The organism is Saccharopolyspora sp. NPDC047091, assembly GCF_040643635.1.
In the GTDB taxonomy this organism is placed as follows: Bacteria; Actinomycetota; Actinomycetes; order Mycobacteriales; family Pseudonocardiaceae; genus Saccharopolyspora_C.
The window spans coordinates 1-57,671 of sequence record NZ_JBEYUS010000007.1 but is presented as its reverse complement, the minus strand read 5'-3'; the positions used below and the strand labels follow the sequence as shown (position 1 = coordinate 57,671).

The following is a 57,671-nucleotide window of genomic DNA, read 5'->3' as shown; positions in this document are numbered from 1 at the left end:
GGTTGATCGCGGTCAGCGCGCTCTCCCCCGCCTTGGCCTTCGTCAGGTACACGCCGATCACCGCGGTGACCACGCCGATCGCGGGCACGATCAGCGGGAACAGCAGCCCCTTCAGCCCGAACGCGGCGGTCCCGAGGATCAGCGACGCCACCAGCGTCACCGCGTAGGACTCGAACAGGTCCGCGGCCATGCCCGCGCAGTCGCCCACGTTGTCCCCGACGTTGTCGGCGATCGTCGCGGCGTTCCGCGGGTCGTCCTCCGGGATGTCCTGCTCGACCTTGCCGACCAGGTCCGCACCCACGTCGGCGGCCTTGGTGAAGATGCCGCCGCCGACCCGCATGAACATCGCCAGCAGCGCGGCACCGAAGCCGAAGCCCTCCAGCACCCGCGGCGCCTCGCCCGCGTAGACGAGCACGACCAGCGCCGCACCGAACAACCCGAGGCCGACGGTGGTCATACCGACCACGCCACCGGTGCGGAACGCGACCCGCATCGCCTTCTCCCGGCCTGCGCCGGGATCGTTCGACGCGGCCGCGACCCGCACGTTCGCGCGGGTGGACAGCCACATGCCGAGGTAGCCGATGGCAGCGGAGAACGCCGCGCCGAACAGGAAGAAGATCGACCGGCCGATGCGTTCGCCGGTGCTGTTCGCGGGGAGCACGAACAGCACGAGGAACACCACGACGGCGAATCCGGCCAGCGTCCGGAACTGCCGGTTGAGGTACGCGGAGGCGCCTTCCTGCACCGCCTGCGAGATCTGCTGCATCTTGGCCGAACCCTGGCCGGCCGCCAGCACCTCCTTGATCAGCACGTAGCCGAAGGCCAGCGCCGCCAAGGCGATGATCAGGACCACGCCGACGACGGCGTAGTCGGAGCCGCTGAGATCGAACGCACCGGGGGCGTTCTGCGCGAGGTCCATCCGGTGCGTCGGGCTCGGTGGTGCCGTGCCCTGGGCGACCCAGCCGGGCTGGACCGGGGACAGCAGGGACATCCGTCCTCCTCGGGTGTGGCTCGGTGGCACGCCGGAGAGGCGGTGGTGCGTCCACTCCGACGCTCGGTACGGCCTCGGCCGCGACCGGCCCGGTGGGGCCGTGCGCGATCGATGTCGTGGCCGCGAAGTCTATTCAGGCCTGACGTGTCTTACTTCACGGTGTGATGTGCGCCTCGCAACGACGTGCTGTTTCGTTATCGAGTGATCGATCCAGTTAGGACTTGATCACCCGATCGGACACACTTCTACGTGGACCGAACGGGTGACTTCGTGTATCGCGTGTCGCAGCAGAACCCGTCCGGCGTGTCGCGGCCCCGGATTCCCGCGCGGACGCCGCCGCGCGAGCGCCTCGGCCGCGCCCGGAGGTCACCTCACACCCGAACCGGCCGCGCACCGGGCCGCGACGGCGCGCTGGCCGGCGAGTCCACCCGAACGAGATCACCGGACCGCCGGACGGGCTCGACTCCGAGCGCGTGCGGTGCGGGAACAGCGCTGTGCGACGCTCGACCACGTGAACTCGGCACACCGGAAGGCGGGCAGGCCCGGCAGCGGCAAGCGGCTGCTGGACCGAGTGCTGGCAGGCACGTCCGCCGAGGAATCACCGCTGCGGCACGTCGAGCAGCTCGCCGACCGCCCCGCGGAGCACGCGGACTGGCCGAGCTGGGCGCCCGAACCGCTGATCGAGGCGCTGCGCGCTCGCGGCGCCGAACGCCCCTGGAGCCACCAGGCCGAAGGCGCCGAAGCCGCGCGGTCCGGCGAGCACCTCGTCGTGGCGACCGGCACCGCCTCCGGGAAGTCGATGGTCTACCAGCTGCCGGTGCTGACCCGGCTGCTCACCGACGCCCGGGCCACCGCGCTGTACCTGTCCCCGACCAAAGCGCTCGGCGCCGACCAGCTCCGGTCCACCGCCGAACTGGGCCTCGACGGGATCCGCGCCGCCGCCTACGACGGGGACACCCCGTTCGTCGAGCGGGACTGGGTGCGCGCGCACGGCCGGTGGGTGTTCACCAACCCGGACATGCTGCACCACGGCGTGCTCGCCCAGCACTCCCGCTGGGCGCGGTTCTTCCGGAACCTGTCCTACGTGGTCGTCGACGAATGCCACACCTACCGGGGCGTGTTCGGTTCGCACGTGGCGCTGCTGCTGCGGCGGCTGCGGCGGATCGCGCGGTACTACGGCGCGGAGCCGGTGTTCGTGCTCGCCTCGGCGACGGTGGCGGACCCGGCCTCGCTGGGCGAGCGGCTGATCGGCGCCGAGTGCCGGGCCGTCACCGCGGACGGTTCGCCCCGCGGCGCCCGCACCGTCGTGCTGTGGGAACCACCGCTGCTGGAGGACGTCTCCGGGGAGAACGACGCGCCGGTGCGCCGCTCCGCCGGGACGGAGGCCGCGCGCATCCTCACCGAACTCGTCGTCGAAGGCGCCCGCACGCTCGCGTTCATCCGGTCCCGGCGCGGCACCGAGCTCGCCGCGCTGAGCGCACGCCGCGCGCTGTCCGAAGTGGACGATTCGCTGGTGGACAAGGTCGCCGCCTACCGCGGTGGTTACCTGCCGGAGGACCGCCGGAAGCTGGAACGCGCGCTGCTGAGCGGGGAACTGCTCGCCGTCGCCGCCACCAACGCGCTGGAGCTCGGCGTGGACATCGCGGGCCTGGACGCGGTCGTCGTCGCCGGATTCCCCGGCACGCTCGCCTCGTTCTGGCAGCAGGCCGGGCGAGCCGGGCGCGACGGGGACGACGCGCTGGTCATCTTCGTCGCCCGGGACGACCCGCTGGACACCTACCTGGTGCACCACCCGCCCGCCGTGCTGGACCGGCCGGTGGAGTCGACGGTGCTGGACCCGGCGAACCCCTACGTGCTCGAACCGCACCTGGCCTGCGCGGCGGCCGAGTTACCGCTGGACGAAGCGGCGTTCGAGATCTTCGGCGGTGCCCCCGCACGTGTTGCGACCGAAGCGCTCACCGAGGCCGGGGTGCTGCGCAAGCGGCCGCGCGGCTGGTACTGGACCGAGCGCGAACGCCCGCACCGGGAGGTGGAGCTGCGCGGTTCCGGCGGGCAGCAGATCGCCGTCGTCGAAGGGGACTCCGGGCGGATGCTCGGCACCGTGGACCCGGATTCGGCCTGCGCCTCGGTGCACCCCGGCGCGGTCTACCTGCACCAGGGCCAGTCGTTCGTGGTGGACGAGCTGGACCTGGACGGCGGCATCGCGCTGGTGCACTCGGAGAACCCGGAGTGGAGCACCTCGCCGCGCGACGTCGTGGACATCTCGGTGCTCGCCACGGTGGAGGAACGGCACCCCGCACCGGGGATCACCGTGTGCCTCGGGGACGTGGAGGTCACCTCGCAGGTCGTCGGCTACCTGCGGACCCTGCCCTCCGGCGAGGTGCTCGACCAGGTGCCGCTGGACCTGCCCGCGCACAAGCTGGTCACCCGCGCCGTCTGGTACACGATCTCCGATGAGCTGCTGACCGACAGCGCGCCGGGGGGCGCCGGGCTGGACCCGGCGCGCATCCCCGGCGCGCTGCACGCCGCCGAGCACGCGGCGATCGGCTTGCTCCCGCTGTTCGCGACCTGCGACCGGTGGGACATCGGTGGTGTCTCCACTGCCCTGCACGAACACACTGGTCGGGCCACGGTGTTCGTGCACGACGGTCACCCCGGGGGAGCCGGCTTCGCCGACCGCGGCTTCGCCGCGTTGTTCCCCTGGTTGGCCGCGACGCGGGAGGCGATCGTCTCCTGCGACTGCCCGGCGGGTTGCCCGTCCTGCGTTCAATCGCCGAAGTGCGGGAACGGCAATGAACCACTGGACAAGGCGGGGGCGGTGGCTGTTCTCGACGTGCTCTCGACCGCGCACGGGGGAGGCGCCGGGCAGGGCTAGGGCCTACGGCGGATCGGGTGGGCGAGGGGGTTCGCCGGTCCCCCTCGTCCCCGCCGTCGGTCCCCATCGGGGGTGCCCTGCTGGACGGGTCGGGCGTCCAGTGCCCTGGCGACTCTGGTTCGCGGTCGAAGCGGGCTAGTTGCCCGCGACGACGAGTTCGGCCACGTCTTGGACGGCGTCGGCACCGATGCGCAGGGCGTCACCGATGATCTCGGGGGACGGCAACCGCCACCCGCAGACCTCCGGCTTGACCCGCCAGTGCACGACTCCGTGGTGGAAGGTGCTCGGGGGAACCGGCAGCCAGCTGCCGGTGCTGTGCCTGCGGACCGCTCCGGCCGCGACCAGCTCGGGGCACGCCGCGGTGGTCGAGCCGCCTGCGGCGAGGAAGTACCAGCGGGCGTCCGGGGTCGCCACGATCGGGACCGGGACGCCCAGCGAGCGCAGCGCCCGTGCGGTGCGCCTGCCCAGTTCGGCTCCGGTCTCCAACGCCTCGACCTGGTCACCGGTGGCGACGAGCAGGCTGTACGGCTGCTCGGACCACCACTGGGCGACCTGGGCGACGCCGGCACCGAGCCGGTCCTGCCAGTCCGCGTGCACGGGAACGGGGTGCGCGACACCCGCCGGGGGTGCGGCGTCGGAACCGGACCAGACGCGGGCGCCCGCCTCGGAACCGACCGGGAAGGTGCCGGGCAGCACCGACCAGCCGCGGGATGCCAGCTCGATGGCCTGCACCCGGAGCTCGATCCGGAAGGCACCTGCCCATCCGGTGACACTGGCCTCCACGGCGGCACCGGCTCCTCCGGGAGCGTTCGCTCCGGAAGCGCTGGGCCCCCTGTCCGCTGACCAGTCCATTACTTCTCCTCACTTGACCGTGGCGGATGCCTTCGCACCGGTGTGGTCGCTGCCCCGCGACCCGTCACCTGAGACCGACCACGATGTCGGGATCTCCTGCTCGCTTCCGCTCCATCAATCAACGTCATCCCACCCGGGCTCGTACACCCCCCATGTCGACGACCGGTCGCTCAGCGGCGACGAGCGTCGGGTCGCCGGGAGGGGCGCTGATATGCCGGAGTGTCGGTCCGCGGCCGCGTGATCGCGCTCACCGGTCGTTCAGCCGGGGCGCGGGACCGCTCAGCGCGGGCCGTCCTGCGGCGAACGGGTGACGGGGCCGGCCCTCGCACGCCCCGTGACCTGCGGTGGCAGCGCGCCGAGGGCGATCGGGACGCGGACTTCGACCACGACCCGCGCGTCGGGTCCCACCAGTTCGCAGTCGAGGAGCCGCGTCCGGGCCTCCGCCGCGACCTCGCGCGCCGCGGTGCAGGCGGGTGCACCGCCCTGCTGCGCCCGGGACGCGGCTGCGAGCGCCGCCAGGTCCGCGGCGCCGTCCGCGCGGTGCCGGGCCAGCATGACCGATCCGAGCACCATGCCGAAACCCACGATCGTGATCGTGCTGAGGATCAGGGCCGCGGCGAGCACGGTGGCGACGCCGCGGTCGGGGGGATCCGCTCGTGCGTCGGGCCTGTTGTTCGCTTCGGGTCCGTCTCCGTTCTGCTCGTCGCCGTTCTGCCGGTCGTCGGTGCGGGGGTTGTCGGTGCGGGGGTCGCGGTGGGCGGGCGCGCTCGGCGGCGCGCCCGCCCGGTGCGCGCTCATGCGGCCGGTACCGGGGTGGGCACCGTCCGGTCTGGGCCGGCGGCGTGGTCCGATGCGCCCGCGGTGGTGCCCACGCCGGGTGGCGCCGAATTCGGTGGTGGTGGCTCCAGTGGCCGGTCCGGTGGCAGCACGCCCGTCGAGTCCTGCTGCCGCCCCGGTCCCGCGACCTCCGGTGCTCCCGCCTCGGGTTCGAGCGCGGCGACGGCCCGGCTGCTGCGCCAGCGCTGCGGCAGCAGACCTGCTCCGGACGGGGCGGTGACCTCCGCGGCGACGAAGCCGGGTTCCGTGGTGAGCACCAGTTCGGCCCCCGGCGGAGCCGACCGGGCCACCGCGGCGCGGGCGCCGTCGTGATCGCCGCGCGCTGCGAGCCGGGCCGCGTCGACCGCGGCCGCGGTGCAGCGGAGCTGACCGAGCAGCACGCCGATCGCGGCCAGCACCAGCAGGAACACCGCCAGCACCGAACCGATGCCGATGGCCGCTTCGACGGTCACCGCACCGCGGTCCCCCTGGGCCGGTGGGACCTGGGCCGGTGGGACCTGGGTCGCTGAGTCCTGGGCCGCTGAGTCCTGGCCCGGGCGCATCCGGCTCCGCCCGGTGGAGCGCCGGACGCGCAGCACCCGCACCCCGCTCCTGCGGCGCGCGGCGGCCGGGGCGGTCACCCGACACCGTCCTGCAAGGCGCGCTCGATCAGCGAGGTCAGCCCGTCGACCACCGATCCACCGGTCACCACCGTGTAGAGCACCCCGGCCAACGCCGCGGCGGCGATCGTGCCGATGGCGTACTCGGCGGTGCTCATCCCGCCGTCGCCGCGGAACAGGGCGCGACATCGCCGCCGGATTCGCCGCCGGGCGGTCGGCACCCGGTGCGGTCCGCCGTCGATCGCCCGCACCGCGCAGTCGGATCGAATCGTCATCGCCTTCTCCTCCCAGTCGCCGGTCGTTCGACCGGTCCGCGTCATCGACTTCCGTTCGCCGGGCGCGCGCCGCCCGAATTTCAATTCCACTGTGGACAATCGGCGGGTTCCGGACTCCGCCGTCAGGGCAGCGGCAGGCGCTGCGCCATGCCCACCACCACCGGGAGCACACCCAGGCACAGGAACGCGGGCAGGAAGCACAGCCCGAGCGGAGCGGCCACCCACACCGCCGCTCGCTGCGCCCGCGCCTGCGCACGGTCTGCCAGCGCCGCGCGGGATTCGGCCGCCAGCTCTGCTGCGACCTCGGCCAGCGCGCTCCCGGTGCGGGCCGTGCGCCGGGCCGCCCGCGCCAGCTCGGCGGTGCCCGGATCGCGCAGCGCGGGTTCCCAGGCGGCGACCGGATCGGCGCCGAGCTCGAGCAGTCCCGCCACCTCGCGCAACGTGTCCCCGGCCGTGCCGGTGAGCTCGGCGGCAATCGCGCGCACCAGGACCACCGGCGGCAGTCCCGCCCGCATTCCGGCCGCGAACAGGTCCCAGCCCGCGGCCAGCGCCAGCGGATCCACCGGCCGCACCCGAGCCCGCCCCTCCCGGCGCCGGAACCACCAGCAGCCCACCGCAGCGAGCAGCAGCGCCGCCACGGGGCCGGCGAGCAGCGCACCGAGCACGCCGCCCGCCGCGATCGCGAGCACCGGCCGCTTGGCGCGGCACCACTCGGCCACGACGGCGGACCGCCCCGGGCCAGTGGTCGCGGGTAGCAGCCGGGCCGGGCCGGGCCGGACGGCACCACCAGCAGTCCCAGCCCGGCGAGCGCGGCTGCCCACGCGGCACCGAGCCCGGCGGCACCCGCCAGCGGCCAGGTGAGCCCCGCGGCGCTGCTGAGATAGGCGGCGCTGGTGAGAATCATGTCCGCACCACCGATTCGGTCAGCCGCACGGTCCACACCACGCCCGCGCACAGCAGCGCCACTCCCCCGACCAGCAATGACTGACCGAGGAACCCGTGCGCCAGCACGGCGAGCGGCGCCGCGCCGGACACCTGGCCCAGCACCAGGCCGAGCACCGGCAAGGCGGCGAGCACCGCCGCCGTCGACCGCGGACCGGCGAGCTTCGCGTCCACGTCTCTGGCGAACGCCACCCGGTGCTCCAGATCGCGACGCACCGCGTCCAACGGCTCCGCGAGCGCGACCCCGTGCCGGTCGGCCAACGCCCAGGCCCGGCCGGCGCGCGCCAACGGGTCCTCCCGCGCTGGAACGGCGCCGGCTTCGGAAGGCTCGGCGGCGGCCAGCAGCACCGCGGCCGGATCTCCACCGAGCCGCGCGGTCGCGGCGAGATCGCGGAAGATCCGCGCCACCACCGGGTCCGACTCCGCGGCGGCGCCCTCGGCGGCCGCGGCCGGGTGGGCTCCGGCGCGCAGCTCGGCGACGAGCAGCCGGAGCGCGGAGACGAGCGCGGCCGACCGGGCGGTGCGCCGCCGGTCCGCACCGCGTCCTCGCCACCACCAGAGCCCCAGCGCGGCGAGCGCTCCGGAGGCGAGCAGACCGCCGATCCCGGCGACCGCCGTGCCGAACAGGACCCCGCCCAGCACCAGCGCCGGGATCACGCCGACCGACCGGGTGCCGCGGCGCACCGGCACCGGCCGCACCGCGGCGATCCGGCCCCGAGCGCGAACGTTCGGCCAGGTGAGCAAGGCCGTCGCGGCCAGCAACGAGCTCAGCACGGCAGCTCACCTCCGCGCGCCCGCAGCAGCGCGAGCAGGTCCGCCCTGCCCTCGCCCCAGCCGGTGTCGCGGTCCCAGGCGGGCACGACCCGCACCAGGTCGTGCCCGCGGCGCAGCACTCCGATCGCGGCCAGGTACCTGCCGCCGCCGGTGGCGCGCCGGACGTGCAGGACGACCTGGACGGCCGCCGCGAGCTGGCTGTGCAGCGCCTGCCGGGACAACCCGCCGAGCGCGGCGAGCGCCTCCAGCCGGGCGGGCACCTCGGCGGGCGAGTTCGCGTGCACCGTTCCGCCGCCCCCGTCGTGACCGGTGTTCAACGCGGCCAGCAGCCCGCAGACCTCCGCGCCGCGCACTTCGCCGACGATCAACCGGTCCGGCCGCATCCGCAGCGCCTGGCGCACCAGGTCGCGGACCCGGATCTCCCCCGCGCCCTCCACGTTCGCCGGCCGGGTCAGCAGCCGGACGACGTGCGGGTGCTCGGGGCGCAGCTCGCCCGCCTCCTCCACGCAGACGATCCGCTCGGTCGGGTGCACCTCGCCGAGCAGCGCGGCCAGCAGGGTCGTCTTGCCCGCGCCGGTGCCGCCGGTGACCAGGAACGCCAGCCGGTGCCGGACGATCTCCCGGAGCACCGCTGCGCACTCCTCGTCGAAGGTGCCGAGGCGCCGCAGCGCACCCACGTCGTGCGAGGCGGGTCGCAGCACCCGCAGGGACAGGCAGGTGCCGTCCGCGGCGATCGGCGGCAGCACCGCGTGCAGCCGCACCGCCTCTCCCGCTTCCGCACCGGGCAACCACGCGTCGACCCACGGCTGGGCCTCGTCGAGCCGTCGGCCGGTCGCGACCGCGAGCCGCTGGGCGAGCCGCCGCACCCCGTCGTCGTCGGGGAAGGTGACCGAGCAGCGGTGCAGGCCGTCGCCCCGGTCCACCCACACCTGGTCGGGAGCGGTGACCAGCACATCGGTGACCCGCGGGTCGCGCAGCAGCGGTTCGAGCACTCCGGCGCCGAGGAACTCCTGCTGCAGCGCGCGCAGCGCGGCGAGCAGGTCGGCGTCGGCGACCAGTCCGCCGGACTCCTCGCGGACGGCCGCGGCCACCGCGGACGGGTTCAGCGGCGCGCCGCTGCCCGCGAGCCTGCGGCGCACCCGGTCGATCAGCTCGGCGTGCACGACGTCACCACCCGTCCGGCCGCGAGTTCGTCCAGGACGCGGAGGACTTCGCCGGTGGTCCGGGCGATCGGTCCGCGGCTGCCCGCCCGGGTGGCGCACAGGCCGCCGCGGTCCACGGCGGCGGCGAGCGCCGGCTGGGTCCGCAGCACCGCGAGCACGTCGACGCCCACCGCTCGTTCGACGTCCTCGACGCGCAGCCCGCCGGGCGCGGGGCCGCGCACGACCGCCAGCACCGGTCCGGCGGCGTGCTCGCGCGCCTGCTCGGCGGTGCTCGCCGCGGAGGCGCAGCCGCGCACTTCGGCCGGGACCACCAACACCACCAGGTCGGCGCGCCGCAACACTGCCGCGGCGGGTTCGGTGGGCGTCCGCGGCAGGTCGCAGACCACCGTCTCCCCCGCGCGTCGTCCGGCGTCGAGCACCGCGCGCACCGAGGGCGCGGTGGGCCCGTTCGCCGGGCCGCCGCGATCGCAGGACAGCACGGTGAGCCTGCCCCGGCCGAGGCGGCGACCGGGCAGGGCCGCGCGCAGCGCACCGGCGGGGATCCGGCCGTCGCCGACCGACAGCCCGGACCAGCGCAGTCCGGAGCTGGCTTCCACCCCCGCGGTCAGGTCCAGCCCGCCGCCGGACGGGTCGCAGTCCAGCAGCAGCGCTCCGGCTCCGCGCCGGGCGGCGGTCACCGCGGTGGCGGCGGCCAGGGTGGACGCCCCGGCACCGCCCGCGCCGCCGAGCACGGCGAGCACCTGCCCCCGGCCCGGGGACGCGCGGGCGCCGTCGGCGGCGTCGGTGAGCAGTTCGACGAGCCGGAACTCCTCGGCGGGCAGCCCGAGCAGCGCCTCCGCGCCGACCTCGAACGCCGGTCGCCAGAGCGGCTCCACGCCGCCCCTCGTCAGCACCACCACTCCTGGTCGGCGCGGGAGCTCCGCGAGCAGGGCCTCGGCGGCGGCCGGGCCGTCCAACAGGACGAGCGCCGCGTCCCGCCAGCGGTCGCCGGGGGCGGTCCCGCGCTCGTGCCGCCGCAGTTCGCAACCCGCGACGGCGGCGAGGCGGGCGACGTCCTCGGCGAGCGCTTCGTCGGCGGTGATGAGCAGCGGCGTGGTGGTCGTGGACATGCGCGGTCCCCGTTCGATTCCGGATGGTCGCGGGTGTCCGAGGTGGTTCCGGCCGTTTTCCCGCTCGTCATCAACGGTGACCGAGCGGGCACCCTGCGTCGATCCCCAATTCGCAAATCTGTGGATGAATCGAAGGCCTGTGGATAACCCGCCACCCGGTTCAGCGCACCCGGAGGTCAGAAGTTGCCGAAACCGAACCCGTGGTCAGCGAAAACCGAACATCCGCACCACCCGGACAATGCCCCGCGGAACCGGTGGAGAACTCGGCGGACCCCATCAGAGATCATCTCGGCGGCGCGGGGAAAGACGCGCGGACCCGACCGCGGGAACAATGGAAAGAGCGACCCGGTGGCACCGCTGCGAGGAAAGCCGTCGGCGGGCGAACCGCCCGGCGGAAATGGGACGACCCCCGTCAGGGGGGAGGGACGGGGGTCGTCGAGAGTTCAGCTCCGGGGGGTCGAGCTGAACCCGTCCGGGGCTCCCGGACCCCCCAACTGTAGCGCCCCGCGCCCCTCACACGCGCCCCGTCCATTAGGAGGAACGTCGGCCGCCGCACGCACCCCCGAAAACTCAGCGTGCAGTGCATCCCGGGCGCGCGCACGCCTGGCGCCACCCGTCCGCGAGCCCCTTCGACACCGTCGGTGACTGGTGCGATCGGCGGAACGCGCGGCCGTCCGGACATCCCCGATGTTTCGTATGCTGTGCGTCGTGACAGCGCCCGCGAACCCACCGGCCGCCACCGAGCCTCGGGCGGCCGCATTCTTCGACCTGGACAAAACGGTCATCGCCAAATCGAGCACGCTCGCATTCAGCAGACCGTTCTTCCAAGAAGGTCTGATCAACCGCAGGGCGGTCCTCAAAAGCGCCTACGCGCAATTCGTGTTCATGCTGGCCGGCGCCGACGCCGATCAGATGGACCGGATGCGCGCGCACATCACCTCGCTGTGCGCCGGGTGGGATGTCGAGCAGGTCAACGCGATCGTCGAGGAAACCCTGCACGACATCGTGGACCCGCTGGTCTACAAGGAGGCCACCCAGCTGATCGCGGAGCACAAAGAGCAGGGCCACGACATCGTGGTGCTCTCCGCTTCCGGGCAAGAAGTCGTGGCTCCGATCGCCGCGCTGCTCGGGGCGACGCATTCCGCGGGCACCCGGATGGTGGTCTCCGAAGGCAGGTACACGGGTGATGTCGAGTTCTACTGCTCGGCGGAGAACAAGGCCGCCGCGGCCCGCGAGCTCGCCGAGTTGCACGGCTACGACCTGGCCGCCAGCCACGCCTACTCGGACTCGGTGACCGACCTGCCGCTGCTGGAGGTCGTCGGCCACCCGACCGCCGTCAACCCGGACCGCGGGCTGCGCAAGCACGCCGCGCAGCGCGGCTGGCCCTCGCTGGCGTTCGAGCAGCCGGTCTCGTTGCGCGCCCGGTTCCCCACCCCGTCCCGGGCCGCGGTGACCGCCGCCGGCGTGGGCGTGGGAGCGGTGGCCGCCGCCGGTGCCGCCTGGTGGGGGTTGCGCCGCCTGCGCCGGGGCCGCTGATCCACCGGCGCGGAACGACCACGTGCGAGGGATTGCCGCGAGCCGGGCGCGGGGCTACAAAGGAGGTGCGGACTCCGGTTCGGCCAGGGACGGCGCGGAGGAGAAGCACCGTCCACCCCGCCCGGGCTCCGTGCGTGAGGACGGAGCACCCACGCGCTGCCGCCACGTGAGGCCGGTCGTCAAACGGGGTTGCGTACCGGGACGCCGGACGCCTAGCCCGGAAGTTACGACATTCGTGCACGCTTGGTAACCCGTCCGCACACGCGAAAGGCGGCGCTCGTCCAGGCGGGCGCCGCCGTTTCACGTGCTGAGGCCGCGTCGCCTCGCCCGCCCGGCGCCCGGGCCTCGATCCGGACCGTCCCCGACGGATCTCGCCCGCCGGACCGCCGCCCCGAACCGCACCCGCCACCTCCGCTCCGGACCGCATCCGCCGGTCCGCGAGCTCCGGGCCACGCCCGGCGGGCCGACCGCGCGCGGCCTCCGGCCACCGCAGCGCACCGCACCCGGCGTGTCGGCCGCACCCGGATGCGCTGATCAGGGCGTTTCCCGCTGATCAGCACCGGATGACGTTGACCGGACACGGGCACGTGGGTAGCTTCCGAATTCCACCCGCGCGGTGGTGAACGACTTTCCGCCCCGCCCGCCGACCCCGACCCGGCGCCCCGCCGCGGGACCGTGGGCACAGCCCCAGGAGGTCCTCGTGGGCTCGACACGCTCCCACCGGCTCACCGCGGCCATCGCAGGCGCCGTGGCGGTGCTCGCCGTGGGCGGTGGCCTGTCCGCCGCGGGCGCGCAGGAACCCCCGCCACCACCGGTGCACAGCCCCGTCGACCCGTCCGTCCAGGCGAAGGTGCGCAGCATGACGCTGGAGGAGAAGGTCGGCCAGCTCTTCGTGACCTACGCCTACGGGCGCACCGCCGACACCCCGAACCCGAAGAACCGGGCGGAGTTCGGCGTGGACACCCCGGCGCAGGTCGTGCAGCGCTACCACCTGGGCGGACTGATCCACTTCACCTGGACCGACAGCCTCTACGACCCGCACCAGATCGCGGAGCTGTCCAACGGGGTTCAGCAGGCCGCGGTGTCCTCCGGAGCCGGGGTGCCGCTGCTGATCTCCACCGACCAGGAGCAGGGGCAGATCACCCGGATCGGCGAGCCGGTGACGCAGCTGCCCGGCAACATGGCGCTCGGCGCGGGCCGCAGCCCGGAGGGCGCCGAGACCTCCGCCCGGATCACCGGCGAAGAGCTGCGCGCGATGGGCCTGAACCAGAACTTCGCGCCCAGCGGGGACGTCAACGTGAACCCGGCGAACCCGGTGATCGGGGTCCGCTCGTTCTCCTCCGACCCGGCGCTGGCCGCGCAGCTGTCCGCCGCGGCGGTGCACGGCTATCAGGACGACGCGAACGTGGCCGCGGCGACCAAGCACTTCCCCGGGCACGGCGACACCAACCAGGACAGCCACACCGACCTGCCGGTCATCGAGCACACCCGCGAGCAGTGGGAGCAGCTGGACGCGCCCCCGTTCCGGGAGGCGATCGCGGCGGGCACCGACGCGGTGATGAGCGCGCACATCGTGGTCCCGAAGCTGGACGACTCGGGCGAGCCGTCGACGTTGTCGCCGACGGTGCTCACCGGGATGCTGCGCGACGAGCTCGGCTACCGCGGCGTGATCGTCACCGACTCGCTGCAGATGGAGGGGGTGCGGGCGAAGCACTCGGACGCGGAGATCCCGGTGCTCGCGCTGCAGGCGGGCGCCGATCAGCTGCTGATGCCGCAGAACCTGCAGGTCGCGATCGACGGCGTGCTGGGCGCGGTCCGCTCCGGAACGCTCACCGAGGAGCGCATCGACGCCAGCGTCGAGCGGATCCTGGAGATGAAGCGCAAGCGCGGAGTGCTCGACTCGCCGTTCGTCGACCCGGCGAAGGTGGACCAGGTCGTCGGCAGCGCCGAGCACCGCGAGCAGGCGCAGCGGCTCACCGACCGCACCACGACGGTGCTGCGCGACGACGCGCGCGAGCTGCCGCTGCGCGACCCCGGCCGGGTGCTGGTCACCGGCGCCGGGGACGAGGCGACGGCCGCGCTGGCGGAGCGGTTCCGCGCCCGCGGCCGGGAAGCCGACTCGCTGCCGACCGGCCTGACGCCGAACGGCGGGCAGGTCCAGCAGGCGGTGGCCGCGGCACGCGCGCACGACACGGTGGTGGTGCTGACCAACGCGGCTTGGAGCGAGACGAACGCGGCGCAGCGCGACCTGGTGCGGGCGTTGCAGGACTCCGGCGTGCGGGTGGTCGCGGCGGCGGTGCGGGACCCGTACGACGCGGCGCACGTCGAGGAGGTGCCGACCTGGTTGGCGACGTACTCGGACAAGCCGGTGGCGATGGAGTCGCTGGCGCGGGTGCTGCTCGGGGAGAACTCCCCCACCGGGAAGCTGCCGGTGCCGGTGCCCACCGCGGACGGCGCGGGCGAGCGGTTCCCGTTCGGCCACGGATTGAGCTGGTGACGCGATGCCGTTGAGCAGACGGGGATTCCTGGTCTCGACCGCGGTCTCCGCACCGCTGCTGGGGGCGAGCGCCGCCTGCGCCGCGGGCCAGGACGGGCCGGTGTCCGGGCCGCTGCGCACCGGCGCGGACGTGCTCGCCGCCGAGGGCTGGCAGCGGCTCGCGGACGGCCGGATCGGCGTGATCACCAACCCGACCGGGGTGCTCGCATCGCTGGAGCACGTGGTGGACGCGATGCACGCGAGCGGCGCGGTGGACATCGCCGCGGTGTTCGGCCCGGAGCACGGCTTCCGCGGCACCTCGCAGGCCGGTGGTTCGGAAGGCGACGTCCGCGATCCGCGCACCGGACTGCCGGTGTACGACGCCTACGGCGCCGACGTGGCGAAGCTGGCCGCCATGTTCCGCGAGGCCCGGGTGGAGCGGGTGGTGTTCGACATCGCGGACGTGGGCGCCCGCTTCTACACCTACATCTGGACGATGTACCAGGCGATGCAGGCGGCCGCGCAGGTCGACGCGGAGTTCGTGGTGCTGGACCAGCCGAACCCGATCGGGGGCCGCCGGGTCGAGGGACCGGTGCTGGACCAGCGGTTCAGCTCCGGGGTCGGGTTGCTGCCGATCGCCCTGCAGCACGGCATGACGATCGGCGAGCTGGCGCGGCTGTTCGACGCCGAGCACTCGAACCCCCAGCTGGGCGACCGGCTGTCGGTGGTGCGGGTGGAGGGTTGGCAGGGCCGCGGCGCGGAGTCAGCGGTGCCGTGGGTGCCGCCGAGCCCGAACATGCCGACGCCGGACACCGCGATGGTCTACCCGGGGACCGGCCTGTTCGAGGGCACGGTGCTGTCCGAAGGCCGCGGCACCACCCGCCCGTTCGAGATCATCGGCGCGCCCGGCGTGGACTGGCGGTGGGCGGAGGAGCTGAACGCGGCCGGGCTCGGCGGCGTGCGCTTCCGGGAGACCTACTTCGTGCCCACGTTCTCCAAGCACGCCGAGCAGACCTGCGGCGGCGTGCAGCTGCACCGGGACGGCGATGTGGACCCGGTGCGGGTGGCGATCGCGATGCTCGTCTCGGCGAAGCGGCTGTACCCGCAGGTGTTCGGCTGGCGGCCGGACGGCATGTTCGACAAGTTGGCCGGTACGGACCGGGTCCGCGGCATGATCGACGCGGGTGCCGGGGTGGACGAGATCACCGGTTCGTGGCGCGCGGAGCTCACCGGGTTTCGGCGCTCGCGGGAGCGGTTCCTGCTGTACCGGTGAGGCCCGGGTCGTTCGAGCGAGGGTGAGGTCGTGATGCGCAGAGCGCTGGTGGCGCTGGTCCTGACGTCGATCACCGTGGCCACCGCGGGTCCCGCGTGCGCCTCGCCGGACGCGGCGGGCGGCCGCTTCGACCGGCCGCAGCAGGGCTTCGCGCCCGCGGACACGGTGCTGCGGCCGGGCACCCCGCAGGAGGCGGGCCTGGACCCGGCGCCGATCGACGCGGCGCTGCAGCGGATCGCGGCCTGGACCGAGGTGGTGCCGGGCAGGCAGCACCCGATGTACGCGGGGGCGGTGGCGCTGCTCGCGCACGACGGCGTGGTGGTCCGGCAGGACGCGTTCGGCCACGAGGTGCGCTACGCGGACGGGAAGGGCACCGAGCTGCCGCCGCGGGAGCAGGACCCGATGCGGCCGGACACGATCTTCGACGTCGCGTCGATCACGAAGCTGTTCACCTCGATCGCCGCGCTGCAGCAGGTCGAGGACGGCTCGGTGGAGCTGGACGCGCCGGTCGCCCGGTACCTGCCGGAGTTCGGCGTGCACGGCAAGGAGTCGATCACCGTGCGCCAGCTGCTCACGCACACCTCGGGGCTGCAGGCCGAGGTGAAGCTGTGGAAGCTGCCGCCGCAGGAGCGGATTCCGCACGTCATGGGCCTGACGCCGGAACACCCGCCGGGGTCCGGCTACGAGTACTCCGACCCGAACATGATCACGCTGGGCGTGCTGGTGTCCCGCGTCGCGGACGAGCCGCTGGACCAGGTGGTGCGGCAGCGGATCACCGAGCCGCTGGGCATGACCGACACCGGCTACAACCCGCCGCCGCAGGAGCTGCACCGCATCGCGGCCACCGAGTTCCAGGCCGATCCGCCGCGCGGCATGGTGCGCGGCCAGGTGCACGACGAGAACGCCTGGTCGCTGGGCGGGGTCGCCGGGGAGGCCGGGATCTTCTCCACCGCGCACGACCTGGCGGTGCTGGGGCAGGCGCTGCTCAACGGCGGCAGCTACCGCGGGGCCGAGGTGCTGGACGAGGACTCGGTGGAGCAGATGCTCACCGACTTCAACGGCGGCTTCCCGGGGAACTCGCACGGGCTCGGCTTCGAGCTGGACCAGCGCTGGTACATGGCCGGGCTGAGCGGGCCGGGGTCGGCGGGGCACACCGGCTACACGGGCACCTCGCTCGTGCTGGACCCGGTGTCGCGGTCGGTGGTGGTGCTGCTGACGAACCGGGTGCACCCGTCCCGCGACTGGGGGTCCAACAACGAGGCGAGGCAGGTGCTCGCGCAGGGCATGGCGGAATCGCTGGCGGTGCGCCCGGAGCACGGTTCGCGGGAGTGGTCGGCGCCCGCCGCGCGGCCCGCGACGCTGACCACCCGGGAGCTCGGGCCGGTGGCCGGTCCCGTGCAGGTGTCGTTCGACGCGTTCGTGGACACCCAGCGGGACGCCGACGGGAGTGACCCGCTCGTGGTGGAGTCCAGTTCGGACGGCGGTGCTTCGTGGCGTCCGGTCCAGGTCTCGGCGACCGGGGAGGGTGCGCCGGACGGGCCGCAGCGGGCGCTGGCCGGCTACGGGCACCGCGCCTGGTGGCAGGTGCGGGGCGAGGTCGGCGCGGCGCCGGGGCAGCGGGTGCTGGTGCGCTGGCGCTACGCGCCGGACGAGCAGTACACCGGGCGCGGGGTGCAGCTGGACGGCATCTCCGTCGCGGACCGGGACCGGACCTTGCTGGACGGGGAGCTGGAACCGCAGGGGCTGCACCCGGAGGGCTGGCGGCAGGTGGAGCGCTGAGGGCGGCTGCGCGCCCGGAAGCCGGGCGGCCTCCCGATGGCGGTCTGATCCCGGGAAGCCGGGCGTCCTCCCCGGATCCGGGTGGCGCCGAAGCCCGGTCCGCGCCGGTTCTGCGCGGCACCGGTTCTGCGCGGCGCCGAACCCGACCCGGGCCCGCACCGGACCCGGCCGAAACCTCGATCCCGAAGCCCGCACTGCTCCCGAACGGGTGTACTGCGCCGAGAACCGGAATAGCGCCGGTCCCGGCCGCGTCGTGCCTGATGCCCATCGTCGAGCACCTGGAGGCAGCGCTCATGGCCGCGATCCCGCAGGAACTGGCAGAGATCCTCAGCAAGCGCGCGTTCGCGCACATCGCGACCCTCGGCCCGCGGGGCGAGCCGCAGTCCAGCCCGGTGTGGATCGACTGGGACGGCACGCACCTCAAGTTCAGCCAGACCACCGGCAGGCAGAAGTACCGGAACCTGCAACGGGACCCGCGCATCGCGCTGTCCGCGCACGACCCGGACAACCCGTACCGCTACGTCGAGATTCGCGGCCGCGTCGCCGGGATCGAGCCGGACCCGGACAACGCGTTCATCAACAAGATGGCGAAGAAGTACACCGGTGAGGACGAGTACCAGTGGGGGCAGCCGGGCGACGAGCGGGTGGTGGTGCTCGTCGAACCGGAGCACGTACCGGGGACGTGACCGGTCGGACCCGGAGGCCGGGCCGGCGGGTCAGTTCGATTCCGGGCTGGGCAGGTGCGGGCCGAGGTGTCCGATGTGGATGGAGGCGGTCCGGCCGCGGGTGTCGTCGTAGTAGTGCAGGCGGGGCGCGACCCCGCCACCGCGGTCGATCTTGACGTGGGCGGCGAAGAAGGCGTGGCCGGACGCGTCGACCTCCACCGGCACCGGGAAGGTGCGGGCGTTGCGGTAGCGCGGGGTGTTGACCACCAGCTCGGTCTCCCCGGAGGCGACCAGCGCCGGGGAGATCCCGCGTTCGCCGCCGTGCGCGCGGACGAAGTGCGCGAAGCCGCGCAGGTCCGGGCGGGCGCGGTCGGTGGCGGTGGCGCGGGCGCGCGCGTAGGAGTCCAGCAGCACCAGCACGTTCCAGGTGCGCCGCAGCCAGTGCGCGCTGCGGTGGTGACCGTCCAGTTCGGACGGATCGACCTGCGGGCCGAAGCGCAGCGCGGGGAGCGCGCGGTGGGCCTCGGCGAGCAGGTCGGCGAAGCGGTTCGCGGCGGGTTCGGGGGGCACCGGTCCAGCACGGCCGGTCGTCCCGAGCTCACCGGCTGCCCCGCGTTCGCCGACTGCCCCACGTTCACCGGCCGCCCCACGTTCACCGGCCGCCCCGAGCTCGCCGATCGCCCGGAGTTCACCGATCGCCCCGAGTTCGCCGACTGCCCCGGATCCGCCGTCAGCAGAGTGGTCTCCGCCGACCTCCCCGGCACCGGACCGCCCGGCGCATTCCGCCTGCGCGGCCCTTCGCAGCGCCGCCACCCGGCGCCGCGCCAGCAGCACCCGGTCCTCGGCCGCGTCGAGTTCTTCCGCGTACAGCGCGGATTCCAGCTCCGCGTCGTGCGCCGCGCGCCACGCGTCCGGGACGGATCCGCCGCGGAGCACCGCTTCCGCGTCGTCCCGTTCGCGCCGCAACTTCCCGGTCAGTAGGGCGAGCCGTCGCCGGGAATCGGCGGCGGACCGTTCGCGCCGCCGCACGCGTTCGGCGGTGGCGTGCTGCTCGTCGAGCTCCCGGGCCGCCGATTCCGCCTGGTCGCGGGCGGTGTCCTCCTGCCCGGCGGCGGCGCTGAGCCGGTCCCGCAGCACGCGGGCACCGCCGTCGTCGGCGGCGGGCAGCCAGCGCAGCGCGCCGCCGCGGGTGCCGGGGACGACGCGGCGGTCGTGCATCGGGTCGAACAGCAGCGCCTGCCACGCGTCGCCGGTCATCCGGATGGCACCACCGGCGCGCCAGCTGCTCGCGCGCAGCACCGCGTCGACCAGCTTCCGCCAGTCCCCGGCGCGGTGGAACCGGTCCCGCGGCAGCACCGGGTCCGGTTCGTGCTCGACCCACCACGGCGGCAGGTACAGCCGCGCACCGCGGGCGGGTATCCGGCGCGCCGCCGGGAGCAGCGCGTTCACCCGGTCCCGCACCGAGTCGTCGGCGGGCAGCAGCCCGCACAGGCCGCGGGTGGCGTTGCGGAAGCGCAGCAGTTCCGGCGGCAGCGGACGGGCGAAGTCGTCGTTGTAGACGAGGACCGGCGAGTCCCGCACGCCTTCGGCGAAGGTGTGCACCAGGAAGTCGACGTCGTCCAGCCCCACCAGCGGGTTCTGCTCGGTCAGCGAGTACGCCCCGCGCGGGTCCCTGAGCTGCGCGGCGAGCAGTCCCAGCTTCTGCACCGGGGTCGCCTGGTCGCGGAGCGACCAGGGCCGGGCGGCTTCGGCGTAGACCCAGAAGGTGTGCGCGCCGTCGGCGCCGGGTGCGGCCACGAGGGCGGCGCGCACTTCGCCGGTGCCGCGCCCCCAGCTGACCCGCCAGCGCCGCGGCAGGTCGGCGCCGGGTTCGCGGCCTTCGTCGATGAGCCGCAGCTCGCCCGCGTCGTGCAGCCGCACCAGCGAGTTCCCGGCGTCGAGCAGCGCGGTCCCGGCGTGGCCCGCGGCGCAGAACGCGGTGCGGCGCAGCGGTTCCGGGGCGGTGCCGCTCATCGGGTGCCCGCCCCGGGCTCCGGTCCGACGTAGCCGATGTGCACCGCGCCGGTGGTTCCGGCGGTGTCGTCCAGGTAGTGCAGCGCGGTCGGAGGCTCACCGGCGTGGTCGAGCAGCACGTGGTCGCGGAACGCGGCCCAGCCACTGGGGTGCACTTCGGCCGGGACGCGGAAGGTGACGGCGGTGTCCGCGTCGGCGCGGCGCAGCGCCGGTGCGGCGATCCCGCCGTCGCGCAGCAGTGCGGCGGGCGGGCCGTCGGGCGCGGTGGCGTGCCGGGCGAGCAGGTCGAGCACCTGCGCGCAGCGCCGCGCCCGCGGGCCGTCGAGGCGGTCGATCTCGGCGCGCACCTCGGGTCCGAACCGGATGCCGGGCCGGTCGGGCGATCCGAGCGGTTCGGGGTCGACCGGTGCGCCGCCGCGGAGCCGGTCCTCTTCGGCGCGGAGCAGTTCGAGTTCCCGCTCGCACTCGGCGAGCCGTGCGGAGCGGGCAGCGCCGAGCCGCCGCGCCGCCTCGGCGCGGCGCCGGGCGACGCCGAGCGAGGTCCGGTCGAGCCGCTCCCGGGCCGCGTCGCGTTCGGCGCGCAGCCGCAGCGCGCCGCGCGCCAGCACGCGGCGGGACCGGTGCAGTTCCGCGGTGCGGGCGGTGCGCTCGTCGATCTCGGCGGTCAGCTCGGTCGTGGCGGCGGCGCGGCGAGCCGCGGTCCGGCGGGATTCGGCCTGCCGCTCCCCGGCGCCCTGGATGCGGTGGCGCAGGTCGGACTTGTCGACGCCGCCCGCGGTGGCGAACCACCGCTCCCCCGGCCCGACGGGCGAGTCGGCGACGCGCTGGTCCTGCCAGCCGGTGGCGAACAGCAGCGCCCACGGTTCGTCCGCGGCGTCGGGAGCGGAGGCGGCGTCGGGAGCGGCGGCGTCGTCGGGCGAGCGCTGCCGGGACACCTGCAGCGCGAGCGCCGCGGCTGCGGCCCACGCACCGGGATCATCGGAGTCCACTTCGGACAGACAGAGGTCCGCGCGCTCCGCCGCCCACGGCTCGGGCAGGAACAGCCGGGCACCGCGCCGCGGAATGCGCTGCGGCGCGGGCAGTTCCGCATCGAGGCGCCGCGCCACCGCATCACCGATGAACACGACGGTGGCGGCCCCGGCGGTGGACCGCCGGAATTCCGCCGTGGCCCGCGGCACTTCCAGCGGACGGCCGGGTTCCCGGTCGACGTGCCGCACCAGCACGGGGACGCCGCTGCGCCGGTGCCGGAGGACCGCGAGCAGCCCGGCGAGGTCGTCCGGGTCGTCGCGCAGCGCGGAGCCGGTGACGGCGAGCCCGCTGCGCGGATCGGCCAGCGGGAACCGGGCCAGCCCGGCGCGGGGCAGCGGCGACGGGACGCCGAGCCCCCAGCCGCCGGGGCTGCGCGCGGCGAACCAGCACCGCACCAGGTCGTTCCCGGCCAGCAGCACCAGCACCGCGGAGATCGGGCCGTCGGCGCGCTGCCACGTCATCCGCCAGCGCTGCGGCGCGGTCGGGTCCGCGCGGTCCAGCGCGCCGCGGTCGTAGAGCCGCAGGGCACCGGCCTCGTGCTGCTGGAGCAGGAATTCGGCGTGCTCGTCGAGCGGCGCGGGGACCGTTCCGGTCGCGCAGAACAACTCGGAACCGAGGTCCGCTGGCCCGCCCATGTCACCCCGCTCCGCGCCGTGGCATCCGTGCGAAGCCTAGCGAACGGGCGGTGCAACCCGGCGGCCGCCGAACACCGTCATCCGGTCGGCAGACTCCCACACCACCACCCCGACCAGCTCGGGAAGATCCCGGAGATACCCGCATTGACCTGCACAGATCCGCGTTAGTAAGTTTCCCACATGGCTCTTGACGATGCGGCGGCCGAAGTCGGCACGACCAGCCCGCTGGTCCGGATCCGATCCTTGCTGCCCGGGCTGGCGAAGGCCGAGCAGCGGGTCGCGAACATCGTGCTGTCCGCGCCGGCGTCCATCGCGCGGCGCAGCATCACCGACGTGGCCGAGGCCGCGGGCACCAGCGAGACCACGGTGACCCGGTTCTGCAAGGCGATCGGCGTCGGCGGCTACCCCGACCTGCGGATCGCGCTGGCCGCGGACACCGCCCGCACCTCCAGCCGGGATCGCGACCTGGGCGGGGACATCGAGCCGGACGATCCGCTGGAGCAGATCATCGACAAGGTCGCCTACGCCGACGCGAAGGCGGTGGAGGAGACCGCGGGGCAGCTGGACGCGAACGCGCTGGCCGCCGTGGTGGACGCCGTCGCGGGCGCCCGCCGGATCGACGTGTACGGGGTCGGGGCGAGCGCGTTCGTCGCGCTGGACCTGCAGCAGAAGCTGCACCGCATCGGGTTGACCTGCTTCGCCTGGTCGGACACGCACGCGGCGCTGACCTCGGCGGCGCTGCTGCGGGAGGGCGACGTGGCGCTGGGCATCTCGCACACCGGCGCCACCACCGAGACCATCGAGGCGCTGCGTGAGGCGGGGCACCGCGGGGCGGTCACCGCCGCGCTCACCAACTTCAGCCGCTCCCCGATCACCGAGGTCGCCGACCAGGTGCTCACCACGGCGGTGCGGGAGACGACGTACCGCTCCGGGGCGATGGCGAGTCGCATCGGCCAGCTCACCGTGATCGACTGCCTGTTCATCGGCGTGGCGCAACGCCACATCGACGAGGCGAAGGCGGCGCTGGACGCCACCTACGAGGCGGTCGGCGCGCACCGGCTCGGTGCCCGCCCGGACCGCCGACGGCACAAGGAGGACGGCCGATGAACCGCGACCCCGAGGGACCCGCCGTGCGGGTGAACGCCCCCACGGAGCGCACCAACGAGCGCACCAGGGACATCGACCTGCTGCCGACGCTGGACGTGCTGCAGGTGCTCAACGCCGAGGACCGCACGGTGCCGGAAGCGGTGGGACGGGCGCTGCCGGACCTGGCGCGCGCCGTCGACCTCGCGGTGGCCGCGCTGCGCGGTGGCGGGCGGGTGCACTACGTGGGAGCGGGCACGTCGGGCCGGTTGGCGGTGCTGGACGCGGCCGAGCTGATCCCCACCTACAACGTGCCCGCGGACTGGGTGGTGGCGCACCAGGCCGGTGGTACCGGCGCGTTCCAGAAACCGGTGGAGAACGCGGAGGACGACGCCGAGGCTGGGGCCGCGGTGATCCGCGCCGAGGTGACCGCGGCCGATTTCGTGCTCGGGCTGACCGCGTCCGGCCGCACCCCGTACGTGCTGGGCGCGCTGCGCGCGGCGGGCGAGATCGGGGCGGGCACGGCGCTGATGTCGGCGAACCCCGAGTCGGCGGGCGAGGCTCCGGCGGACCTGACGATCGCGGTGGACACCGGGCCGGAGCCGATCGCGGGTTCCACCCGGATGAAGGCGGGCACGGCGCAGAAGCTGGTGCTGACCTCGTTCTCCACCGCGGTGATGATCCGGATGGGCCGTACCTACTCGAACCTGATGGTGAGCCTGCTGGCGACGAACGCGAAGTTGCGCGGCCGCACCGTGGAGATCCTGCGGGAGGCGACGGCCGCGTCCGAGGACGAGTGCGCGCAGGCGCTGCAGGCGGCGGACGGCGACCTCAAGACCGCCTTGGTGCACCTGCTGACCGGCGCCGAAGTCCCCAGCGCCGCAGCCGCGCTGACCGCCGCCGACGGCCGAGTCCGCGAAGCCCTCCGCGCCCTCGGCACCTGAGCGGCGGCGCGCTCCCCCCGCCGCCGACCGCCCGTCCTCCCACTCCTGCCGCACGGCACCCGGGTGGCGGAACCGCAGCGGTTCCTCCGCTGCGTCCTCTCCCGCGTCGACCTGCCCGAGACGGGCCGTCGAACGGTCACACCATGCCGGTGGCGACGCGGTCGAGGGCGGCGAGGAAGCCGTCCCAGAACCGTTCGGTGTCGAGGACGGTCGCGATCTCGGCGTTCTGCCGTTCCGCGGGGGCGGCGAAGTCGGTGACGGTCATGCCCGAGGTGAACCGCCCGTGGACCTCCACGTCGACCCGCGCGGGCACGGTGGTGAACATGCCGGGGTCGAGCGCGTAGGCGACGGCGCACGGGTCGTGCACGGCGGGGCCTTCCGCGCGGTACTGCGGGTGCTGCCCGTAGAAGTCGAGGATCGGCGAGATCAGCTCGGCTTCCAGCCTGCCGAGCCCGGTGAACCGCTCCCGGACGGCGGCGGTGGCGCGGGCCTGGGCGGTGAGGTCCAGGCCGATCATCGTGGTGCGCCAGCCCGCGCCGAACGCGACGGCGGCGGCCTCCGGGTCGGCGAGCACGTTGAACTCGGCGGCGGGCGTGCGGTTGCCCCTGGTGTACGAGCCGCCCATGATCACGAATTCGCGGACCTGCTCGACGAGCCGGGGTTCCTTGCGCACCGCGAGCGCGATGTTCGTCAGCGGGCCCACCGCGACCAGGCTGATCTCGCCGGGGGCGGCCGCGACGGTGTCGATGATGAAGTCGACGGCGTGCCCGTCGCGGACTCCGCTGGTGGCGGCGGGCAGCCGGACACCGCCGAGGCCGTTGCCGCCGTGCACCTCGTCGGCCAGCACGACGTCCCGCACCAGCGGCCGGTCGGCGCCCGCGACGACCGGCACGTCCATGCCGTAGAAGCCGGTGAGGCACAACGCGTTGTTCGTGGTGTGGTCGAGCCCGACGTTGCCCGCGACGGTGGTGATCCCGACCAGCTCCAGCTCGGGGCTGCCGTGGGCGTAGGCGATGGCCAGCGCGTCGTCGATGCCCGGGTCGCAGTCGAGCAGGACCTTCTTCGGCACGTCCGTGCCCCCTCCTGGTGCGGTGCTCACGATTGGACGGCGTCGGCGATGGACTTCGCTTCCCGCGCGCCGGTCTCCAGGGCCGTGCAGCAGTGCACGATCCACTGCGCGACGCCGTCGGGTTCACCGGTGGCGAACGCGGCGGCGGCGTCCTGGTAGTCGGCCTGGCGGCGGAAGTAGGCGACCTCCGGCACGACGAGGCCCTTCGGGTCGAGGCCGCTGCCGATCACGCTGAGCCGGGCGGCGGCGCGCGCCACGATGCCGTCGATCTCGCCGAACGGGGCGAGCGCGAGCAGTTCGCCGTGCACCACGGCGGCCTGCACCGGCCCGGGCACCAGGTTCTGCGAGCGGCCGCCCGCGTCGGCGACGACCTGGGCGAGCAGGTCGAGCCGCCCGGAGACGGCGGGGTCTTCGCGCGGCCTGCCGAGCCGGTCCTGGTCGCCGGGCAGGTCGGCCGCGGCGAGCACGTGCAGCCGGGCGAGGGCCTGCAGCGGGGCGCGCTGCCAGGTCGGCAGCAGCGGCCCCAGCGCTTCGGCGACGCGCAGCGCGCCCGCCAGCAGCGGGTCGCTCACCTCGCCGCTGTCCGGGATCTCGGTGGCCCCGCCCGCGACGGCGGCCGAGGCGCGGGCGGCGCGCACCGAGGCTTCGGCGCTGGTCGCCGGCCAGCCGCGGCGGTTCGCCGGGTGCCGGTGGATCTCGTCGATCGCGGTCCGCGCGGCGGCGACCGCGTCGGTGACACCGGGCAGTTCCAGCAGCGGGAGCAACGACTCTTGGGCACTCACGCCGCTGGACGCTACCCGGCGGTCGCGGCGGCCCGGCCTGGACCCGTTCCCACCTGCGCAGGTCCCGGCACCGGCGGCGGCCGCGCGGCTCCCGCCCCTGGTCACTCGACCGTGTGTGGGCAACTCGATTGCAACGTTCGGGGCACCAGCCTGCTGCGCAGGTGCTGAGCCCGGATCACGGACTCCACCGGCGGAATTGGTCGCACCATTGCGAGAACCTCTGTCGGAGTGAGCCGCGTCGCACTACGGTCTAGATGACATCGAAGGTCACCCGCAGCGCAGGGAGGTTCCCCGCAATGAGCCAGCCCGACGGGCCGAGCAACACCTTGGACAACCTGCTCACGGAAAGCAGGACCTTCCCGCCGACGGCCGAGTTCGCGGCCGCGGCCAACGCCACGTCGGACTCGTACGACAGGGCCGCCGAGGACCGGGAAGCCTTCTGGGCGGAGCAGGCCGACCAGCTGGACTGGGCGAGCAAGTGGGACCAGGTCCTCGACTGGTCCGGTGCCCCGTTCGCGAAGTGGTTCGTCGGCGGCGAACTGAACGTGGCGCACAACTGCGTGGACCGGCACGTCGAAGCGGGCAACGGCGACCGGGTCGCGATCCACTGGGAGGGCGAGCCCGGCGACAGCCGCACCATCACCTACGCGGAGCTGCAGCGCGAGGTCAGCCGCACCGCGAACGCGCTCGCCGCGCTGGGCGTCGGCGCGGGCGACCGGGTCGCGATCTACCTGCCGATGCTGCCCGAGGCCGTCTTCTCGATGCTCGCCTGCGCACGCCTCGGCGCGCTGCACAGCGTCGTGTTCGGCGGCTTCTCCGCGGAGGCGCTGCGCGCCCGGATCAACGACGCCGCGGCGAAGGTCGTCATCACCTGCGACGGCCAGTACCGGCGCGGCAAGGCCGCCCCGCTCAAGGCCAACGTGGACGAAGCGGTGCAGCACACGCCCAGCGTCGAGCACGTCCTCGTCGTCAAGCGCACCGCCACCGAGGTCGCGTGGAACGAGCGGGACAAGTGGTGGCACGACGTGGTCGAGCCGCAGTCCGACCAGCACACCCCGGAGGCGTTCGACTCCGAGCACCCGCTGTTCATCCTCTACACCTCCGGCACCACCGGGAGCCCGAAGGGCATCCTGCACACCTCCGGCGGCTACCTCACCCAGGCCGCCTACACGCACCGCACCGTCTTCGACCTGAAGCCCGAGTCGGACGTGTACTGGTGCACCGCCGACATCGGCTGGGTCACCGGGCACACCTACATCGTGTACGGCCCGCTGGCCAACGGCGCCACGCAGGTGATCTACGAGGGGACGCCGAACAGCCCGCACGAGGGCAGGCACTGGGAGATCGTGCAGAAGTACGGCGTGACGCTGTACTACACGGCGCCCACCACGATCCGCACCTTCATGAAGTGGGGCGCGGAGATCCCCGCCCGGTACGACCTGTCCACGCTGCGGGTGCTCGGCTCGGTCGGCGAACCGATCAACCCCGAGGCCTGGATGTGGTACCGGGAGAACATCGGCGGCGGCACGACCCCGATCGTCGACACCTGGTGGCAGACCGAGACCGGCGCGATCATGATCTCGCCGCTGCCCGGGGTGACCGCCACCAAGCCCGGCTCCGCGCAGGTCCCGCTGCCCGGCATCTCCGCGAAGGTCGTCGACGAGACCGGCGAGGACGTCGGCCCCGGTGGCGGCGGACTGCTGGTGCTGGACCAGCCGTGGCCGTCGATGCTGCGCGGCATCTGGGGCGACGACCAGCGGTTCAAGGACACCTACTGGTCGAAGTTCGCCGACCTCGGCTACTACTTCGCGGGCGACGGCGCCAAGTACGACGACGACGGCGACATCTGGCTGCTCGGCCGGGTGGACGACGTCATGAACGTCTCGGGCCACCGGATCTCCACCACCGAGGTCGAATCGGCGCTGGTCTCGCACCCGACCGTCGCGGAGGCCGCGGTCGTCGGCGCCAGCGACCCGACCACCGGGCAGGGCATCGTCGCGTTCGTCATCCTGCGCGGCAACGCCGCCGACGAGGCGGGTGGCGAGGCGGCGCTGAAGGCGCTGCGCGACCACGTCTCGCACGAGATCGGGCCGATCGCGAAGCCGCGGCAGATCATGGTCGTGCAGGAGCTGCCGAAGACCCGCTCCGGCAAGATCATGCGGCGGCTGCTGCGGGACGTGGCGGAGAACCGCGAGGTCGGCGACGTGTCGACGCTGGCGGATTCCTCGGTCATGGACCTCATCTCGAAGGGCATCCGCAAGTCCTCCGACGAGTGATCGACGTTCCGGCGCGGGCCCGGTCCTCCAGGTGGGGGCCGGGCCCGCCCGCGTCCGGAGGCGTTCGACACACCGGAGCACCCGGCGACGGCTGTTAGGGTCGCCGCTGGTGTGCCGGGAAGTCTGGTCGGCGACGCGTCAGCACGTCCGCCGACAGGAGGCTCCCGATGACCGAACCCGCCCCGACCCGCGGCACCGCCCTCGCCCGCTACCTGCGGACCGAGACCGTCGGCGGCGTGGTGCTGCTGGTCGCCACCGCGCTCGCGCTGGTCGCGGCGAACTCACCGATCGGCGGGCTGTACGCGGCCGTGCGGGACTTCGCGATCGGACCGGCCGCGCTGCACCTGGACCTCACCGTCGGCGAGTGGGTGAAGGACGGGCTGCTCGCGGTGTTCTTCTTCGTCGCCGGGCTGGAGCTCAAGCGGGAGCTCGTCGTCGGCGAGCTCGCCGACCGCCGGGCGGCGGCGCTGCCGGTGCTGGCGGCGTTCGGCGGCATGCTGGTGCCCGCGATCATCGCGTTCGCCGTCGGCCACGGCGCGCCCGGCGCGGGCCAGGCCTGGGCGATCCCGGTGGCCACCGACATCGCGTTCGCGCTCGGGGTGCTGTCGCTGGCCGGTTCCGGGATCCCGGCCGCCGCCAGGGTGTTCCTGCTCAGCCTGGCCGTCGTCGACGACCTGGGTGCCATCCTCGTGATCGCCGTGCTGTTCACCGCCGGGGTGAGCCCGCTGCCGCTGCTCGCGGCCGTCGCGCTCTGCGCCGCCTACTGGTTCGCGCAGCGGAAGCGGATCACCACGCCGTGGCTGTACGTGCCGCTGGCGGTCGCCACCTGGATCGCGGTGCACGGCAGCGGCATCCACGCCACCATCGCGGGCGTCGCGCTCGGGCTGCTCACCCGGGTGCGGGCCGACCCCGGGGAGAGCGCCGCGCCGTCGATGCGGCTGGAGCACCGGTTGCAGCCCTGGTCGGCGGGGCTGGTGGTGCCGGTGTTCGCGTTCTTCGCCGCTGGGGTGCCGGTGAACGGCGCTGCGCTCGGCGCGGTGTTCCAGGACCGGATCTCGATCGCCGTGATGGCCGGGTTGTTCTTCGGCAAGTTCATCGGGATCTTCGGGACGTCCTACTTGGCGGTGCGGCTCGGGATCGGTTCGCGGCCGAGCGGGGTGACCTGGCGGGACATCTCGGCGCTCGCCGTGCTCGGCGGGGTCGGGTTCACCGTCAGCCTGCTCATCGCCGAGCTGTCGCTGTCCGGGGACGCGGCGGAGCGGGCGAAGACGGCGGTGCTGATCGCGTCCGCGCTCGCCGCCCTGGTCGCCTCCGCGCTGCTGCTGCGTCGCGGGCGGCGCACCGCCCGTGAGCAGAACTGATCGGTCTCGTCAGATCACCCGCGGGTAACACCACGGGAGTCTCACTCGGTCGGGCACCAGGCGGCGTGGCACGATGGCGGGCGTGAACAGCGCCCAGAAGAACCAGCAAGGCAGCAGCGACGGAGCATGGTCGGCCGTCACATCCCTACCGCTGTCCGAAGAGGGCACTGGCGCGGGCGGCGAGCAGTCCATCGGTTCCCTCGTGCGCGACGCGACCACGCACCTGTCGACGCTGGTCCGCTCCGAGATCGAACTCGCCAAGGCCGAAGTCACCGGTGAGGTGAAGAAGGGCGTCAAGGGCAGCGTCTACTTCGTCCTCGCGCTGGCCGTGCTCGGCTTCAGCATGTTCTTCCTCTTCTTCACCCTCGCCGAAGGGTTGCACGCGCTCGGCATCTGGCGCTGGGCGTCCTTCGGCATCGTGTTCCTGCTGATGCTGATCGTCGCCGGGCTGTTCGGGCTGCTCGGCTACCTGCGGGTGCGCAAGATCCGAGCGCCGAAGCGCACCATCGCGACGCTCAAGGACACCAAGCAGCTCGCCCGCCGCCGCGGCCAGGACGAGGCGACGGCCATCGAGAGCTAGCAGCGGACCGGCCCCGAAGGCCAGGCGCCCGAACCCGGGCACCTGGCCTTCGCGCGTTCCGGGGTCCGGCGTCCGGCCCGGTCAGCCGCCGGTGCACTCCCCCGTCGACACCGGGGCGGTCAGGCCGGAGGACTCCGCGACCTCGTCGGCCACCTCGTCGGCGGTGAGCGCGAAACCCGTCTCCGGATCGTCGACGGCGGCGCCGAACACCACGCCCACCACGTCGCCGTCCGGGGCGACCAGCGGGCCGCCGGAGTTCCCGCTCTGCACCTTGCCGCGCACCGTGTACACGTCCCGCACCACGGTGTTCGCGTCGTAGATGTCCGGGCCGCGCAGGTTGATCCGCTGCCGCAGCCTGCCCGCCGACGCCGTGTACGGGCCGTCCAGCGGGTAGCCGAGCGCGACGACGCTGCCGCCGGGCGGCACCTCGGAGCGGTCCAGCGGCATCGCGTCCGCGTCCAGGTCCGGCACCGCCAGCACCGCCAGGTCCGTCGACGGGTCGAACATCACCACGTCCGCGGCGAACTCACCGCGGCCCACTTCGATCGCCACCCGGTCGGTGCCGGCCACCACGTGCGCGTTCGTCATCACCCGGTGCGGGGCCACCACGAAACCGGAGCCCTCCAGCGCCCGCGCGCAGGACGAGGCCCGGCCGCGCACCTTCACCACGCTGGTCTGCGCGTTGCGCACCACGTCGCTGGTGATCAACCCCTGGTCCGGCGGGTCGATCGCGGCCACCGGGGTCTTCGAGAACGGTTCCAGCGCGTCCGGGAACCCGCTCACCCCGAGCATCCGGCGCAGGTCGTCCGGCAACGTCTTCACCGCGGCGGGCATCATCGAATCCACCTGGCTCAGCACCTGCGAGCGGGTGATCGCGGACGCCAGCCCGGGCATCGCGGAGGCCGAGGTGAACGGCAGTGCGACCAGCCAGGCCACCACGAACACCGCCACGCACTGCAGCACCGCGCCCAGCACGTTGTCCACGCCGGTCAGCTTCGGCGAGGTGATCCGGTCCCGCAGCTCCCGGCCCGCCCACATGCCGAACGTCTCGCCGAACGCGACCAGCAGCACCACGATGCCCACGCCGAACCCGATCCGGGCCGGCTGGCTGTCCAACCGCTCCAGCAGCAGCGGCGCCACCCGCACGCCCACGACGGCGCCGACGAACACGCCGAGGAACGAGAACAGCGCGGTGACCAGGCCGTTGCGCGCACCGGACACGGCAGCCAGCAGCGCCAGCGCCACCACCAGCAGATCGACCCAGTTCACCGCACACCCTTCCGCCGCGTCACGTCCCCTACCGGTTCGCAGCCCACGGTCAGCCGCCGAAACCGACGTCCGCGGCGGACTCCGCGGCTCGCCACGCCTCGTCCAAGTCCAGTTCGGGGGCATCGTCCCAGCCGGACGACCAGCCGCCGAGCTCCAGCACCCCGGCCAGCAGCACCCCCGTGAACCCCCACACCAGCATCCCCGGCACCACGAAGGCCGGTCCTGCCCGACCGTCGCGCAGCCGCACCCGGAGCCGGTTCGCCGGGTCCACCAGCCAGGACAGCGGGACCCTGGCCACCGCACGAGTCTCCCCGAGGTCGACCGGCGCCACCGGCGACGGGTCCCGCCAATGCGCCACCACCGGCGTCACCCGGAAGCCGCTGTGCGGCACGTGCAGCTCCGGCAGCAGCGCCAGCGGCCGGACGCCCGCGGGCGGCGCGCCCACCTCTTCCTGCGCTTCGCGCAGCGCGGCGGCCACCGGACCGGCGTCGGACGGGTCGATCGAGCCGCCGGGGAACGCGACCTGGCCGGGGTGCGAGCTGAGCCCGTCCGCGCGGCGCAGCAGCAGCACGTCCGGCCCGTCGGCGTCCTCGCCGAACAGGATCAGCACCGCCGCCGGGCGGGCGCTGCGCGGCGGGCGCAGCCGGGGCCACCCGAAGTGGCCCTGGTCCACGTCCGCGCTGCGGCGGACCAGCGGGGCGAGCCATTCCGGCGCCGCCGAGCCGTCGACCACCGGGTCCGTCACGACCGACCTCCCAAGGTGCGGCGGACCGCGGCGTCCACCGCGTCCGCGGACCGGAACACCTCCGGCGGATCGATGCGCCGGACCTCTCCCGATTCGGTGATCACGAAGCTGGCGGGCAGCACGTTCGGCACCCGCAGCGCACCGCGCAGCGCGCCGTCCGGGTCGTGCACCGCGGGGAACCGCACCCCGAGCGAGCGCAGCAGCTCCAAGCCGCCCGCCTCGTCGCTCTGCACCTGCACGCCCAGCACCGGGATCGAGCCGGGGCGGTCGGCGTACCGCTGCAGCGCGGGCAGCTCGGTGCGGCACGGGGCGCACCAGGTCGCCCACACGTTGACCAGCGCCGGGCGCCCGGCCAGCGCGGCACCGACGTCGATGGGCCGACCGTCGGCGAGGCAGGTCCCGGTCACCCCGGCCAGCTCGGCCGGGCCACCGGGCCGCGGTGCCGGGCAGGGTTCGAGGCCAGTGCGCAGCGCCGGATCGACCGGGGCCGCCTGCGGCCGCTGCTGCGGCGGGTCCACGGCCCGGGTGCCGCCGCCGGAACCGCCCGGCCACAGCGCGACCACGGCGAGACCGGCGAGCACCAGCACCACGACCGTCCACCGGATCTCGTTGCGGAACTCGCGAACGTGCCGCCAGCGGCTCACGCGTCCGGCTCCTTCGCCGCCGCCCGCTCGATGGTCGTCTCGTCCAGCTCTCCGGCGATCCCGGCCAGCTCCAGCAGCCGCGGGGCCTCCGGGCCGCGCACCAGCTTCGCCGCCGCGGCCGGGTCCTCCGGGCCCGCGCCGAACGAGGGGCAGTCCTTCGCCAGCAGGCACGCGCCGCACGCGGGCTTGCGCGCGTGGCACACGCGGCGCCCGTGGAAGATCACGTAGTGCGAGAGCATCGTCCACTCCTTGCGGGGGATCAGCTCGCCGATCACGTGCTCCACCTTGACCGGGTCCTCCTCGGCCGTCCAGCCCCAGCGGCGCACCAGCCTGCCGAAATGGGTGTCGACGGTGATGCCCGGGACGTCGAAGGCGTTGCCGAGGATGACGTTCGCGGTCTTGCGGCCGATCCCGGGCAGCTTCACCAGGTCCTCCAGCCGCGCGGGCACCTCGCCGCCGTGCCGCTCCACCAGCGCCGCGCCCAGCCCCAGCAGCGAGGTCGCCTTGTTCCGGTAGAAGCCGGTGGAGCGGATCAGCTCCTCCAGCTCGGTCCGGTCGGCGCCCGCGTAGTCCGCGGCCGTCGGGTAGCGGGCGAACAGGGCGGGCGTCACCTGGTTGACCCGCTTGTCGGTGCACTGCGCGGACAGGATGGTCGCCACCGCGAGCTGCAGCGGGTCGGCGAAGTCGAGTTCGCAGTGCGCCTCCGGATAGCCCTCGGCGAGCGCCCGGACCATCCGCCGGGCCCGCCGGACGAGCCCGGTGCGGGTCTCCGTCCCGGCGCGGGCCGCGCTGCGGCGAGGTCGGCGCGCCGGGGCTTCCGCGGCCCGGGAACGACCGGAACCGGAGGTCACGGCACCGGCGGTCGTCGACCGGGTGGGCGCTGATCGGGCAGCGGCGGGCCGATGGGAGGATGATCGACCAGGCTGTGACCTGTCGTGGGCTGACTCCGGCACCCCACCAGACTACGGACCACGACGACACCGGAACCCGACCCCGTCGACGGGCAACCGACCCCCGGTTGCGTCCGTCTCGAAGGCATGAGCGAGGATTCAAGCATCATGACTGCCTGGTTCGTTATCGTCGTTCCGCTAGTGATCATGTTCTTCACGCTGTTCATGGAGCGCGTGGAGGCACGACTGCGGCACGTCGCGGTGCAGGAGAACGAGGTCGAAGAGCTGCTGGAGAACGCTCGGCCGGACGAGGTCCGGGCGCTGTTCCGGCAGGGAATTGGACGTGCGCTGGAGCTGTTCCAGCTACGCAGGGTGGGACGCGCCGGCAAGCTGCGAACTCGCCGTTCCCGCGACCAGTCTTAAACTCAACTGGTAGTGATCGGCGGCACAGTCCGGCGACCGCGGAACGCGGGAGCCGCATCGAACGAGCCGCCGCGTCTCAACATGGAGGGACGAGGTGGACGAGACCCTTTCCCGCGCCGGAATCTTCCAGGGCGTGGAACCGGCCGCGGCGGAGGCGCTGACCCAGTCGCTGGAACCGTCTGAGTTCCCGCGCGGACACGTGATCTTCGCCGAGGGCGAGCCGGGCGACCGGCTCTACATCATCCAATCCGGCAAGGTCAAGCTCGGGCGCAAGTCGCCCGACGGCCGCGAGAACCTGCTGGCGATCATGGGGCCGTCGGACATGTTCGGCGAGCTGTCCATCTTCGACCCGGGCCCGCGCACCTCGACGGCCACCACGGTGACCGAGGTCCGCGCGCTGACCATGGACCGCGGTGCGCTGCGGCAGTGGATCGGCACCCGCCCGGAGATCGCCGAGCAGCTGCTGCGGGTCGTCGCGCGCAGGCTGCGCCGGACCAACGGCATGCTCGCCGACCTGATCTTCACCGACGTGCCCGGCCGCGTCGCCAAGGCGCTGCTGCAGCTCGCGCAGCGCTTCGGCAGCCAGGAAGCCGGTCTGCTGCGGGTCACCCACGACCTCACGCAGGAGGAGATCGCGCAGTACGTCGGCGCCTCGCGGGAGACCGTGAACAAGGCGCTCGCCGACTTCGCCCACCGCGGCTGGCTGCGGCTGGAGGGCAAGAGCGTGCTGATCCTCGATCCGGAACGTCTGGCGCGCCGCGCGCGCTGAGCCACCACCGGCACTGACCGGTCCGCACGACCGAGTCGCCCAACGCGCGCCGGCTGACGGGTCCGCCTTCGATCGGACCGCTCAGCCGGCGCGCGTTCGCGCGTGTCCGGCCCCCGCGCCGAGCACGCCGACGGCCGCGCGGTCCAGCTCCCGGGCGCGGACACGCCGAGTCACCAGCCATGTAGGGGACGTTGTACCCGGTTTCCGCCCCGGAACCGGAGGGCACACTGGTGGCAGGGCCGGGACATCTGCTGGGAAAGAATTCGCCGAGCCGTGCAACCCGGACCGAACGCACAACGTCTTACCTAGTGGAGGCCCTTCACGACGCGCGGTGCGCGGGTGCGGGGCAGCCGAACGGGAACTCCTCCGGTGCCGGATTCGGGGCCGACCATCGGGGGTTGCAGAGCGTGGTTGGTCGGGGGACGGGCCGCGCGAACGAAAGGGCTGGAGCGTCGCGTCGGGGGCGACGCCCCAGCCCTTTCGCACGTCCGGGGGACGTTCGCGGCCGGTCTCTTCGCCTTCGGCGCTCCCGGCTCTCTCCTCCCGGCGTCCTCGCGGGTGGCGCGCGCCGCCGGGAACCTCCGGGCGCCCCCGCACCTGGTCAGGGCCTCGGCGCACGGGCCGCACCGAGACCGCTCCCGGCGACGTAGAACACCGCGAAAATGACTGGTACCCGCGTACCAGGACGCGGATACTGGTACGCGTGTCCCATTCGATCACCCTGGCCGACTACCGCGCCGCGCTGCGCACGCCCGGAGCCACCGCCCCCGTCCTGACCTCCCTGCTGGGCCGCCTGCCGATCGCGATGATCGGGCTGGCGCTGCTGCTGTACGTGCAGAAGGTGACCGGCAGCTTCGCCACCGCCGGGCTCGTCTCGGCCGCCGAACTCGTGGGCGTCGCGTGCGGCTCGGTCGTGCAGAGCCGGGTGATCGACCGGATCGGACCCACCCGCCCGATGGTCGTGATGTCCGCGGCGCTCGCCGTGTTCGTGGCCGCCGAGATCACCGCCATCGAATCCGGGGCACCGGTCGTGGTGCTCACCGCGCTCGGCTTCCTGCTGGGCGCGAGCCAGCCGACCGTGGCCCCCGCGTCCCGGGCGCTGTGGGCGCAGCTGCTGCCCGCCGGACCGCCGCGGGACGCCGCCTACTCGTACGAGGCGATCAGCATGGAGGTCTTCTTCATCCTCGGGCCCGGCCTGGCCGGGCTGCTGGTCGCGCTGCCGTGGGCGGGCGCCGGAGTCGTCGCGGGCAGCGCCTGCATGATCGTCGGCAGCATCGGCTTCGCCTCGACGAGCGCCGCCCGCCGGTTGCGGCCCGCGGAGGACGCCCGGCCCGCGGGCGGGATGCTCGGGGCGCTGCGCGCGCCCGGGATGCGCACGGTGGCGCTGGCCGCGTTCGGCTTCGGCTGCCTCATCGGGTTCGTGGAGGTCGGCGTGCCCGCCTCCGCCGTCGCGGCCGGGGCGCCGAACGCGGGCGGGATGCTGCTGAGCGCGCTGTCGGTGACCTCCGTGGTGTTCGGCGTGCTGTACGGGATGCGGCCGTGGCCGCGGTCGATGCACCTGCGGCTGCCCGCCCTGCTGCTCGGCTTCGCCGGTCTCGTCGCGCTGCTGGCGCTGCCCGGGACGCTGTGGGGGCTGTGCCTGGCGCTGCTGCTCGCCGGCTGCCTGATCACCCCGCAGTCCACGGCGCACTCGGTGGCGCTGGACGTGGCCGCGCCCGCCGGGACCGAGACGGAGGCGTTCGGCTGGGTCGTCACGGCGGTGACGCTCGGCGCCGCGGCCGGCCAGTCGCTCAGCGGCCGGATCGTGGAGAGCGCCGGGCCGCCCACCGCCTTCCTGCTCGCCGGGACCGTCGGCGTCGTGCTCGCCGCAGGCCTGTGGCTGCGGCGCGGCACGCTGCTCCCCACCCCCGAGCCCGCGCTGACCCGGGCCTGAACGGCCGAGGTCAGCGCTCGCCCTGCTCCTCCAGGTAGGCGAGCTGGGCGGCGACGCTCCACGCGGCGGCCTCCCGCACCTCCGGCGGGACGTCGGCGTAGACGACCGCCACCACCTCGGCGGCGGTGACCTGCGGGCCGCGGGCGCGCACCACCTCGCGGATCTGGTCGAGCCGCTGCTCGCGGTGCGCCAGGTAGCCGGTCGCCGCCGCCACCACGTCCGGCAGGTCCGGACCGTGGCCCGGCAGCGCAGGCAGGCCTGCGGGCAGCGCCGCCAACGCCCGCAGCGAAGCCAGGTAGGAGCCCAGGTGCCCGTCCGGATGCGCGACGACCGTGGTGCCGCGCCCCAGGATCGTGTCCCCGGTCAGCACCGCCTCCCGCCCGTCGCCCTCGACGCGGAAGCACACCGAGTCGCGGGTGTGGCCGGGCGTGGCGAGCACGGTCAGCCGGATCCCGGAGGCCTCGACGACCTCGCCGTCCGCGAGCGGCCCGGCGCCCGCGCACAGCTGCGGGTCCAGCGCCCGCACCGGCGCCCCGGCCCGCTCCGCGAGCTCCGCCGCCGCCTCGGTGTGGTCGAAGTGGTGGTGCGTGAGCAGGACCAGCGACACCGGCCCCTGCGCGAGGATCCGCTCCAGGTGCTCGCCACCGGGACCGGGATCGACCACCACCCGGGCCGGGCCGGAACCGAGCAGCCAGGTGTTGGTCCCGTCCAAGGTCATCGGTCCCGGGTTCGCGGCCAGCAGCACCGACGCGAACGGCGTCACCTGCCGCGGCAGGCCGTAGGAGGGATGGGTCACCGGTCCTCCCCCTCCGCACCGCGGTAGCCGGGATCGCCGGGCAGCACCACGCGCCACGCCCCGTCCCGGTGCTCCAGCTGCGGCAGCACCTTGCCGAGCGGGCGGTGCACGTCCAGCGCGGCGGCGACGCTGCGGCACGCGCCGATCTCGGAGAGCGTCACCCAGGTCGGCGGGAGCAGGCCGCAGCGCTGCTGCCGCCAGTCCTCCAAGGCGTCCTCGGGCGTGCTCCAGTACGCGCGGGAGGCCTCCGAGGTGACGCCGTCGGCGCGCTGCCCGACCGGCATCGCGGCCAGGAAGAACCGGGTGTCGTACCGCCGCGACTCCTGCTCCGGGGTCACCCAGTTCGCCCACGGCCGCAGCAGGTCGGCCCGCAGCACCAGGCCCGCGTCGGCAAGGAACCCGGCCAGCGACAGCTCCCGCGACTCCAGCTTCGGGCGCGCCGCCGCGTACGGGCGGGTGTCGTCGACGACCGAGTCCGCGTCGGGACCGGCCAGCAGCACGCCGGATTCCTCGAAGGTCTCGCGGACCGCGGCGCACACCAGCGCCCGCGCGATCTCCTCGGAGCACTCGAAGCGCTCGGCCCACCACTGCGGCGACGGCCCGCTCCAGGCCACCGAGGCGTCGGCGTCCCTGCGGTCCACGCCGCCACCGGGGAACACGGTCATGCCGCCCGCGAACGGCATCCCCTCGACGCGGCGCTGCAGGAACACCTCGGGTCCCCGATCGCCGTCGCGCAGCAGCACGACCGTGGCCGCGTCCTTCGGGGTCGCGGGCGGATCGGGCCGTGCGGGCGGAACGAATCCGTCGGGCAGCGTCAGGTCCTCCGGCAATCGCACCATGCCGGTCACCTTAAGCGGAGATGCTCGTCCGATCACCCCTGTGATCAAGATCAACAAGTTCCGTTTCCCCTGCAACCGGGCCACTTCCCGGGCCCCGAGGTCTGCGCGATGATCCGGACACGGGGACGATGACCGCATGAGCGGAGCACTTCGGGTCGGCATCGTCGGAGCGGGACCGTGGGCGCAGCGCGTGCACGCCCCCGGTGTGCACGCGCATCCCGGGATGCGGCTGGCCGCGGTGTGGTCCCGGCGCCCGGACGCCGCGAAAGCGCTCGCCTACCACTACGACGCCGACGTCGCCGACGACTACGAGGCGCTGCTGGACGCGGTGGACGCCGTCGCGTTCGCCGTCCCGCCCGCGGTGCAGGGGGAACTGGCCGTGCAGGCCGCCCGCGAGGGGAAGCACCTCGTGCTGGAGAAACCGCTCGCCGGGGACGTGCCCACCGCCGAGGCCGTGGCGGCGGCGGTGCGGCAGAGCGGCGTCGCGGCGCTGCTGGTGCTGACCCGCCGGTTCGCGCCCGAGGTCCGCGACTGGCTCACCGGGATCGGGCACCTCGGCGGCTGGACCGGCGGCTCCGCGCAGTGGATCGCGGGCGGCCTGCTGTCCGGGGACTACGCGGCCACCCCGTGGCGGCAGGAACCCGCAGGCGCGCTGCTGGACGCGGGACCGCACGCGCTGGACCTGCTGGACGCCGCGCTCGGCCGGATCACCCGGGTGCACCACGCGCGGCGCGACAAGTCGGACATGTGGCAGCTGGTGCTGGAGCACGCCAGCGGCGCCAGCAGCACCCTCACCCTGTCGCTGCGGGTGCCGGTGCAGCCGGCGCTCATCGAGTTCACCCTCTACGGCAGCGGCGGGAAGTCGCAGCTCACCGGCAGGCGGACCGCGGCGCGCGAGTGCTACGCGCAGCTGCTGGACGAGTTCATGGCGATGGTCCGCTCCGGCCGCACCGCGCACCCGTGCGACGTGCGCCGCGGGCTGCACCTGCAGCGCGTGCTGGACGGCGTGCAGCGCGCGGCCGAGGTCTGATCCCGGCCGGTGCGCCCGAGTCGGGGGCGCACCGGACCGATCAGCGCTGGTTCTCGATGGGCGGGAAACCGCCCGTCGCCGAGCCGGGCATCGTGGAGTTCCACGCATCCTGGCCCTGCGCACCGCCGGACTTGTTGCCGACCGGCTGCGCCTGCTGCTCGCCGGAGGGCGCGGGGCCGCCGCGGTCCTGCTCGCGCTGGGCGAGTTCCTCGTGCAGCTTGCGCAGCAGGTTCCGCTCCCGGTCGGTGAGCTTGGCGTCGACCGCGGCGGGGACGCGGGTGTTCTTCCCGCCGCCCTGCTGCTCCTGCGGCCGGGCCGGGTCCTGCTGGAGGTCCTCCGGGTTCACCGGGCGCTGGCGCAGCGTCTGCTCCGCGGCGACGGGTGCTTCCTCGCGGTTCGGGCGGGGGTGCTGCCGGGGCGGTTCGGGCCGCGGCTGCTCCTCGCGGGGAGGTTCCGGGCGGGCCTGCTGGTCGGGCCGGGCCGCTTCGGGCCGGGCCGCTTCGGGCCGGGCCGCTTCGGGCCGCACGGCTTCCGGTCGGGCCTGCTCCGGTCGGGCCGGTTCGGGCCGGACCGGTTCCGGCCGGGCCTGCTCGGGCCGCGGCGGTTCCGGTCGGGCGGGTTCGGGACGTGCCTGCTGGCGTGCCGAGTCGTGGGAGGCGGTCTCAGGAACCGGGGCCTCGGCGCGTCTTCCCGGCCCCGGGGCTGGCTCACCCGGGTGATCTGCTCCCCCACCGGCCTTGCTGCCCGCGGTGGCGCGCGGTGCCCGCGCGTGGTTCGCCGCACCGTTCGGGATCGCGACCTGCGCGGCCAGGTCCAGGTGGACCCGGCGGGCCGTGGCCAGCGCGTTGCGGTGGTACGGCGGCAGGTCCATGCCGCTGGTGAACACGTCCACCGAGCAGCCCACGCCGGCGCGCCGCAGCGCCTCCAGCAGCTGGTACCCGGCGGCGGTGACCGAACCGTCGGCGCCGACCTCCGCCAGCAGCACCCGGCGCGGCACCGCGCCGTAGGTGACGCCCGCGGGCGTGGTGCGCCAGGTGCACCACAGGGCCCGCACGCCGTGCAGGCGACCCGCGATCGGGGCGAGCGCGTCGACCAGCTCGTGGTCGGTGCGGTCCTGCTCGGGGTTCTCGTTGAACCGGTGCCCTTCGTCCTGCACCGCTTCCACCACGTGCAACCGGTCCGCGGGCGCGTGCGGCGAGCCTGCCTCGTCCAGCGAGCGGCGCAGGTGGTACTGCTCCGTCGAGGTCACCGGGATGCGGCCCGCCAGCAGGCAGCCGATCAGGAACTCGGCGGCCGCGTCGAGCTGCCCGATGCCGAGCATCTCGCGAACCGAATTGACGGCGTCGTCGTCCACCCGGCCGGTCAGGGCCAGCAGGAGGTTGTGCAGGCGTTCCACCGGCCCCGCACCCTCAGCGACGTCCACCACGAATGCCTCCTTCTACGGCGCCTGCACCGGCACCGTCAGCCACGATGTCCCACGAGTTCGTCGGCGCCCGAGCACACCAGCGCCGACTCGGCGAGCGCGGCGCGGTGGTAGGCGGTCGGTTCCACCTCGGGCGGCAGCACCTCGACGCACGGCTCGGCGTCGCCGAGCGCGCGCAGGATGCGTTGCAGTTCGCTGGTGAGCTCGACGGGATCCGCGGAACCGGTCACCAGGATGATCCGCTTGGGCCGCGTTCCCGGCAGGTGCCGCCAGGAGCTGCGGGTTTCGCGCACGCCCTGCCTGCCGCGCAAGGTGGCGCCGAGGACCAGCACCGCCGGGTCGCCCTTGTCATCCACGTGGGACTCGGCGCGGAAGGTGTAGCGGTCCGGTTCGGCGCCGGGCAGCACCGCGTGCACCACGGACGGGTCAGCACCCAGCGGCAGCAGCGCTTCGGCGAGCCTGCGGTGGTCGGCGTCGGACAGCGCGACCCGTTCCCGCAGCAGCGTCGCGGGCAGGGAGCGCGCGAGGACGTCGGCCGCCCCGCCCGCCAGCCAGTCCCGGTAGCGCCAGAGGTGCCGGTCCGGCAGCCTCCCGGCAAGTCGAAGCAGCAGCTCGTGGCACAAGAGGTCCGTTTCGCGTCCCGCCACGTCGCCCCCTCCCAGCTCGTTCGCTCGTCACCCGGTGCGAGCGACACCCGCACCCCTCATGCCGAGAGCACTCGATCGGGGGCACTCTCTCGCGCGGGGTAGCGGAGGAGCAAGCTCGATCGATCACTCGCCGGTATTGATACCGCCGTTCAGGTGATCAATTGTTGATCACTCGAAGTAGCGACGCCCGAAGCGTACTGGTTGGTAGACGGGGCGCGGGCCGTACCTGGCAAGAAACGGTTCCGCCGCCGGTCGCGCCCCCGCCCGGCACCCGGCCCAAGATCACCCGCCGCGGGCCGGAACGCGAAGGAGGGGCCGCGCAACCGCGACCCCTCCACCACCGCGCATCCGCGCGCGACACCGCCGCGCGGCGGAAACCGGCGCTCACGCCACTTCGACGATCATCTCCACCTCGACCGGAGCCCCCACCGGGAGCTCGGCGACGCCGACCGCGGACCGGGCGTGGCTACCCGCGTCCCCGAAGATCTCGCCGATCAGCTCGGACGCGCCGTTGATCACCGCGGGCTGGCCGGTGAAGCCCTCCGCGGACGCCACGAAACCGACGACCTTCACGACCCGCACGATCGAGTCCAGCCCGACCAGCGCGTCCACCGCGGCCAGCGCGTTCAGCGCGCAGGTGCGGGCGTGCGCCTTCGCGGACTCCGGGTCCACCTCGGCGCCGACCTTGCCCACCGCCGCCAGCTCGCCCCCGGCGAACGGGAGCTGCCCGGAGGTGAACACCTGCGACCCGCTGCGCACCGCGGGCACGTAGGCCGCGACCGGGGTCGCGACCGCGGGCAGTTCGATGCCCAGCTCGGCCAGCCGCTGCTTCCAAGCGCCCACGATCAGGACTCCTTCGCGCGCTTCAGGTAAGCGACGTGCTGCTCACCGGTCGGGCCGGGCAGGACGGAAACGAGCTCCCAGCCGTCCTCACCCCACTGGTCCAGGATCTGCTTGGTCGCGTGGGTCAACAGCGGCACGGTCGCGTACTCCCATTTGGTCATGGTCACCAGCGTAGAGAGGGCCGGGCTCCGCGGCGCCGCTGGCCCGCGGGCGCGCTCACCCGGGTGCGCCCGCCCGCGTCATGCGCGGCCCGCCGGCGCGTCCCACCCGTGGCGCGCGCCCGCCTGCGCGCGGAACTACTCAGGCCGGCGGGGCCGCGGGGGCCGCGGCGCCTGCGCACTACGCGTTCGCGCCTACGCAGAACTACCGATGTGCGACCTGGAGATGGCTGCTACGTGCGGGAGACAGCGACCCCGACCCACACCTACGCTGATCGTGTGACCGGATGGAACGCCGAACTCAACGCCGCTCGGCTGCACATCGTCAGCGGCAAGGGCGGCACCGGGAAGACCACGGTCGCCGCGGCGCTGGCGCTGGCGCTGGCGACCGGGGGCCGCCGCGTGCTGCTGGTCGAGGTCGAGGGCAGGCAGGGCATCGCGCAGCTCTTCGACACCGCGCCGCTGCCCTACGCCGAGGAGACGATCGCCGCCGCCCCCGGTGGCGGTGAGCTGCGGGCGCTGGCCATCGACGCCGAACCGGCGCTGCTGGAGTACCTGTCGATGTTCTACAACCTCGGCTTCGCGGGCCGCACGCTGAAGCGGATGGGCGCCATCGAGTTCGCCACCACGCTCGCCCCGGGCCTCCGGGACGTGCTGTTCACCGGCAAGGTCAAGGAGTGCGTCGGGCGCACCGACGAGCACGGCCGCCACGTCTACGACGCGGTGGTGCTGGACGCGCCGCCGACCGGGCGGGTCGTGAAGTTCCTGGACGTCACCCGCGCCATGGCCGACCTCGCGAAGGTCGGGCCCATCCGCGGCCAGAGCGAGGGCGTGGTCCGGCTGCTGCACTCCGGCGACACCGCGGTCCACCTGGTGACGCTGCTGGAGGACCTGCCGGTGCGGGAGACCCTGGAGGCCGTCGCCGAGCTGGACGCGGCCGAGCTGCGCCCCGGCGCGGTGCTGCTCAACCGGGTGCGCCCCGGGTACCTGCCCGCGCGCTCGGTGGCCGCCGCCGCGGCGGGCCGGGTCGACGCCGACCGGTTGCGCACCGGGCTCGAAGCGGCCGGGGTGACCGCCGACGACGAGCTGCTCGCCGCGCTCACCGAGGAGACCGTGGAGCACGCGGTGCGGTCCCGCGCCGAGCAGGAGGCCGAGGAGCGGCTCGCGGCCGCCGACCTGCCGAACGTGCGGCTGCCCGAGCTGACCGCCGGGATCGACGTGGCCGAGCTCTACGAGCTCGCCGAGATCCTCACCGAGCACGGCGTCGGGAGGCCTCGATGACGACACCCGCGGCACTGGACGTGGACGCGCTGCTCGACGACCCGGGCAACCGGGTGGTGGTGTGCTGCGGCTCCGGCGGGGTCGGCAAGACCACCACGGCCGCCGCGCTCGCGGTGCGCGCCGCCGAGCGCGGCCGCAAGACCGTGGTGCTCACCATCGACCCGGCGCGGCGGCTCGCGCAGGCGCTGGGCATGCGGGAACTGGACAACCAGCCGCGGCAGGTGGCGCCGGAGGGATTCGAGCCCACCGGCGACCTGAACGCGATGATGCTGGACATGCGGCGCACCTTCGACGACATGGTGCTCGCGCACGCCGGGGAGGAACGCGCCCGGCAGATCCTGGAGAACCCCTTCTACCAGACGATCTCCACGTCGTTCTCCGGCACGCAGGAGTACATGGCGATGGAGAAGCTCGGCCAGCTCGCCGCGTCCGGCGAGTGGGACCTGATCATCGTGGACACCCCGCCCAGCCGGTCCGCGCTGGACTTCCTGGACGCGCCGCAGCGGCTGTCCACGGTGCTCGACGGCCGCCTGATCAAGCTGCTGTCCTCGCCGGCGAAGGCGGGCGGCAAGGGGCTGCGGAAGATCGTCGGCGCCGGGTTCGGGATGTTCTCCAAGGCCGTGTCGACGGTGATCGGCGGCCAGCTGCTGGCCGACGCCTCCGCGTTCGTGCAGGCCTTCGACTCGACGTTCGGCGGGTTCCGGGAGCGCGCCGACCACACCTACCGGCTGCTGCGCTCCCCCGGCACGTCGTTCGTGGTGATCGCGGCACCGGAGCCGGACGCGCTGCGCGAGGCGTCGTTCTTCGTGGAGCGCCTCACCGCCGAGGGCATGCCGCTGGCCGGGCTGGTCGCGAACCGCACCCACCCGGTGTTCGCGGAGCTGACGGGCAGCCGCGCGCTGTCGGCCGCCGAACAGCTGGAGACCGCCGGGAACGCACCGCTGGCCGCGGCGGTGCTGCGGGTGCACGCCGACCGGGTCGCGGTCGCCGATCGGGAGCGGCGGATGCTCGCCCGGTTCACCCGCGCGCACCCGGAGGTCGCGCTGGTGGGCGTGCCGGCACTTCCCGCGGACGTGCACGATCTCGACGGGTTGCGCGAGATCGGCAGCCGACTCGCCGCGGAATAATCCAAAGATTCCTGGCAGCGGAAATTGGCTATCCGGTGATCACAATCCGCCGGATCGACATTGCGCTGAACGAGTGAACGGGTTTCCGGGCGACTCGAAAAACGAGCCGCCCGGCACCGCGATCACGACGGGCTAATCAGCCCACCTGGTACTCGTCGATGTCGGCGTAGTCGTCCCTAGCGGCTTCCAGAAGCTCCCGCCAGTTGCGGACTTCCGGGCGACGGCGCAACAGCGCGCGCCGCTCCCGCTCGGTCATTCCGCCCCACACACCGAACTCGATCTTGTTGTCGAGCGCCTCTCCGAGGCACTCCGTCCGCACCGGGCAGCCGAAGCAGATCATCCGCGCTTTGCGCTGCTCAGCTCCCCTGACGAACAACTGGTCCGGATTCTCATCCCGGCACGCTGCCTGAACCCGCCAGTCCCCCTGCTCGAACATAAGGCTCCCCCAGCTCCTCACTGGATCGTCGGCGACCGAATTTCGTCCGGAGCCCCCCGGCACCGGATGCCGCGGCGCATGGTGCGCCGTAACGATGCTGTCGCTGGACGTGGACGAACTTTAGAGCCCCTCGGTTCCACAACCAAACAAGGGTTGTCGCTCCGTTATCTTTGACCCTCATCACATCGGGCGGAACCCACTGACGACGGCGTGTTGATGTCGGTAAAACCACTTAGTCTTGCCGTCGTGCGTGTCCGGGACAGCTTGCTGAAGCTCTTCGGCCTGTGTGTGCTCGCCGGAGTTCTCGTCGCCGGGATGCTGTTCCCGGCGGCCGGAGCTCTCGGGGTGGTGTCCAACCGCGCGGGTGACGCGGTGAACAACCTCTCCTCCGAGCTGATGACGCAGGACCCCCCGCTGGTGACCACGGTCACCGACCGAGCCGGGGTGCCGATCGCCTACCTCTTCGACCAGAACCGGACGCCCGCGGCGCCCGATCAGATCTCGAAGTCCATGAAGTCCGCGATCACCTCGATCGAGGACCGCCGGTTCTTCGAGCACGAGGGCGTCGACTGGGCGGGCACGGTGCGCGCGGCCGTCACCAACCAGATGTCCGGCGAGATCGCCCAGGGCGGTTCCACGCTCACCCAGCAGTACGTGAAGAACTACCAGGTGCACGTGGTCGCCGCCGACGATCCGATCAAGCAGGCGAAGGCCGTCGAGCAGACCCCGGCGCGCAAGCTGCGGGAGATCCGCATCGCGCTGCAACTGGAGAAGCGGCTCGGCAAGCAGGAGATCCTGGCCCGCTACTTGAACGTGGTGCCGTTCGGCAACCAGACCTACGGGGTCGCCGCCGCCGCCCGCACGTACTTCAACACCACCCCGGACAAGCTGGACGTGCCGCAGTCCGCGCTGCTGGCGGGCATCGTGAACAGCCCGAGCGCGCTGAACCCGGCGACGAACCCGGACGAGGCGACGGTGCGGCGCAACATCGTCATCGACGCCATGCAGGCGCTGCGCCAGATCGACCGGCGCACCGCCGACGCCGCCAGGGCCGCGCCGCTCGGGCTCGTCTCGCCGCTGAACACGCTGCCGAACAACTGCGTCGGAGCCGGGCCCGCCGACGGCTTCTTCTGCAAGTACGTCATCGACTACCTGCAGAACGCCGGGTTCGCCGAGCAGGAACTGCGCACCGGCGGCTACACGATCCGCACCACCCTCGACCAGAAGGCGACCGACGCCGCGAAGCAGGCCGCGGAGAAGCACGTGCCGCGGGACACCAAGGGCATCGCGAACGTGATGGCCGTCGTGGAACCGGGCAAGGACAAGCACGAGGTGCGGGCGCTGGTCGCCAACCGCGACTTCGGCAACGACGCCGACCGCGGCCAGACCTCCTACCCGCTGCCCAGCGGTGTCGCCAAGTTCGGCGCCGGATCGGTGTTCAAGGTGTTCACCGCCGCGGCCGCGCTGGAGAAGGGGATGGGGATCCAGAACACCATCCAGGCTCCCGGCAACTACACGTCCACCGTCTACCGCAACGGTTCCGCGCCCTACACCGTCGGCAACGCCGAAGGCGTCAACCCCGGGCCGCGGACCTTGCAGAAGGCCCTCGCGACCTCGCCGAACACCGCGTTCGTCGCGCTGGAGGAACGGGTCGGGCTGGACCAGACGGTGGACATGGCGACCCGGCTGGGGATGCGGCAGACGCTGCTGCACTCGAACATCGAGGGTGATCCGCTCGCCCCGAACGGCGCCAACGGGCCGTCCATGGCCGACGTGGTCAAGGAGAAGAAGATCGGGGCGTTCACACTCGGCTTCGGGCCCACCAGCCCGCTGGAGCTGGCGAACGTCTCGGCGACCCTGATGAGCGGCGGCACCTGGTGCCCGCCGACGCCGATCGACCAGATCACCGACCGCAACGGCAACCCGGTCACCATCACCGAGGACCCGTGCGAGCAGTCCGTCGACGAAGGCCTCGCGAACGCGATGGCCGTCGGCATGAGCCAGGACGACCAGGCGGGCGGCACCGCCTACGGCGCCGCGAACAGCGCGGGCTGGTCGCGGCCGACCGCGGGCAAGACGGGGACCACCGAAGCCCACCAGTCCGCCGGGTTCATCGGCGCCACCCCGCAGTTCGCCGGCTCGGTGCTCACCTTCTCCGACGGCAACAACCCGCAGGGCATCTGCGACAGCACGCCGCCGACGCTGTGCGGCGCCAACGGCGGCAACATCTACGGTGGCAAGGTCCCGGCGCGGACCTGGTTCGAAGCCATGGCGAAGATCCACGAGGGCCTGCCCACGATGGAGCTCCCCGAGGTCACCGAGCGGTACAAGAACGGCGGCGACGAGTTCCAGGTGCCCAACGTCGTCGGCATCAGCGCCTCCCGTGCCGAGCGCACCCTGGAGAAGGCCGGCTACAAGGTCGAGCAGCGCTCGGTCAACAGCGAACGCCGCAAGGGCTCGGTGACCAGCCAGACGCCGCGCGGCTTCGCGCTGCCCGGCGAGACGGTGACGCTGTCGGTGAGCACCGGCTACGTGCCGCCGCCGTCGACCGCGCCGAAGCCCCCGCCCCCGCCGCCACCGCCGCCCGCACCGGGCCAACCGGGCGAACCGGGACGACCGCCGGGCGAGGAGCAGCCGGATCCGCCGTTCGTGCCGATCCCGCCGGGCATCTTCCCGCCCTGACCGGCTCCCTACACTCGGTCGCTGTGACGAACACGCAGGCGAGCACGCGGCGGGTGCGGTCCCGGTACCGGCTGCTGCGGGTGGACGAGGTCGAGCGGATCACGCCGCGGATGGTGCGGGTCGTGCTCGGCGGCGACGAACTCGCCGACTTCGACAGCACCGGCAGCGACCAGCGGATCAAGCTGTGCCTGCCGCGGCCCGGCCTGCCGATGCCGCTGGGCCGCGACCGCGCGGAGGTGTTCGCGCTGCCGCGGGAGCAGCAGCCGAAGCAGCGCACGTACACGGTGCGCTGGTTCGACGCGGCGCGGCAGCGGCTCGCGATCGACCTGGTGGTGCACGACCACGACGGCCCCGGCTCGACCTGGGCGCGCGAGGTGCGGCCCGGATCGCAGGTCGTGGCGGTCGGCCCCAGCCCCTCCTACCGGCCCGACCCGGCGGCGGACCGGCTGGTGCTGGCGGGCGACGAGACGGCGCTGCCCGCGATGCTGGCGATGGTCGAGGAACTGGACGAGCAGGCCCGGGTCCAGGTGTTCGCCGAGGTCGCCGACGAAGCCGAGCACCAGGAGGTGCGCACCCGGGCGGACGTGGCGTGGACCTGGCTGCACCGGGACGGTGTTCCCGCCGGGCGGAGCGCGCTGCTCGCGGACGCGGTGCGGGCGGCCGACCTCGGGCCGCGGCCGGACGTCTGGGTGGGCGCCGAGGCGGAAGCGGTGCACGTCATCCGGGAGCACTGCCGGCAGGAGCTCGGCCTGGACCGGCGCCGCGTCTACGCCCTCGCCTACTGGCGGCACGACTCCGCCGCCTGACCGCCCGCCCTTCCAGCTCCGATCCCGCGGCGAGGAAGCCGCTGAGGTTCCGCCTGCCGGGCGGCAGCGGCGGAGGGGCGGCGCCGGCGCTCCGCCACCGCCCGGGACGCCGCTGTTCAGGGACTCCGCAGCGGTGATCGGGCGGAGCCCTCCCGAGCGTCGCGGGTCCGCCACCGGCCGTAGGCTGGGCAGCGTGAACAAGCTCGGTCGGATCATGCTCGCCGGCGGCGCACTGGGTGCCGCGACCTTCGGCTACGCCGCAGGTGTGGAACGAACGCACTGGACGCTGCGCCGCGCCACCGTGCCGGTGCTCGCGGAAGGCGCGCCGGAACTGCGCATCCTGCACATCTCCGACCTGCACATGATGCCGAACCAGCGGTCCAAGCAGCGCTGGATCGCCGCGCTGGACGAGCTCGGGCCCGACCTGGTGGTCAACACCGGCGACAACCTCGCCCACCCGCAGGCGGTGCCCGCGGCGCTGCGCGCGATGGGGTCGCTGCTGGACCGGCCCGGCGTGTTCGTGTTCGGCAGCAACGACTACTACGGGCCGAAGCCGAAGAACCCGGCGCGCTACCTGCTGCCCTCGGCGAAGACGAAGCGCATCCACGGCGACCCGCTGCCGTGGCGGGACCTGCGCGCGGCGATGACCGAGCGCGGCTGGACCGACGTCACGCACCGCTGGCACGACGTGGAGATCTCCGGCATCCGGATCCACGTGGCCGGGCTGGACGACCCGCACCTGAAGCGGGACAAGTACTCGAAGATCGCGGGCGACCCGCCGCAGGAGGCGCAGCTGCGGCTGGGCCTGACCCACTCGCCGGAACCGCGGGTGCTGGACGCGTTCGCCGACGACGGCTACGACCTGGTGCTGGCCGGGCACACCCACGGCGGGCAGCTGCGGGTGCCCGGCTACGGCCCGATCGTGACGAACTGCGAGCTGGACCGGTCGCGGGCGCGCGGCGCGTCCACGTGGGGCGACATGCACCTGCACGTGTCGGCGGGGCTGGGCACCTCCCCGTACGCGCCGGTGCGCTTCGCCTGCCCGCCGGAGGCGACGCTGTTGACGCTGGTCCCGCGCTCGCAGGGCGCCACGCCGAAGGCCTCCGGACTGTTCGGGAACCCCCCTTCAGGGGACCGCGCGAACATCCGCTAGACTTTCACTCAACGGCGGACGAGCACCCGAGATGTTCGCCGTTGAGTGATCGGGGTGTGGCGCAGCTTGGGAGCGCGCTTCGTTCGGGTCGAAGAGGTCGTGGGTTCAAATCCCGCCACCCCGACAGGTAGAGGGCCTGGTCAGGACTCCAGCAGGAGTTCCGGCCAGGCCCTTTTCTCATCTCCGGATCACCTCTTGGGAGAGATCCGGGAGACGACCTTGGAATCAGCTCTCCCGGACGCTCCCCGCACGCTCCTCCAGAGGCTCGTCCAGGACGTGTCCACCCGGATCGTCCAGCGCACGAACAACGACCTTCCTAAAACCCGAGTTCGCGAAGGGTGCTCTCCACACGCGTGGAGGTGGTCCGAACCGCATCATCGTCGGCAGCGCGATCAGGCCGTGCTCTCCACACGCGTGGAGGTGGCCCGCGAGGGTGCTTACGCGGTAAGCACCGCGCGGTGCCCTCCACGCGCGCGGAGGTGGTCGGCACGCCGCACGCGGAGCTCTTCGCGGCCATGTCGAACGGCACTCGGGAGAAGCCCGGGAGCCGATCTCGCACTGAAGACCGCCCTTCTCGGCCCGCGCCCGCGGTCTCCGGCCGGTGACCGGGCAACGGCCCGCGGGACCACCGCGCGTTCCACGACACGTCCGGCGCATCACATAGAAAAGACCCCGACCGCCAACCGCTCTCCTCTTCCATTCACCGGGGACACCGAGGGGTTTCCCTCCGCCGCGAAATCGAATCGAACAACACCCGTTCCGGAGTTTTTCCGGACGTAGCATGAGGATGTGGCCGATCCAGCGGTCACTCGCAACCGAAGTCGATCCACGAGGTAGTTTTCATGCGTTTTCGCAAGAGCATCTCCGCACTCGTCCTCTGCGCCGCCGGCGCCGGTACCGCCGTGCTCGGCGCAGGTACGGCGCTCGCGGACGTCGACAAGGAATTCGGTCCGTACGACAGCATGGAGAAGTGCGGGAAAGCCGGCGAGGAACACCGCGGCGACGAAGGAATCGTCGGTTACCAGTGCGAGGAGAGGTCGGACGGCTTCTACTTGATCGCCACTTACCGGTGACGGCGATTCGAGCGCGACACCGGTTTTCTCCCACCTCGCCGCGCCCGTCCGCGCATTCGCGGAGTAGAGCGGTCACGGGGAACGGGAACCGCGCACCCGAACGGTGTGCCGCCGCGCCTCCTCGAACTGTGGAGCGGTGACCACCGGCACGCTCGAAACCACCACCGACGGGCCGGCCGGGCTCCCCGCGACGGGGAGCGCCGGGCCGGCCGTTCGGACGTCGGAGACCGGTTCGCGGTCCCGCCGGTCGATCAGGAGCAGGTCCAGCGGACCGGCTTCGACGGTCCCTTCAGCATCCCCGCGGCTCCGGTGAGCACCGTCGCGTCCGGGCTGATCGAGCTCACTGCGAGCTGCCAGCCGTTCATACCGGGCAGCGGGGTCCGCTGCTCTCCGTCGACCAGCACGGCCTCCCACGAGTCGTGCGTCGGAGCGGCGAGCACCCCCTGCTCGTTGATCGCCCCCGCGCCGAAGGTGTCGGGGATGGACTCGGCCGCGCCCGTGTCGAGGTTCCACCGGATCGCGCCGTCGGGCCCCCCGCCGAACACCCACGGGCCGCTGATCCCGGTCGCCTCCAGGTGCGCGTTGGGCGCGACGCCCGCGGGGCGCGGCAGCGGGGCGGAGGTGCCGTCCGGCCGCCAGACGTAGCCGTTGGTCGGGGCGTCGGGGGTGTCGCCGTCGACGGTGCCGACCACCGTGCCGTCCGCCGAGATGCCGGTGGCGATGCCGCGCGGCCCGGCCAGGTCGACGGGCTCATCGGAGCCCGGCTCCCACACGACCGGCACTTCCCCGGCTCCGTCGGTGCGGAACCCGGCGATCTTGCCGGAGTCGTTGATGCCGCGCGGCGTCACGTGCCCGGGCAGCACGTGGACCTCGCCGTCGCGCAGCACGTAGGGCCTGCGGTCGCCGTAGTCGTCGAAGATCCCGCCGACCGCAACGCCGGCGGAGTTCACGGCGGTCAGCGAATCGGGCAGGTCGGAGTAGGTGGTCGCGATCTCGCCGTCCCGCCACACCACGTCCGTCTCGACCTGGGTCGGGCCTTCCCGCACGGCCCGGCCGACCGCGGTCCGCCCGTCCGGGCTCGCCCCGCCGACCCCGCCCCTGGTGGCGCCGGGCGGCAGCGGGAGTTCGCGGATCTCGCACGCGGCGGGCGCGGCCGGTTCGGCGGCGGCCACCGGGGCGGGCACCAGAACCGATCCGGCGAGCACACCACCCAGTCCGACGAGGCCGGTCAGGGTCCTTGCTTCGAATTTCACTCCAGCTCCCTCGCGTTGTCCCACGACTCCCGGAGGACGCGCCGCGGCACCGCGGGGTTGCCCGGATCCGGTGGTCGGCCTCGGGCGGGTGGAAGGGGCGGCGCGGTGTCGGGGACATCGGGCAGGATCGGTGTGGTGAGCGAGTACCCAGACGCGAAGATTCCGCAAGAGCTGTTCGACGACGCCGAGCGCGAGGCCCGGTGGCGAGCGCGGTTCAGCGCACCTCGGGTGTCGCTGCCCGCGTGGGCCCGGGACGAACCGGGCCACAACCTGTACGTCTCCAACGCCAGCGGGACGTGGGAGCTGTACGCGTGGGACCGCGAGTCCGGCGCGCACCGCCAGGTCACCGACCGTCCGAACGGGACGTTCCACGGCACGCTGTCCGCCGACGGGACGCGGGTGTGGTGGTTCGACGACACCGACGGCGACGAGTTCGGTTCCTGGGTGAGCGAGGACTTCACCGCGGGCGGCGGGAAACCGGAACCGGCGCTGCCCGGCACCCACCCCGGCTACCCGGCCGGCCTGGAGCTCGGGCCGACGGTGACCGGGGTCGGCATGTCCACCGACGACGGTGTGACCGTGTGGGTGGCCCGCGCGGGCGGGGCCCCCGAGGTCGTCTACGAGCACGAGCAGGACGGCGGCCTGTCCGCGCTGTCCTGGGACGAGAGCCTGCTGGTGCTGTCGCACTCCGAGCACGGCGACAGCAGGCACCCGGCGCTGCGGGTGCTGCGGGTGGACGGCGCGACCACCGTCGCGGACAAGTGGGACGGGCCCGGCAAGGGCCTGGACGCGCTGGACTTCGCGCCGGTCGCCGGTGATCCGCGGCTGCTGGTGCTGCACGAGCGGCACGGCCGGGAAGAACTGCTGATCTGGGACGTGCTGGCCGACACCGAGCGGGAGATCGACCTCGGGCTGCCCGGCGAGGTGTCCGCGGACTGGTACCCGGACGGCACCGCGCTGCTGATCGCGCACACCCACCACGCGCGGACCACGATGCACCGCTACGACCTGGAGTCCGGCGAGCTCGTCGAGCTGGCGACGCCCCCGGGCACCGTCGGCAACGCCTCGGTCCGCCCGGACCGCGCCGTCGAGTACTCGTGGTCGTCGGCGGCGACGCCGTCGCTGGTGCGGACGCTGCGCGCGGACGGCACCGACGAGGTGCTGCTGACCCCGCCCGGGGAGCGGCCGCCGGAGTCCGAACCGGTGCGCGACGTGTTCGTGCCCGTGCCGTACGGCCCGAACGAGTCGGTGCACGCGCTGGTGTCCCGGCCGGAGGGCGCGGGCGACGGGCCGGTGCCGACGGTGTTCAACCTGCACGGCGGGCCGCACGCCGCGGACGAGGACCGGTTCTCCGCGTACCGGGCGGCGTGGCTGGACGCGGGCTTCGCCGTCGTCGAGATCAACTACCGGGGTTCGACCGGGTACGGCTCGGCGTGGCGGGACGCGATCGAGGGCAGGCCGGGCCTCACCGAGCTCGCGGACGTCGCGCACGTGCACGACTGGGCGGTGCAGGACGGGCTCACCACGCCCGAGCTGAGCGTCGTCGCCGGGGCCTCCTGGGGCGGCTACCTGACGCTGCTGGCGCTGGGCACCCAGCCGGAGCGGTGGGCCGGTGGCGTCGCCGGGGTGCCGGTCGCCGACTACGTCTCGGCGTACGCCGACGAGATGGAGCCGCTGCGCGCGTACGACCGGGCGCTGTTCGGCGGTTCGCCGGAGGAGGTCCCGGCGGTGTACGACGAGTGCTCGCCGCTGACCTACGTGGACGAGGTGCGCGCACCGGTGCTGGTGCTGGCCGGGGACAACGACCCGCGGTGCCCGATCCAGCAGATCCTCAACTACCTGGACCGGCTGGCGCAGCGGGAGGTGCCGTTCGAGTTCTACCGCTACGACGCGGGCCACGGCTCGCTGGTGGTGGCGGAGACCCTGCAGCAGGTCGCCGCGGAGATCCACTTCGCGCGGCGGGCCGTGGGCCGCGCCTGATCCGCTCCGCCCGGCCCGCCGCGCGCGGGCCGGGCGCTCAGCGGATTCCCAGCCGGTTCACGCGCGGCCGCCACGGGCGCGCAGCGGATCGGTGAGCCCGGCTGGCCAGGGGCGGTGCAGCCGCACGGTGGGCCGGTCGTCGGCCGCCGGGACCGGCAGCTCGCCGCTGATCACGTGGCCGCGCGGGCCGGGCCGCCGGGTGCCCGCGGCCGGTGGTGGTTCGGCCACCCGCCCGCCGCGCAGCACCACCACCCGGTCCGCGAGCTCGGCCAGCTCCGGGTCGTGGCTGATCAGGATGGTGGTGCGGGTGCGGGACAACCGGCGCAGCGGGGCGATCACGTTGGCCTTCGACTCGGCGTCCAGCCCGTTCGTGGGTTCGTCGAGCACCAGCACCGGGGTGCGGCGCAGCACCGCGCGGGCGATGGCGATGCGGCGGCGCTGGCCACCGGACAGCAGCGCGCCGCGCTCGCCGAGGACCGTCTCGTAGCCCTCCGGCAGGGCCCGGACGAACGCGTCGGCGTCCGCTTCGCGCGCGGCGGCGACGATCTCGGCCCGGGTGGCGTCCGGGCGGGCGAAGGCGATGTTCTCGGCGACGGTGCCGTGCAGCACGTCCGCCTCCTGCGGGACGAACGCGATCTGGTCGCGCACCACCTGCAACGGCAGCCGGGTGAGGTCCACGCCGTCGAGCAGCACCCGGCCGGCCACCGGGTCGTAGAAGCGCAGCAGCAGCTTCGCCAACGTCGACTTCCCCACCCCGCTCGGTCCGGTGACCAGCACGAACTCGCCGGGTCGCACGTGCAGCCGGAAGTCGCGCAGCGCGGGTTCCGACGCCTGCGGGTAGCGGAACGCGACGCGGTCGAACTCGACGGCCCGGCCCGGGCGCCCGTCCGGCGGCAGCTGCGCGGTGCCGTCCGGGGCGTCGACGACCGCGGGCCGGGCGTCGAGCAGTTCGACGAGCCGTTCCGACCCGGCGCGGGCCGCGGTGACCGCCATCGTGATCCGGCCCAGGTCCTGCAGCGGCGGGTACAGGTAACCGATGTAGGCGGCGAACGCCATCAACCCGCCGATGGTGATCCGGTCGGCGGAGATCTCCCAGACCCCGACGCCGATGACCAGCAGGATGCACACCGTTTCGACGACGGTGACCAGCGGCGCGTACATCGACGACAGCCGGGCCTCGACGAGCTTCGCGCGGAACCAGCGCATCGACGCCGCGTGCAGCTTCGCGTCCTGCCGGTGCTGCTGGTTCGCGGACTGCACGAGCTCGACGTGCCCGAGCCCTTCCGCCACCACGCCGGCGATCTCGCCGTTGCCCGCCCGCTCGTCCCGGGAGGCCTCGCGGATTCCGGCCGAGAACCTCCGGGCCACCAACCAGAACGCGGGTGCCAGCGCGAAGGACAGCAATGCGAGGTCCCAGCGCAGGTAGAGCGCGGCTCCCGCGTAGAGCACGACGCTGAACAACGCGGTCCCCGTCTCCACCATTCCGGAGGCGACGAGCCTTTCCACCGATTCCACGTCACCGGACAACCGGGCGACGAGATCTCCCGTTTTCCGGCGCGCGAAGAAATCGGGCGACAATCGTTGCACGTGCGCGAACACGTGCGCGCGCAATCGCACGAGGAATCGTTCCGCCGCGCGCGCGGACAGGTACGCCCCGCCGAACGAGGCGAGCGCGCCGACCGCCGCGATGCCCAGCCAGGCCGCCCCCGGCGCCCAGAAGGCGTCGAGGCTGCCCGCCGCCAGCGCGTCGTCGGTGATCAGCATGAACATCCAGATCGCCGCGGTGTCGGCCAGCGCGGCCAGCACCAGCAGCGCCCCCGCGGCCGCCAGACCTGCTCGTTCCGGGCGCAGGTGCGGGCGGAACCGGGTGAAGATCTCGCGCGTTCCCGGCGCAGCGGTCATGATTCACCTCTCCAGTGCGCTCGCGCGCGGGGCGCCCGGAGGGGCGGCGGCGATGCGGACGCCGCCGACCCTCCGGTGCGGGTCACTTCCGCGGCTGCTGCGGACGGCCCGGGGCGGGCTGCTCGGGGCGCGGGAAGTGCGGGCGCTTACCGGGAACCGGAATCGGGAAACCCATGGTGACCTCCTGGTCGTTCGCTTCTCTCATTTCGCCGGTGCCGTTCGGCTCCGACGTGAACGAATCTACCGGCGCAATTCGGCGCGAATCGACGCGAAAGCCCTGTTGATTCCCTGGGAACGAGCTGGGCGAAAACCGGCGATTCCGCCGGAATCGCGAATTCCCGGGAAGCGCGCGGCCCGCGTTCAGCGGGCTCCCAGCCGCGGCGGGTAGGGACGGTGACCCAGCTCTCCCTCCCGGTATCGCTCAGCGCGGAATACCCGCGCGTGCAACTGCGTCGTTAGGGTCATGAGCCACCTCTTCGACCCGCTGAAGCTGGGCGACACCGCGATCCCCAACCGCGTCTGGGTCTCCCCCATGTGCCAGTACTCCGCCGTGGACGGCGTGCCGAACGACTGGCACCTCGTGCACCTCGGCCAGTTCGCCATCGGCGGCGCCGGTCTCGTCATGGCCGAAGCCACCGCCGTCGCCCCCGAAGGCCGCATCAGCCCCGGCGACACCGGGCTGTGGAACGACGAGCAGGTCGCCGCCTGGCGCAGGATCACCGACTTCCTGCGCGCGCAGGGCTCCACGCCCGCGGTGCAGCTCGGCCACGCCGGCCGGAAGGCCTCCACCACGCGGCCGTGGGACGGCGGCGGGGCGCTGGCCGACTCCGACGGCGGCTGGCAGTCCGTGAGCTCCACGTCCCGCGCGTTCGGCGAGCTCGACGCGCCGCGGGCGCTCACCGAGGACGAGGTCGCCCGGATCCCGCAGCAGTTCGCCGACGCCGCGCGCCGCGCCGACGAAGCCGGGTTCGAGGTGGTCGAACTGCACTTCGCGCACGGCTACCTGGCGCACCAGTTCTACTCGCCGCTGGTCAACGACCGCACCGACCGCTACGGCGGCGACTTCGACGGCCGGACCCGGCTGCTGCTGGAGATCGTCGACGCGGTGCGCGCGGTGTGGCCCGCCGGCCGCCCGCTGCTGGCGCGGCTGTCCGCCACCGACTGGGTCGAAGGCGGCTGGACCGGCGACGACTCCGTGCGGCTGAGCAGGCTGCTGGCCGAGCACGGCATCGACCTCGTCGACGCCTCCACCGGCGCAGCGGTGCCGGACGCGCAGATCCCGGTCTCCGCCGGTTACCAGATCCGGTTCGCCCGCCAGATCAAGCTCGAAGCGGAAGTGCCGACCGGCGCCGTCGGCCTCATCACCTCGCCCGAGCAGGCCGAAGAGGTCGTGTCCTCCGGCTCCGCCGACGTGGTGCTGCTCGGCCGGGAACTGCTGCGCGACCCGCACTGGCCGCTGCACGCGGCGGACCGGCTGCACGCCGGGAACATCTGGCCCGAGCAATACGCCCGAGCTCGCCGTTCGTGAGTTCTCTCCCCTGCCCGCTCCGCGTTGAGGGCGGGTGGCGGAACCTCAGCGGGATTCTCGCTGCGGGATCGTTTTCACCGGTGGCTCCGCCACAGGCGAAAACGCTGTCCTCGCGAGAATCCC

Annotated in this window: 49 protein-coding genes and 1 tRNA gene (1 of these 50 running past the window's edge); 24 read left to right on the top strand and 26 right to left on the bottom strand. The window is 73.7% G+C overall.

Translation table 11 applies throughout. From position 1 onward, the window contains the following. Positions 1-919 carry the 5' end (the start) of a sodium-translocating pyrophosphatase gene (locus ABZ805_RS05680; RefSeq protein ID WP_358435086.1) on the bottom strand. 1,391 nt of this gene lie to the left of the window's left edge, so only the first 919 of its 2,310 coding nucleotides appear in the window; it begins with the start codon at positions 917-919; the stop codon falls past the left edge of the window. 583 nt (positions 920-1,502) lie between these two features. On the opposite strand from ABZ805_RS05680, the gene ABZ805_RS05675 reads away from it, so the two are divergent. Next, a complete protein-coding gene (locus tag ABZ805_RS05675; RefSeq protein WP_358434868.1) occupies positions 1,503-3,866 on the top strand; it encodes a DEAD/DEAH box helicase in 2,364 nt (787 codons plus the stop codon). Between the two features lie 135 nt (positions 3,867-4,001). Here ABZ805_RS05675 and ABZ805_RS05670 read toward each other — a convergent pair whose 3' ends face one another. From ABZ805_RS05670 to ssd, 8 genes are all read right to left on the bottom strand, one after another. Continuing rightward, the gene (locus ABZ805_RS05670; RefSeq protein ID WP_358434866.1) at positions 4,002-4,649 is read right to left on the bottom strand and encodes a bifunctional DNA primase/polymerase; all 648 of its coding nucleotides are present in this window, start codon (positions 4,647-4,649) and stop codon (positions 4,002-4,004) included. Between the two features lie 348 nt (positions 4,650-4,997). Further along, positions 4,998-5,516 carry an Rv3654c family TadE-like protein gene (locus ABZ805_RS05665; RefSeq protein ID WP_358434862.1) on the bottom strand — a complete coding sequence of 173 codons (519 nt, stop codon included), beginning with the start codon at positions 5,514-5,516 and terminating at the stop codon, positions 4,998-5,000. Continuing rightward, on the bottom strand, positions 5,513-6,007 hold the full coding sequence (locus tag ABZ805_RS05660) for a TadE family type IV pilus minor pilin (RefSeq protein ID WP_358434859.1): 495 nt from the start codon (positions 6,005-6,007) through the stop codon (positions 5,513-5,515). The genes ABZ805_RS05665 and ABZ805_RS05660 overlap by 4 nt, the downstream gene beginning before the upstream one ends. Before the next feature lie 164 nt (positions 6,008-6,171). Next, the gene (locus tag ABZ805_RS05655) at positions 6,172-6,429 is read right to left on the bottom strand and encodes a DUF4244 domain-containing protein (RefSeq protein ID WP_358434856.1); all 258 of its coding nucleotides are present in this window, start codon (positions 6,427-6,429) and stop codon (positions 6,172-6,174) included. Between the two features lie 122 nt (positions 6,430-6,551). After that, positions 6,552-7,148, bottom strand: a complete 597-nt coding sequence (locus tag ABZ805_RS05650; RefSeq protein WP_358434853.1) for a type II secretion system F family protein — start codon at positions 7,146-7,148, stop codon at positions 6,552-6,554. A gap of 181 nt (positions 7,149-7,329) precedes the next feature. Further along, a complete protein-coding gene (locus ABZ805_RS05645; RefSeq protein WP_358434850.1) occupies positions 7,330-8,145 on the bottom strand; it encodes a type II secretion system F family protein in 816 nt (271 codons plus the stop codon). Further along, complete coding sequence (locus ABZ805_RS05640; protein ID WP_358434847.1) at positions 8,139-9,308, bottom strand: TadA family conjugal transfer-associated ATPase; 1,170 nt, start codon at positions 9,306-9,308, stop codon at positions 8,139-8,141. Before ABZ805_RS05640 ends, ABZ805_RS05645 begins: the two co-directional genes overlap by 7 nt. After that, a complete protein-coding gene (ssd, locus tag ABZ805_RS05635; protein ID WP_358434844.1) occupies positions 9,293-10,417 on the bottom strand; it encodes a septum site-determining protein Ssd in 1,125 nt (374 codons plus the stop codon). The genes ABZ805_RS05640 and ssd overlap by 16 nt, the downstream gene beginning before the upstream one ends. 696 nt (positions 10,418-11,113) lie before the next feature. Here ssd and ABZ805_RS05630 point away from each other — a divergent pair. The 5 genes from ABZ805_RS05630 to ABZ805_RS05610 all read left to right on the top strand — a co-directional run bounded on the left by ABZ805_RS05630 (position 11,114) and on the right by ABZ805_RS05610 (position 18,167). Then, the gene (locus ABZ805_RS05630) at positions 11,114-11,953 is read left to right on the top strand and encodes an HAD-IB family hydrolase (protein WP_358435083.1); all 840 of its coding nucleotides are present in this window, start codon (positions 11,114-11,116) and stop codon (positions 11,951-11,953) included. 700 nt (positions 11,954-12,653) lie between these two features. Then, positions 12,654-14,450, top strand: coding sequence for a glycoside hydrolase family 3 N-terminal domain-containing protein (locus tag ABZ805_RS05625; RefSeq protein ID WP_358434841.1), 1,797 nt, complete (start codon positions 12,654-12,656; stop codon positions 14,448-14,450). A 4-nt stretch (positions 14,451-14,454) separates the two neighbouring features. Then, on the top strand, positions 14,455-15,702 hold the full coding sequence (locus tag ABZ805_RS05620; RefSeq protein ID WP_358434839.1) for a DUF1343 domain-containing protein: 1,248 nt from the start codon (positions 14,455-14,457) through the stop codon (positions 15,700-15,702). Between the two features lie 33 nt (positions 15,703-15,735). Continuing rightward, a complete protein-coding gene (locus ABZ805_RS05615; RefSeq protein WP_358434836.1) occupies positions 15,736-17,481 on the top strand; it encodes a serine hydrolase domain-containing protein in 1,746 nt (581 codons plus the stop codon). A 260-nt stretch (positions 17,482-17,741) separates the two neighbouring features. Next, positions 17,742-18,167: a PPOX class F420-dependent oxidoreductase gene (locus ABZ805_RS05610; RefSeq protein WP_358434834.1), complete on the top strand. Its 426-nt coding sequence runs from the start codon at positions 17,742-17,744 to the stop codon at positions 18,165-18,167. 30 nt (positions 18,168-18,197) lie between these two features. Here ABZ805_RS05610 and ABZ805_RS05605 read toward each other — a convergent pair whose 3' ends face one another. Further along, entirely contained in the window at positions 18,198-20,159 is a 1,962-nt protein-coding gene (locus ABZ805_RS05605) for a hypothetical protein (RefSeq protein ID WP_358434831.1), read from the bottom strand. After that, positions 20,156-21,823, bottom strand: a complete 1,668-nt coding sequence (locus ABZ805_RS05600; protein WP_358434828.1) for a hypothetical protein — start codon at positions 21,821-21,823, stop codon at positions 20,156-20,158. The genes ABZ805_RS05605 and ABZ805_RS05600 overlap by 4 nt, the downstream gene beginning before the upstream one ends. 180 nt (positions 21,824-22,003) lie before the next feature. On the opposite strand from ABZ805_RS05600, the gene ABZ805_RS05595 reads away from it, so the two are divergent. Beyond that, positions 22,004-22,930 carry a MurR/RpiR family transcriptional regulator gene (locus tag ABZ805_RS05595; protein WP_358434826.1) on the top strand — a complete coding sequence of 309 codons (927 nt, stop codon included), beginning with the start codon at positions 22,004-22,006 and terminating at the stop codon, positions 22,928-22,930. Beyond that, positions 22,927-23,850 (top strand): N-acetylmuramic acid 6-phosphate etherase, encoded by a 924-nt coding sequence (murQ, locus tag ABZ805_RS05590; protein ID WP_358434824.1) that lies wholly within the window; start codon positions 22,927-22,929, stop codon positions 23,848-23,850. Before ABZ805_RS05595 ends, murQ begins: the two co-directional genes overlap by 4 nt. 136 nt (positions 23,851-23,986) lie before the next feature. On the opposite strand, the gene ABZ805_RS05585 is transcribed toward murQ, so the two are convergent. After that, positions 23,987-24,919: a nucleoside hydrolase gene (locus ABZ805_RS05585; protein WP_358434821.1), complete on the bottom strand. Its 933-nt coding sequence runs from the start codon at positions 24,917-24,919 to the stop codon at positions 23,987-23,989. 26 nt (positions 24,920-24,945) lie between these two features. Continuing rightward, a complete protein-coding gene (locus tag ABZ805_RS05580; RefSeq protein WP_358434819.1) occupies positions 24,946-25,701 on the bottom strand; it encodes an oxidoreductase in 756 nt (251 codons plus the stop codon). 296 nt (positions 25,702-25,997) lie between these two features. Here ABZ805_RS05580 and acs point away from each other — a divergent pair, with 296 nt between their 5' ends. From acs to ABZ805_RS05565, 3 genes are all read left to right on the top strand, one after another. Beyond that, a complete protein-coding gene (gene acs, locus ABZ805_RS05575) occupies positions 25,998-27,977 on the top strand; it encodes an acetate--CoA ligase (protein WP_358434816.1) in 1,980 nt (659 codons plus the stop codon). Positions 27,978-28,144: 167 nt separating this feature from the next. After that, positions 28,145-29,338 carry a Na+/H+ antiporter NhaA gene (nhaA, locus tag ABZ805_RS05570; protein ID WP_358434813.1) on the top strand — a complete coding sequence of 398 codons (1,194 nt, stop codon included), beginning with the start codon at positions 28,145-28,147 and terminating at the stop codon, positions 29,336-29,338. 73 nt (positions 29,339-29,411) lie between these two features. Then, positions 29,412-29,918 (top strand): phage holin family protein, encoded by a 507-nt coding sequence (locus tag ABZ805_RS05565; RefSeq protein WP_358434810.1) that lies wholly within the window; start codon positions 29,412-29,414, stop codon positions 29,916-29,918. Positions 29,919-29,999: 81 nt separating this feature from the next. On the opposite strand, the gene ABZ805_RS05560 is transcribed toward ABZ805_RS05565, so the two are convergent. Genes ABZ805_RS05560 through nth form a run of 4 tightly spaced genes read right to left on the bottom strand, consistent with a single transcriptional unit; the run spans position 30,000 to position 33,310 of the window. After that, the gene (locus ABZ805_RS05560) at positions 30,000-31,187 is read right to left on the bottom strand and encodes a MarP family serine protease (protein ID WP_358434807.1); all 1,188 of its coding nucleotides are present in this window, start codon (positions 31,185-31,187) and stop codon (positions 30,000-30,002) included. 49 nt (positions 31,188-31,236) lie between these two features. After that, positions 31,237-31,932 carry a CoA pyrophosphatase gene (locus ABZ805_RS05555; RefSeq protein WP_358434806.1) on the bottom strand — a complete coding sequence of 232 codons (696 nt, stop codon included), beginning with the start codon at positions 31,930-31,932 and terminating at the stop codon, positions 31,237-31,239. Beyond that, entirely contained in the window at positions 31,929-32,576 is a 648-nt protein-coding gene (locus tag ABZ805_RS05550) for a TlpA disulfide reductase family protein (protein ID WP_358434804.1), read from the bottom strand. Before ABZ805_RS05550 ends, ABZ805_RS05555 begins: the two co-directional genes overlap by 4 nt. After that, positions 32,573-33,310 (bottom strand): endonuclease III, encoded by a 738-nt coding sequence (nth, locus tag ABZ805_RS05545; RefSeq protein ID WP_358435081.1) that lies wholly within the window; start codon positions 33,308-33,310, stop codon positions 32,573-32,575. Before nth ends, ABZ805_RS05550 begins: the two co-directional genes overlap by 4 nt. A gap of 324 nt (positions 33,311-33,634) precedes the next feature. On the opposite strand from nth, the gene ABZ805_RS05540 reads away from it, so the two are divergent. The 3 genes from ABZ805_RS05540 to ABZ805_RS05530 all read left to right on the top strand — a co-directional run bounded on the left by ABZ805_RS05540 (position 33,635) and on the right by ABZ805_RS05530 (position 36,591). After that, positions 33,635-33,889 carry a hypothetical protein gene (locus ABZ805_RS05540; RefSeq protein WP_029621632.1) on the top strand — a complete coding sequence of 85 codons (255 nt, stop codon included), beginning with the start codon at positions 33,635-33,637 and terminating at the stop codon, positions 33,887-33,889. Between the two features lie 94 nt (positions 33,890-33,983). Further along, entirely contained in the window at positions 33,984-34,658 is a 675-nt protein-coding gene (locus tag ABZ805_RS05535; RefSeq protein ID WP_258345154.1) for a Crp/Fnr family transcriptional regulator, read from the top strand. Between the two features lie 703 nt (positions 34,659-35,361). Beyond that, positions 35,362-36,591, top strand: a complete 1,230-nt coding sequence (locus ABZ805_RS05530; protein ID WP_358434801.1) for an MFS transporter — start codon at positions 35,362-35,364, stop codon at positions 36,589-36,591. A gap of 10 nt (positions 36,592-36,601) precedes the next feature. On the opposite strand, the gene ABZ805_RS05525 is transcribed toward ABZ805_RS05530, so the two are convergent. Then, positions 36,602-37,387, bottom strand: coding sequence for an MBL fold metallo-hydrolase (locus ABZ805_RS05525; RefSeq protein ID WP_358434799.1), 786 nt, complete (start codon positions 37,385-37,387; stop codon positions 36,602-36,604). Next, positions 37,384-38,226: an NUDIX hydrolase gene (locus tag ABZ805_RS05520; RefSeq protein ID WP_358434796.1), complete on the bottom strand. Its 843-nt coding sequence runs from the start codon at positions 38,224-38,226 to the stop codon at positions 37,384-37,386. Before ABZ805_RS05520 ends, ABZ805_RS05525 begins: the two co-directional genes overlap by 4 nt. Before the next feature lie 136 nt (positions 38,227-38,362). On the opposite strand from ABZ805_RS05520, the gene ABZ805_RS05515 reads away from it, so the two are divergent. Further along, a complete protein-coding gene (locus tag ABZ805_RS05515) occupies positions 38,363-39,256 on the top strand; it encodes a Gfo/Idh/MocA family oxidoreductase (RefSeq protein ID WP_358434793.1) in 894 nt (297 codons plus the stop codon). A gap of 40 nt (positions 39,257-39,296) precedes the next feature. On the opposite strand, the gene ABZ805_RS05510 is transcribed toward ABZ805_RS05515, so the two are convergent. From ABZ805_RS05510 to ABZ805_RS05495, 4 genes are all read right to left on the bottom strand, one after another. After that, positions 39,297-40,682 carry a hypothetical protein gene (locus ABZ805_RS05510; protein WP_358434790.1) on the bottom strand — a complete coding sequence of 462 codons (1,386 nt, stop codon included), beginning with the start codon at positions 40,680-40,682 and terminating at the stop codon, positions 39,297-39,299. 35 nt (positions 40,683-40,717) lie between these two features. Further along, positions 40,718-41,326 (bottom strand): hypothetical protein, encoded by a 609-nt coding sequence (locus ABZ805_RS05505; RefSeq protein ID WP_358434787.1) that lies wholly within the window; start codon positions 41,324-41,326, stop codon positions 40,718-40,720. A 384-nt stretch (positions 41,327-41,710) separates the two neighbouring features. After that, positions 41,711-42,169, bottom strand: coding sequence for a RidA family protein (locus ABZ805_RS05500; RefSeq protein ID WP_358434784.1), 459 nt, complete (start codon positions 42,167-42,169; stop codon positions 41,711-41,713). A 2-nt stretch (positions 42,170-42,171) separates the two neighbouring features. After that, complete coding sequence (locus tag ABZ805_RS05495) at positions 42,172-42,336, bottom strand: DUF4177 domain-containing protein (RefSeq protein ID WP_358434781.1); 165 nt, start codon at positions 42,334-42,336, stop codon at positions 42,172-42,174. A gap of 270 nt (positions 42,337-42,606) precedes the next feature. On the opposite strand from ABZ805_RS05495, the gene ABZ805_RS05490 reads away from it, so the two are divergent. After that, on the top strand, positions 42,607-43,608 hold the full coding sequence (locus ABZ805_RS05490) for an ArsA-related P-loop ATPase (RefSeq protein ID WP_358434778.1): 1,002 nt from the start codon (positions 42,607-42,609) through the stop codon (positions 43,606-43,608). Then, the gene (locus ABZ805_RS05485; RefSeq protein ID WP_358434775.1) at positions 43,605-44,735 is read left to right on the top strand and encodes an ArsA family ATPase; all 1,131 of its coding nucleotides are present in this window, start codon (positions 43,605-43,607) and stop codon (positions 44,733-44,735) included. Before ABZ805_RS05490 ends, ABZ805_RS05485 begins: the two co-directional genes overlap by 4 nt. Positions 44,736-44,871: 136 nt before the next feature. Here the strand turns inward: ABZ805_RS05485 and ABZ805_RS05480 are convergent, their stop codons facing one another. After that, positions 44,872-45,171, bottom strand: coding sequence for a WhiB family transcriptional regulator (locus ABZ805_RS05480; protein WP_184483638.1), 300 nt, complete (start codon positions 45,169-45,171; stop codon positions 44,872-44,874). A gap of 246 nt (positions 45,172-45,417) precedes the next feature. On the opposite strand from ABZ805_RS05480, the gene ABZ805_RS05475 reads away from it, so the two are divergent. The 5 genes from ABZ805_RS05475 (at position 45,418) to ABZ805_RS05455 (ending at position 50,885) form a co-directional block, all read left to right on the top strand. Continuing rightward, positions 45,418-47,853, top strand: coding sequence for a transglycosylase domain-containing protein (locus ABZ805_RS05475; RefSeq protein WP_358434772.1), 2,436 nt, complete (start codon positions 45,418-45,420; stop codon positions 47,851-47,853). Between the two features lie 23 nt (positions 47,854-47,876). Beyond that, on the top strand, positions 47,877-48,659 hold the full coding sequence (locus ABZ805_RS05470) for a siderophore-interacting protein (RefSeq protein ID WP_358434769.1): 783 nt from the start codon (positions 47,877-47,879) through the stop codon (positions 48,657-48,659). A gap of 214 nt (positions 48,660-48,873) precedes the next feature. Beyond that, positions 48,874-49,812, top strand: coding sequence for a metallophosphoesterase (locus ABZ805_RS05465; RefSeq protein WP_358435078.1), 939 nt, complete (start codon positions 48,874-48,876; stop codon positions 49,810-49,812). A 50-nt stretch (positions 49,813-49,862) separates the two neighbouring features. Next, a tRNA-Pro gene (locus ABZ805_RS05460) sits at positions 49,863-49,936 on the top strand. 718 nt (positions 49,937-50,654) lie between these two features. Further along, on the top strand, positions 50,655-50,885 hold the full coding sequence (locus ABZ805_RS05455) for a hypothetical protein (RefSeq protein ID WP_358434766.1): 231 nt from the start codon (positions 50,655-50,657) through the stop codon (positions 50,883-50,885). Positions 50,886-51,136: 251 nt separating this feature from the next. Here ABZ805_RS05455 and ABZ805_RS05450 read toward each other — a convergent pair whose 3' ends face one another. Further along, positions 51,137-52,138, bottom strand: coding sequence for a hypothetical protein (locus ABZ805_RS05450; protein ID WP_358434763.1), 1,002 nt, complete (start codon positions 52,136-52,138; stop codon positions 51,137-51,139). A gap of 135 nt (positions 52,139-52,273) precedes the next feature. Here ABZ805_RS05450 and ABZ805_RS05445 point away from each other — a divergent pair, with 135 nt between their 5' ends. Continuing rightward, positions 52,274-54,118, top strand: a complete 1,845-nt coding sequence (locus ABZ805_RS05445) for a prolyl oligopeptidase family serine peptidase (RefSeq protein ID WP_358434760.1) — start codon at positions 52,274-52,276, stop codon at positions 54,116-54,118. Positions 54,119-54,175: 57 nt separating this feature from the next. On the opposite strand, the gene ABZ805_RS05440 is transcribed toward ABZ805_RS05445, so the two are convergent. Beyond that, positions 54,176-56,020, bottom strand: coding sequence for an ABC transporter ATP-binding protein (locus tag ABZ805_RS05440; protein WP_358434758.1), 1,845 nt, complete (start codon positions 56,018-56,020; stop codon positions 54,176-54,178). A 463-nt stretch (positions 56,021-56,483) separates the two neighbouring features. Here ABZ805_RS05440 and ABZ805_RS05435 point away from each other — a divergent pair, with 463 nt between their 5' ends. Then, a complete protein-coding gene (locus ABZ805_RS05435) occupies positions 56,484-57,548 on the top strand; it encodes an NADH:flavin oxidoreductase/NADH oxidase (RefSeq protein ID WP_358434755.1) in 1,065 nt (354 codons plus the stop codon). Positions 57,549-57,671 lie beyond the last annotated feature (123 nt).

Excerpts from the sequence above, each read along its gene's own strand:
- ABZ805_RS05665 (WP_358434862.1), bottom strand. The coding sequence starts at position 5,516 with ATGAGCGCGCACCGGGCGGGCGCGCCGCCGAGCGCGCCCGCCCACCGC.
- ABZ805_RS05655 (WP_358434856.1), bottom strand. The coding sequence starts at position 6,429 with ATGACGATTCGATCCGACTGCGCGGTGCGGGCGATCGACGGCGGACCG.
- ssd (WP_358434844.1), bottom strand. The coding sequence starts at position 10,417 with ATGTCCACGACCACCACGCCGCTGCTCATCACCGCCGACGAAGCGCTC.
- ABZ805_RS05630 (WP_358435083.1), top strand. The coding sequence starts at position 11,114 with ATGCTGTGCGTCGTGACAGCGCCCGCGAACCCACCGGCCGCCACCGAG.
- ABZ805_RS05620 (WP_358434839.1), top strand. The coding sequence starts at position 14,455 with ATGCCGTTGAGCAGACGGGGATTCCTGGTCTCGACCGCGGTCTCCGCA.
- ABZ805_RS05615 (WP_358434836.1), top strand. The coding sequence starts at position 15,736 with ATGCGCAGAGCGCTGGTGGCGCTGGTCCTGACGTCGATCACCGTGGCC.
- ABZ805_RS05610 (WP_358434834.1), top strand. The coding sequence starts at position 17,742 with ATGCCCATCGTCGAGCACCTGGAGGCAGCGCTCATGGCCGCGATCCCG.
- ABZ805_RS05605 (WP_358434831.1), bottom strand. The coding sequence starts at position 20,159 with ATGAGCGGCACCGCCCCGGAACCGCTGCGCCGCACCGCGTTCTGCGCC.
- ABZ805_RS05600 (WP_358434828.1), bottom strand. The coding sequence starts at position 21,823 with ATGGGCGGGCCAGCGGACCTCGGTTCCGAGTTGTTCTGCGCGACCGGA.
- ABZ805_RS05595 (WP_358434826.1), top strand. The coding sequence starts at position 22,004 with ATGGCTCTTGACGATGCGGCGGCCGAAGTCGGCACGACCAGCCCGCTG.
- murQ (WP_358434824.1), top strand. The coding sequence starts at position 22,927 with ATGAACCGCGACCCCGAGGGACCCGCCGTGCGGGTGAACGCCCCCACG.
- acs (WP_358434816.1), top strand. The coding sequence starts at position 25,998 with ATGAGCCAGCCCGACGGGCCGAGCAACACCTTGGACAACCTGCTCACG.
- nhaA (WP_358434813.1), top strand. The coding sequence starts at position 28,145 with ATGACCGAACCCGCCCCGACCCGCGGCACCGCCCTCGCCCGCTACCTG.
- ABZ805_RS05565 (WP_358434810.1), top strand. The coding sequence starts at position 29,412 with ATGGCGGGCGTGAACAGCGCCCAGAAGAACCAGCAAGGCAGCAGCGAC.
- nth (WP_358435081.1), bottom strand. The coding sequence starts at position 33,310 with ATGGTCCGGGCGCTCGCCGAGGGCTATCCGGAGGCGCACTGCGAACTC.
- ABZ805_RS05540 (WP_029621632.1), top strand. The coding sequence starts at position 33,635 with ATGACTGCCTGGTTCGTTATCGTCGTTCCGCTAGTGATCATGTTCTTC.
- ABZ805_RS05520 (WP_358434796.1), bottom strand. The coding sequence starts at position 38,226 with ATGGTGCGATTGCCGGAGGACCTGACGCTGCCCGACGGATTCGTTCCG.
- ABZ805_RS05515 (WP_358434793.1), top strand. The coding sequence starts at position 38,363 with ATGAGCGGAGCACTTCGGGTCGGCATCGTCGGAGCGGGACCGTGGGCG.
- ABZ805_RS05485 (WP_358434775.1), top strand. The coding sequence starts at position 43,605 with ATGACGACACCCGCGGCACTGGACGTGGACGCGCTGCTCGACGACCCG.
- ABZ805_RS05480 (WP_184483638.1), bottom strand. The coding sequence starts at position 45,171 with ATGTTCGAGCAGGGGGACTGGCGGGTTCAGGCAGCGTGCCGGGATGAG.
- ABZ805_RS05465 (WP_358435078.1), top strand. The coding sequence starts at position 48,874 with ATGCTCGCCGGCGGCGCACTGGGTGCCGCGACCTTCGGCTACGCCGCA.
- ABZ805_RS05455 (WP_358434766.1), top strand. The coding sequence starts at position 50,655 with ATGCGTTTTCGCAAGAGCATCTCCGCACTCGTCCTCTGCGCCGCCGGC.
- ABZ805_RS05440 (WP_358434758.1), bottom strand. The coding sequence starts at position 56,020 with ATGACCGCTGCGCCGGGAACGCGCGAGATCTTCACCCGGTTCCGCCCG.
- ABZ805_RS05435 (WP_358434755.1), top strand. The coding sequence starts at position 56,484 with ATGAGCCACCTCTTCGACCCGCTGAAGCTGGGCGACACCGCGATCCCC.